Source organism: Pectobacterium betavasculorum, from assembly GCF_000749845.1.
Lineage (GTDB): Bacteria > Pseudomonadota > Gammaproteobacteria > Enterobacterales > Enterobacteriaceae > Pectobacterium > Pectobacterium betavasculorum.
The window spans coordinates 57672-115342 of record NZ_JQHM01000005.1; the positions used below are offsets into that span (position 1 = coordinate 57672).

The following is a 57671-nucleotide window of genomic DNA, read 5'->3' on the forward strand; positions in this document are numbered from 1 at the left end:
CGTAGTCGCTGACAAAGGTCATCGATTGCCAGGGCGGGGGATGTTGCAGGCAGCGTCCGCACTGACGCGTAGTGTCGCTTGCGGGCAAACCACAGCGCGGGCAGCAGGTAGGCAAACGGGGGAAATGACGCTGGCAGTACGAACAAATTCCCTGCTGGCTGCGATGAAGCGGCAATAAACATAGCCAGCAGCGTGCTGCGATGGTTAACATATTCTTTCCCTAAATATGGTTTTTCCCTAGGAAGGAAGATAACTGATGGCAGCGTTGTATTGGCAGACCGAAGGCGCAGGAAATACGGATCTTGTGTTGCTGCACGGATGGGGATTGAATGCGCAGGTATGGCAAAGCATGGTGGTGCGACTTGCTCCGCATTTTCGCCTGCATCTGGTCGATCTGCCAGGCTATGGCAGAAGTCAGGGATTTGGGCCGATGTCTCTGAATGACATGGCGAACAAGGTGCTGACGCAGGCACCGGAGCGTGCCGTCTGGCTGGGGTGGTCATTGGGGGGATTGGTTGCCAGTCAAATTGCGCTGAGCGCACCTTCGCGGGTGGAAAAGCTGATTACCGTGGCGTCGTCGCCCTGTTTCAGCGCACAGGATGGCTGGTCGGGTATCAAGCCGGACGTATTACAGGGCTTTCAGCGGCAGCTCAGCGAAGATTTTCAGCGCACGGTCGAGCGGTTTCTGGCGCTGCAAACGCTGGGAACAGAGAGCGCACGGCAGGATGCAAGACTGCTAAAAAGTGTGGTGCTGGAACTGCCGATGCCATCAGTTGACGTGCTGAATGGCGGGCTGGAAATTTTGCGTGAAGCGGATTTACGCCAGCCGTTAATCGATTTGACAGTGCCTCTCCTGCGGCTCTATGGCGCGTTAGACGGGTTAGTGCCGCGTAAGGTCGCCGGATTGCTGGATGATCAGTGGCCGAATTCGACGTCGGTGGTGGTGCCAAAGGCCGCGCATGCGCCGTTTATCTCGCATCCTGATGCCTTTACCGAGCAGGTGATCGCGTTCGCTCAGGCGTAGCCGACGATAATTTACATTTTCTCCTCAATTTCTCCACGATTTAGCCGACGCTGGCAGTTAAGGTAATTTCCCACCCTGCATGTTAATGCTGGTCGCTTAAGCCTTATTTTAGGAGAAACACGGGGATGAGGTTCCCGCAGGGACACCTCGCCTTGTGGTCGCTCCGTGTATCTCGATGCTTAAACCATTGGCATTACCCTGCATGCAGGCTTTTTCTCTGGGTTGAATGAATTCTGTTGTGATCGAACATAAGTAGGCTGCTCATGAAGCAGCCACGTTAAAACATGGCTGAGGAGTGTAGAAGCGATGGCGAATTTTTTTGTCGACCGTCCTATTTTTGCGTGGGTGCTGGCTATCCTTCTCAGCCTATGCGGTATGTTGGCGATCAAGTCATTACCGATAGAACAGTATCCCGATCTGGCTCCGCCCAGCGTAAGGATCACGGCTAGCTACCCCGGTGCATCGGCACAGACGCTGGAAAATACCGTGACACAGGTTATCGAGCAGAGCATGACCGGGCTGGATAACCTAATGTACATGTCCTCAGACAGCAGCAATACCGGACAGGCTCGAATCATGCTGACCTTCGAGGCGGGCACCGACCCCGATGAAGCCCGTCAGCAGGTGCAAAACCAACTCCAATCCGCTACCCGCAAGCTGCCGCAGGACGTGCAGCAGCAGGGCGTCACCGTAAGTAAAACGGGTGACACCAATATCCTGATGGTCGCGTTTGTCTCTACCGATGGCAGCATGGACAAGCAGGATATCTCCGATTATGTCGCGACGAATATTCAGGAGCCGATCAGCCGCATCAGCGGGGTGGGCGAGGTCGATTCCTATGGATCGCAGTATGCGATGCGCATCTGGTTGGATCCTGCCAAACTGATGGATTACTCGCTGACGACCAGCGACGTGGTGCGGGCTATCGAATCGCAAAATAGCCAGGTCTCAGTAGGACAAGTCGGCGGCGTACCGTCGGTGGATAATCAGGCGCTTAACGCCACGATTAACGCACAATCTCTGCTACAGACACCGCAGCAGTTTCGTGATATCACGCTGCGCGTCAATCAAGATGGCTCTGCCGTCACGCTGGCTAACGTCGCGGAAGTGGAGTTGGGAGCAGAGCGCTACGATTTTCTCAGTCGCTTTAACGGTCAGGCGGCGTCTGGGCTGGGCGTGAAACTGGCATCTGGCGCGAATGAGCTGGAAACTGACAAGCGTGTCAGAGAACGTATCGAAGAACTGTCGCAGTACTTCCCCCACGGGCTGGAAGCCAAAATCGCCTTCGAAACGTCCCCTTTTGTTAAAGCCTCTATTACTGATGTGGTGAAAACGCTGTTTGAAGCGGTACTGCTGGTCTTTTTGGTTATGTACCTGTTCTTGCAGAATTTCCGCGCCACGCTGATTCCCACGATTGCCGTGCCGGTGGTGTTGCTCGGTACGTTTGCCGTGCTGTATGCCTTCGGCTTTAGCCTGAACACGCTGACGATGTTCGCGATGGTGCTGGCGATTGGCCTGCTGGTGGACGATGCCATCGTGGTGGTGGAGAACGTGGAACGGGTGATGAGCGAAGAGGGGCTATCGCCACGGGAAGCGACGCGAAAATCGATGGGGCAGGTGCAAGGGGCGCTGGTCGGGATCGCGCTGGTGTTGTCCGCTGTGTTTGTGCCGATGGCTTTTTTTGGCGGCACTACGGGGGCGATTTATCGTCAGTTCTCCATCACGATTGTGACGTCAATGATTCTGTCGGTGCTGGTGGCGATGATTCTGACGCCCGCGCTGTGTGCGACGCTGCTCAAGCCGCTCGCCAAAGGCCAACACCACGGTCGTAAAGGCTTCTTTGGCTGGTTTAACCGGAGCTTTACCCGCACGTCGCTGGGCTATGAGCGTGGTGTCGGCAAGATATTGATCAGCAGCGTGCGCTGGCTGCTGCTTTATATGGGCATCATTGGGATTATGGCTTTCCTGTTTTTCCGACTGCCAACCTCGTTTTTACCACAGGAAGATCGGGGCGTGTTCACGACTCAGGTACAGCTCCCACCTGGGGCGACGCAACAGCAGACCTTACAGGTGGTTAACAAAATCGAGCAGTATTACCTTACGCAGGAAAAGGACGCCGTGACATCCGTGTTTTCCACTATTGGTTCAGGGCCGGGCGGGAATGGACAGAATGTGGCGCGGCTGTTTGTGCGACTTAAAGACTGGAACGAACGCACTACTCCAGAGAGCAGTTCGTTTGCCGTCATCGAACGTGCAACCAAAGCCTTTCGCAATATCAAGGAAGCGCGAGTATTCGCCAGCAGTCCGCCGTCGATTAACGGCTTGGGTAGTGCGGCGGGTTTCGCTATGCAGTTACAGGATCGCGGTGGGCTGGGGCACGATGCGCTGATGGCCGCGCGGGATCAACTGCTGAACATGGCTGAGAGTAACCGAGAGCTGACGCGCGTGCGCCACAACGGTCTGGATGACGGTTCACAACTGCGGATTCATATCGATCAGCGCAAAGCGCAGGCGCTGGGTGTGTCGGTAGACGACATTAATAGCACGCTGAAAACGGGCTGGGGGTCGACCTATGTAAATGACTTTCTTGACCGTGGCCGAGTGAAGAAAGTCTACGTACAGGCGGCAGCGAAGTTCCGCATGCTGCCGGACGACATCAGTAAATGGTATGTGCGCAACAACAGCGGCGGCATGGTGCCGTTTAGCGCGTTTGCACAAACCGTCTGGGAAACCGGTTCGCCGCGTCTTGAGCGTTATAACGGTTATTCATCGCTGGAGATTGTCGGCGAGGCGACGCCGGGCGTTAGTACCGGTACGGCGATGACTATCATGGAATCGCTGGTGGAGAAACTGCCGGAAGGCTTTGGGGTGGAGTGGACGGGGATGTCCTTGCAGGAGCGTCTCAGCGGGGCGCAGGCTCCGGCGCTGTATGCGATTTCGCTGCTGGTGGTGTTTCTGTGTCTGGCTGCACTGTATGAAAGTTGGACGGTGCCGTTCTCCGTCATGCTGGTGGTGCCGATGGGTGTGCTGGGGGCACTGGTGGCGACCTGGGCGCGCGGTCTGGAAAACGATGTCTATTTTCAGGTTGGGCTACTGACGGTGGTCGGGTTATCGGCGAAGAACGCCATCCTGATTGTGGAGTTCGCCAACGAGATGAACCAGAAAGGGAAGGATCTGGTTGAGGCCACGCTGGAGGCTTCCCGCCAGCGGCTGCGACCAATTTTGATGACGTCATTGGCGTTTATCTTCGGCGTGCTACCGATGGCGACCAGCAGCGGTGCGGGCTCTGCCAGCCAGCATGCGGTGGGAACGGGCGTGATAGGTGGGATGCTGGCTGCTACTTTCCTCGCCATTTTCTTCGTGCCGCTGTTCTTTGTCGTCGTGCGCCGCCGCTTTCCGTTAAAAGAGAAGATGACGGAGCAGGATTAGGTGCAGATGCAATAATTTATGGTGAAATTCATCAAACTGTAAAAAAAGGTAACTACGTTATGTCCTGCTAAACTACGCAACCAAGGACATAACAATGAAAGCTCGCTGGTTACTGCCTTTACTGATGTCTGCTGCGCTGCCAGGAATGGTGCAGGCTCAGGCCATTTATCCCATTGACCGCGCCACCATGCTGGCAGGCGGGAAATTCGATTTTAAAGTCGAGTTTGATGAAGTACTCAAGCCGCAAGATATTCGCATTCTGATCAACGGCAAAGATTACCAGCAGGTGCTGGGCAAAACGGCCTCGTTTGTTGAGCGTGAAGACGGCGGCAACGCCTCCACTGTCTGGCTGCGAGACGTCAACCTGCCGGAAGCGGGCAAGTATGTGGTAGAAGCGGAAGCCAAAGGCAAAAAGACCCAGGTGAACTGGGACGTCTATTCAGCGTCCGGTACGCGTAAAGCCAAAAACGTGATTCTGTTCATCGGCGATGGCCTGTCCGTTGCGCACCGCACTGGCGCGCGCATCCTGTCCAAAGGGGTGACGGAAGGCAAAGCGGATGGTCGTTTGGCGATTGATGACCTGCAATATATGGCGTTTGGCGGTACTTCCAGCACTGACTCCATCGCGGCCGACAGCGCCAACACCATGAGTGCTTACATGACCGGTCACAAGTCCGGTGTGAATGCGCTGGGTGTGTACGTCAGCCGTAGCAAAAATTCACTGGATCACCCGAAGCAAGAAACGCTGGGTGAGCTGTTAACCCGTTCTACCAAGATGTCGGTCGGCGTCGTCAGCGATGCTGAACTTCAGGACGCCACGCCAGCGGCGGTCGTCTCTCACACGCGTCGTCGTGCGGATAAAGCCGAAATCGTTGAGATGTTCTACAACGTTCAGCCTACGGTCATGTTGGGCGGCGGTTCTGCTTACTTCCTGCCGAAAAGTACGCCGGGTTCAAAGCGTAAAGACGAAACCAACTACGTTGAGAAATTCCAGCAGGCGGGTTACTCACTGGTTACCGATGCGGATTCACTGAAGAAAAACGCGTCACAGGCCACCAAGCTGCTGGGGCTGTTCCACACTGGCAATATGGATGGTGTGATGGATCGTCGTTTCCTGAAAAACGACGTAGCCAAGAAATTCCCCAACCAGCCTGATCTGACTGAAATGACGCAGGCGGCGCTGGATGTGCTGTCCAAAAACCAAGACGGCTTCTTCCTGATGGTGGAATCCGCGTTGATCGACAAAGCATCTCACCCGCTGGATTGGGAGCGTGCGTTTACTAACACCATCATGCTGGATCAGTCTGTCGCGATAGCCAAGAAGTTCGTGGAGAAAAACCCAGATACGATGATTATCGTCACGGGTGACCATACGCACGGTCTGTCTATCATCGGTACGATAGATGACAGCAAACCTGGCACCGAGATGCGTGAGAAAGTCGGCGTGTATGAAGATGCAGGCTACCCGAACTACAAAGACGCCAACAAAGACGGCTACCCGGATGATTTGAACGTCTCCAAACGTCTGGCTGTATTCTTCAATAACTTCCCGGACTATTACGAAACGTTCCGTCCGAAGCTGGATAACCAGTTTGTTCCTGCCATCAAGAACGAAAAAGATGAATACGTTGCCAACAAAGCCTACGAGAAAGTACCAGGTGCGGTATTCCGTGAAGGGATCCTGCCACGATCTTCCGATACGGGCGTTCATGCCGTTGACGATATGGTGATTCAGGCGAGCGGACCGGGTGCTGAGCGCATTCGTGGTTACATGGAAAACACCGATCTGTTCCGCGTGATTGTTGATGCACTGGCGGTGAAACCGCAAGACAAAAAGTAACCCTACGACGCTATGAATAATGCGAAATGTAGCAAAGCGGGGGCAACCCCGCTTTTATTCTCTTGGCTGCGTGCGGTGCTGGTGCTTCTGTTCCTCGGTGGTATCGCTCCGGTGAGCGCGGCGCAGTCTGAACTCTCCTTCGATAAGCTGTATGCCTCTTACGGCGTGCTGGGTCTGGAATTTTCCAATGATGTCAAAGCGCTCTCCGGTAAACGGGTAAAGATGCACGGCTTTATGGCACCCCCGCTCAAGGCAGAGTCACAATTCTTTGTCTTAACCAAAATGCCGATGGCGCTGTGCCCCTTCTGCTCGTCTGATGCGGACTGGCCAGAAGACATCGTTGTCGTCTATCTCGCCAAGCGTCAGACCTTCGTACAGAACAACACCATGATTGAGGTGGAAGGCGTGCTGGAGCATGGATCGTGGACCGATCCTGAAACGGGTTTTGTCAGCCTGCTGCGACTGCGTGAAGCGACGTTCGATACCCTTTAGGAGCGCTAATGGCTGGTTTATTGATTCAACACCTGAGTGTGACCTTCCCCGATACGTCAGAGGCCGTGCTGGATATTCCCGCGCTGTCGATTCGTTCTGGCGAACGGGTCGCTGTGATGGGGCCTTCTGGCTCCGGTAAGACCACGTTGGTGAATGCCATTACTGGAATGGATCACAGTGGAACGGGTCAGGTGCAGTGGGAAAAGCAGGACATTTGGCAGTTGAATGAAGCGGAGCGTGACCGCTGGCGGGCAAAACATATCGGGCTGGTGATGCAGGATTTCCATCTTTTTCCCGGTTTGAATGCGATAGAGAACATCTTGCTGCCTGCGCAGTTCCATCACTGGCGGATACCTGCGTCGCTCAGGCAGCGGGCGGGAGATTTGCTGGCACAGGTCGGGCTGGATACGGGAAAACGCCCCGTTGAGGTGTTATCACGCGGCGAGAAGCAGCGGGTTGCGGTCGCGAGAGCCTTGCTCAGTAATCCAGACATCATCGTCGCCGATGAACCGACGGCGAGTCTGGATGCACAAAGTGGTGAGCAGATCGCTGACTTGCTGGTGACGCTGGCGCGTGAGAGCCGTGCCACGCTTATTGCCATTACGCACGATGCACGTTTGGCATCGCAGATGTCGCGCTGTATTCAACTCGAAAAAGGACGCCTCGTGGCGGACACGCTGTATCAGGAGGATCGGGCATGATTCCATGGCGTCTTATCTGGGTAGACTGGCGGCGGCTCTGGCCGGGTGTGCTGGTTGTGGTGTTACTGATCGCGATGGCGACAGCGTTAAGTATTTCGGTGAGTTTACAGGAAAGGGCGCTGCGTATGGGCAGTGCCAAAGCAGCCGACCGCTTCGATCTGGTGATTGGTGCGCCGGGGAGCGAAACCCAACTGGTGCTGTCGTCGGTGTTCCTGCAACCGTCTGCCCTGACGTTGATTCCTGCGCAGGTGTTGACGGATTTGGAGAAGAACCCGCTGGTCGCGTGGGCGGCTCCAGTCGCATTTGGTGATTTCTATCAGGGGATGCCGATTATCGGCACCACGCCGCCGTTGGTCACCGATAACGGCAAGCGACAGCTCACCGCCGGACGCTTGTTCAACGACGGTTTTGAGGCCGTGGTCGGCGCACAAACGGGGCTGACTGTGGGGAGTAAATTTAGCCCGATTCATGGTCAGGTGGGAACGGAAGGTGCGCATGCACACGATGATGTTACCTATACCGTTGTCGGCGTGCTACCAGCGGACGGCAGCGCGTGGGATAAAGCGATTCTGGTGCCGGTAAATGCCGTGTGGCGGGTGCACGGGATCCATCCACCGCATGATGCAGATGAGGCGCATCACGATGAACACCACCATGATGCGAATGAACAAGGTGCACATGATCACGCAGATGAGCATGACGGCCATACGCATGATGAAACCGCGCATGTGGAAGGCGATCAACATGCTGATGAACATCACAATGATGCACATCCAACTGAAGATGGCGAGCATCATGATGATGCCGCGCATCCGGTTACGGCTACACATGATGACGACCATAGCGATGTGGAAGCACATGAGCACAAGCATCAGGCGGGACTGCCTGCGATTGTCGTGAAACCGAAAACGATCGCTGGCGCTTATCAACTACGCTCGCTGTATCGCAGCAACACCACGCTGGCGGTGTTCCCCGGTGAAGTGTTGGTGAAGCTGTACTCGATGCTGGGCGATATTCGTGAACTGCTGACCTATATCTCGCTGGGGACGCAGGGATTAGTGGGCGTCGCCGTCGCGATGGTCGCGGTTATCCACCTGCGGCAACGGCAGAAACAGATCGGGGCACTTCGCGCATTTGGCGCACCGCGCTACGGCATTTTCACGTTGATTTGGAGCGGACTGATGTCGTTGGTGAGCGTCGGCGTGCTAGTGGGTGTCGGTCTGGGCTACCTTGCTGCCCGTGCGATTGCGGTGGTGATGAGCGAGAAAAGCGGCTTTGTCCTGCCGGTGACGCTGGAATGGGAAGATATCCATTTCGTTCTGCTCCTGTTGCTGGTTGCCGCTGTCGTCCTCACCATTCCGGCCATGCTCTCCTACCGTCAGTCTCCGGCAACGGCACTGCGTGGGGAATAAGCGCGGTAAACCCCTAAGTTAGCAGCCTTACACCGGACGTGTTGCTTTACGTCCGGTGCTGTTCTTCCTTCCTTCCTTCCTTCCTTCCTTCCCACTTGCACATATGTCCCGGTTCCTTTACGGAGGAAGATTGACTGCGCTCATACGGTAGGTGACCTGCTCGTGGCGTGTAAATAACGTACAGTGACCGTATTACTATTATTTTTCATGCAGAATAATGCTGTTATTTATAATAACCATGTTAATTATTAATGCATCACTCTATGTGTATAAAATGTTGACTATTTGTATCTTAATTGATAACTTTCGGCCTTGTTAAATCGTAGTGATTATATCTGACATAACTAAAAATAATTATATTTACTCTCTGGGAAATAGCAGGTTTTTTTAATCTTTGAGCAAAGTCGGTAAGAGGGCGTAATATGGGCCGCGAAATCCATTCCTTTATCAAAAGGAAGTTGAAAGGCATCGGTGATGTATGGTTTTCTTATTTTATGATGAGTAAAAACTCTACCAGCCAGCCTTATATTATTTCGAACTATCCAGAAGAATGGATGAAGGAATATATAAAAAAAGAGATGTTTCTGAGTGACCCTATCATTGTTGCCTCATTAGTCCGTATCACGCCATTTTCCTGGGATGATAACGATCTTGTGATGCTAAGAGCGAAGAATCAGGATGTCTTTATTTCTTCCGTACAGCACGATATAAGTTCAGGTTATACCTTTGTCTTGCACGACCATGATAATAATGTGGCGACACTGAGCATAGCGAACCATTTGGAAGATGCGAATTTCGAAAAATGTATGAAGAATCATGAAAATGATTTGCAGATGTTGCTTGTGAACGTACATGAAAAAGTGATGGCCTATCAGCGAGCTATCAACGACCAAGACAAACCACCCGATAACTCAAGAAATGCTTTACTCTCCCCGCGTGAAACCGAAGTGCTTTTCCTGGTGAGTAGTGGGCGAACTTACAAAGAGGTTTCTCGTATATTAGGTATTAGTGAGGTCACCGTTAAGTTCCACATTAACAACTCAGTCCGTAAATTGGATGTTATCAATTCCCGCCATGCTATAACCAAAGCACTAGAGTTAAATCTTTTCCACTCCCCTTGTGAACCTGTAATAATGAAGCATATGGACGCCCGTTAGTCTGTATCAATCATTGCCAATAGGGAGGAACCTATCCAAAAGAATAGTGACTCCCTATCTAAAAGAAATCCGTTAGCTGAACTTTTACACGGTTAATATTTACCTTTGCCTTTCCTATGATATGTGACGAATTAAAACGTTATTTTCTCTCATGTTGTTATTAAGGTAAGGGTTATTACTGTGAGCAATAGTTTTTGCGTTGTTTATAAAGGTTCTGATGCCGATATAAATAATATCCAACGCGACTTCGACGGAAAGGGCGAAGCATTATCTAATGGCTATCTTTTTATCGAACAGAATGGCCATTATCAGAAGTGTGAGATGGAAAGAGGGTCGGCCTACCTGGTGGGGGCGCTATACAATCGGACGTTTCTGATCGGATTGGCCGGGGTGTGGGAAGGCGAAGCTTATCTGGCGAATGATGCTGAGCTGCTGGCGTTATTGTTTACTCGTCTGGGAGCGAATGCGCTGGCGCTGGCTGAAGGTGACTTCTGCTTTTTCATTGATGAACCAAACGGCGAATTGACGGTGATTACCGAGTCGCGTGGTTTCTCACCGATTCATGTTGTACAGGGCAAAAAAACCTGGGTGACCAACAGTTTGAAACTGGTGACTGCGGCAGAAGGTGAGAATGCGCTGTGGTTTGAAGAAGAGGAACTGGTGTGTCAGTCGCTGATGCGTGCGGATACCTATACGCCAGTGAAAAATGCTCAACGCCTCAAGCCAGGGGCGGCACATGTCCTTACCCATGACAGTGAAGGTTATCCCTTCGTTGAAAGCCATACGCTCACCGCGCCTGCCAGCAACCATTTGCTGGCGCTCCCGCGTGAACCGCTGCTGGCATTGATTGAGCGTTACCTGAATGCGCCGCTTGAGGATGTGGCACAGCGGTTTGATACGGTAGGTATTCCGCTGTCCGGCGGTTTGGATTCCAGCCTGGTAACGGCGCTCGCCAGTCGTCATTTCAAGCAGTTGAATACCTATTCGATTGGTACGGAACTCAGCAATGAGTTTGAGTTTTCTCAGCAGGTTGCGGATGCGCTCGGCACGCGCCATCAGGTAAAAATTCTGTCCGAAACCGAGGTCATTAACGGCATCATCGAATCCATCTATTACAACGAAATATTTGACGGCCTATCTGCTGAAATCCAATCAGGGTTGTTCAATGTCTATCGTCAGGCACAGGGACAGGTGTCCTGCATGCTCACCGGATACGGTTCCGACCTGCTCTTTGGCGGCATACTGAAACCGGGAGCGCATTATGACAATCCGAATCAACTACTTGCCGAGCAAGTGTACCGGACGCGTTGGACGGGTGAGTTTGCCACTCACGGTGCTTCCCGCTACGGCATTGATATTCGCCACCCCTTCTGGAGCCACTCTTTAATCACGCTGTGCCATGCGCTAAATCCTGATTACAAGATTTACGACAACGAAGTCAAAAACATCCTGCGCGAATACGCCGATACGCTTCAACTGCTGCCGAAAGACATTGTCTGGCGCAAGAAAATCGGCATTCATGAAGGTTCCTCCGTGAATCAAGCCTTTGCGAATGTTCTTGGCTCAACAGTTGATAACTACCAGACCAAAAGTCGCTTCACCTACCGTGTTTATCAAGCCTTCCTCCGTGGCCGTCTCTCGATTACAGATGTGACGCCATCTCAGCTTAAAGAACTGATTAAAAAGGATTAACTATGGTTTTGGAAGAGAATTCCGGTGGGGTTCGGGTGATCACGCTGGATCATCCTAATAAGCATAACCCCTTTAGTCGCTCACTGGAAACCAGCGTGAAAGACGCACTGGCACGTGCCAATGCCGATGACAGCGTACAGGCTGTCGTGGTGTATGGCGGGGCAGAACGTTCCTTTTCCGCCGGCGGAGATTTCAACGAGGTCAAGCAGCTTTCGCGTAGCGAGGACATCGAAGCGTGGATCGACCGGGTGATTGATCTGTATCAGGCTGTACTAAACGTGAATAAACCGACTATCGCGGCAGTGGACGGCTATGCGATCGGCATGGGATTTCAGTTTGCTCTAATGTTCGACCAACGGCTGATGGCATCGACAGCAAATTTTGTCATGCCTGAACTCAAGCATGGTATTGGCTGCTCGGTCGGTGCCGCCATCCTGGGTTTTACCCACGGATTCAGCACAATGCAGGAGATTATTTACCAGTGCCAGTCGCTTGATGCCCCCCGCTGTATGGATTATCGGCTGGTTAATCAGGTGGTAGAGAGCACCTCGTTGTTGGATGCCGCCATCACACAGGCGCACGTGATGGCTAGCTATCCGGCTTCTGCATTTATCAATACGAAACGAGCGGTCAACAAGCCGTTCATCCAACTACTGGAACAAACCCGTGACGCTTCCAAAGCTGTTCATAAGGCAGCGTTCCAGGCTCGTGACGCTCAGGGACATTTCAAAAATGTGCTTGGCAAAAAATACTGAGGATAAGGAAGAAAATGAGCGAAATAGTGAGGTTTAATCCTGTCATGGCATCCGGTTTTGGCGCATATATCGATCATCGCGACTTTCTGGAAGCCAAGACAGAAACGATTAAAAATTTGCTTATGCGTCAGGGTTTTGTCGTTGTTAAAAACCTCGATATTGATGGCGATACCTTCCGCGATATCTACTCGGCGTACGGTACGATCGTGGAGTATGCGGATGAGAAAATCGGCGTAGGTTTCGGCTACCGCGATACCTTGAAGCTGGAAGGGGAAAAAGGAAAAATCGTCACCGGTCGCGGTCAACTCCCTTTCCACGCTGACGGTGGCCTGCTGCTGTCTCAAGTGGATCAGGTTTTCCTTTACGCCGCCGAGATTAAAAACGTCAAGTTCCGTGGTGCGACGACGGTATGCGACCATGCTCTGGCCTGTCAGGAAATGCCTGCTCACCTGCTGCGCGTACTGGAAGAGGAGACATTCGAGGTGCGTGTTCTGGAACGGGGCTATTACGTTGATGTTTCACCAGATGGCTGGTTCAAGGTTCCGGTCTTCACCGATCTGGGATGGGTCAGAAAGATGCTGATTTATTTCCCGTTTGACGAGGGGCAACCTGCCAGTTGGGAGCCGCGGATTGTGGGTTTCACCGATCACGAAACTCACACCTTCTTCCAGGAGCTTGGGGCATTTTTAAAACAGCCGCGCTATTACTACAAACACTTCTGGGAAGATGGCGATTTGCTGATTATGGACAACCGCCGTGTCATTCATGAGCGCGAAGAGTTTAACGATGACGATATCGTCCGTCGTTTGTATCGCGGACAAACAGCCGATATCTAACTCTCATGATTCCGGCGCGAAAACGTGCCGGATTGATATGGATCTGAAACCATCATGCATAACGATCTTTACGCTATCTATAATCGTTACACGTCAAGGACCCTGTTTTTTAAATACTGTGCGACAGCAACGCTGACGCACAAGCTGACACGTCGGCTGTCACTTTTTACGTTGAAAAAATGCCTTACACGGCCGCGGGGGCGTCTTTTTTCTTTGGTTAACAGTATTTACTTCGGTGGCGAAACGCTGGAAGAAGTACAGAGCACGGCAACCTTTTTGGCGCGCTCTGGTATTGCCTGCGTGCTGGACTATGCCGTTGAGGGGGAAAATGATGAGGTGCAGTTCGATAATGCGATGGAAAATACGCTGCGTCTTATCGAGATGTCGCAACAAACGGATAGCCTGCCTTTTGTCGTGATCAAACCTTCGTCGCTGGGTCATGTTGCCGTGTATGCCCGACAAAGTGAAGGTTTGGCGCTGGATGAAGAATCGGCTGGTGCGTGGTCACGCATCGTCGCGCGCTTCTCACATTTGTTCGATTATGCTCGTTCTCATGGTGTGCGTGTGATGGTTGACGCAGAGCAGACGGCGATTCAGCCCGCGGTAGACCATTTGGTGCTGGAAATGATGCGTGAATTTAACCGCGATAGTCCGGTTATCACGCTGACGTTGCAATTTTATCTGAAGGATCAACTGCGTTTCCTTGAGGCGTGTTATCAGCGGGCCTGTCAGGATGACTTCCTGTTTGGCGTTAAAGTGGTGCGCGGCGCTTATCTGGAAGAAGAGAAAAGAGTGAACGGAGGTGAGCGCTGTTTTGCGACCAAGCAGGAAACGGATCGTAGTTATAACGCGGCAGTGGACTATATTGCGCAGCGTCTGGATCGTATCGTCCCGTTTTTTGCCACGCATAACGAGGAAAGCCTCGCCTTGATTATGAAGTGTGAGTCACTACGTGCAGGACGCACCTGGGTAGGGCAGCTTTATGGCTTGGGCGATCATATTACTTATTCGTTACTGCAAACCGGTTTTCGCGTTTGCAAATACCTGCCTTATGGCCCGCTCGATAAGTCGTTGCCCTATTTACTCCGCCGGATCGAAGAGAACGCGGTTGCCTCGGCAACCTTCAAAAAGGAAAATAAGCTCTTGCAGAAGGAGCTACTGCGCCGTCTCGTTGGAGGGATATAATGTCAAAATTTCACTGTCATATTCGTGATACCGCTATCGATTTTCCCATGTCGGAGAATGAAAGCGTACTGAGTGCCGCCTATGAAGCCGGGGTCGAGCTACCTTATCGCTGTGCCTCTGGCTACTGCGGTGTGTGCAAAGTGCGTCTGACGTCCGGCAACGTCAACATGGATCATTCTGGTGGGATCTCGCGTAAAGATATGGCTGATGGCTACATTCTGCCTTGCTGCTCCGTACCACTCTCTAACCTCGAAATTGAACCTGTATCCTCATGCTGAAGAAGACGGTAATCGTTGGGCTATGCTATGCCCTTACTATTTTGACCACTCGGGGAGTGCTTGCTGCCTCGGATGAGGTCATTGTCAAAGGCGGTAATTTCTATGTTGGCTCTGTCTTTGGTTCTGAGGACTATGCCGCTCATGCCAACACCGCTGTTGCGTCTTTTGCGATGACGAAAACGGAAATCACCTATCAGCAGTACCATGCTTTGCTGGAGTGGGCGGAAGCGCACGGCTATCAGCTCAGCGGTGGTTGTAATGGCGCAACCTTCGAAGATTGCCTGTCGCCTGAACAGGATGGCGGCCTTCATCCCGTCACGAATGTGTCGTGGTGGGATGCGGTGATTTTTGCCAATGCGCTTAGCGAACGGCAGCGGCTGCAACCCTATTATCTCACTATCGATGGTAAGACGTTGAAGAGTGTGCCGGAAGACGATAATGGCAAACACATACGCGAGAACCCGCAAGCGTCGGGTTACCGTTTGCCGACGCTGGCTGAATGGCAAATGGCAGCCAGAGGCGGAAAGAAGGGGCTGACGGACGGCACTTACGGTCAGCGCTATGCAGGCAGTGAACAGCCGGACAGTGTGGCGCATTTTCCTTCTGACTCTCAATCATTCGGCACGGTGCCTGTGGCCTCGAAGCGCCCCAATGTTCTGGGGCTTTACGATATGAGCGGCAATGTGTCCGAGTGGCTGAATGAGTCTTATGCGGTGGAAGGTGGCAAAACCATGTACTACTTTTGCGGCGGAAGTTATCTGGAACGCACGCACAGTCTGGCAAGCTGCGATCTGCACACGCCCGGTTTTTTCATGCCGGATATTGGTTTTCGACTAGTAAGGACACTTGATGGTCAATAAATTCGTAGGGTGGCTGGTGCTCTGTGCCATTAGCAGCACGGCTGCTGCACTCTCTCCTGTGACATTGAAAGACGGCATCAATCGACTGGATCTCAATCAGGACGGCAAGAACGACTATGTCGTTGTTGCCCAGTTTGACAACAATACCTCGCATCCTAATCTCGGGATGACCTTTTTTGTTCGACGTCCAGATGGTGGGCATAGCATTATGCCGGTTGCTAACAGCAATACGTTTACCTGGTTCGACTATCGACTATCCGCCGCCGCGGATTTTCTGGTGCGGGACAATCGACTGTTCCTGGCTGGAAAGCACTACTTTCTGGTGACAGCAAGGAAGCAGGGGGAAAACGTCTTTGATCCGACAAAAGTCATTTTAACGATTTACGATTTTAAATTCTCGCGTGACGATCCGGGCGTACCACTCTATGAATGGTCGGAACGCAAGCGTGTGGTAACGCAACATACCTACCAATCGGTCGATGAGGCCTACAAGGAAGTGAATGAGGCGATGTTGGCAAAATGAAAATATCGGTATTAGTCGCTTTAGGCCTGTTGTCACCCCTCGGTGCGCTGGCGCAGCTCAGTGAGCAGGATTACCAGCAGCGTGTGCAGGATTTTTTCGATGCGGAACCACCGCTGTGTCTGGGCGAGAAGCAGTGGCCGGTTCATAGTCCTAAAGGTGATTCTCCCTGGAACAGTGGACGGTTGCATGCGCTGGTGGAAGCGGGGTTGGCATACGCGACGCCTGAAGGAACAGGAAAGGTATATCGGTTGTCGCCTGTCGGTGAGAAGAATTGGCGACAATATGGCGACCTGTGCTATGGCCGTATGCAGGTGAGCCGCATTGAGAACATCGATCGCGTGAATCAGGAATTGACGGTGGTGTATTTCACCTATCGCCTGGCACCGTTGGAAAGCTGGGCTCACAATCGCTCATTACGTTTTGCTTTTAGCGAGCTTGATAATCTCGTCGGTGGAATGGAAAACACGCGCTATTCAGCCACGATCCGTGAGACGTTGGGCGGGGCAGCAAAATTGCAGGACTACCCCGTGCCGGTGGAGCTGGATTATTGACGCGACTGTATTGGATGTAACACGTTGTTTATAAAAAGTATCCCGACAGGTTGACACTGCGGGATACCTTACTATTACGGCTTACCCTGCGATTACTGCTCGAAATAGGTGCTGATTTTCTCGATGCTGTCACCGTTAGACAGCGCCAGTGAAAGCAGAATGCGTGCTTTTTGCGGGTTATAGAATCCGCTGCCGATCGCGCCGTCTTTCTTCTTCTCGGTCACATAGCCGTTGCCGGTGCGCGTGCTGATCACCACCGGAATGCCTTTCGCTACCGCTTTCTTGATGTCTTCTTTGATACGTGTGGGCGTGGAGCCGTTACCGCTACCCGCGATGATAATGCCTTTTGCACCCTGTTCAATGGCGGCATTTAGCAGACCGCTGTCTTGATCCTGATAGCCGTACAGAATGTCGACCTTCGCCAGCGTGTCCTTATTGCTTACGTCAAAGAACGGTTTATTTTCGGGGGCGGCTGGCTGGTAAAAGAAGCGCGGAATGCCGCCGTAGAATGCACCCAGATAGCCTTGTTCATTGGCTTTGAACGTGTCCAACGACGTGGCATTGGTTTTGGTGGTGTAGAATGCGGAACCGATGCGATCGTTCAGTAACACCAGCGCGCCGCGTTTTTCCGCGTTCTTGCTGGTTGCCAGCGTGACGGCTTCCAGTAGGTTCATGGATCCGTCCGCGCTGATGGCGGTAGCGGGACGCATTGCGCCAACAACGACTATCGGTTTTTCGCTTTTTACTGTCAGATCCAAAAAGAACGCTGTCTCTTCCAACGTGTCAGTGCCGTGAGTAACGACGACGCCGTGCGTATTTGCATCGCTTAACTGTTTGTTAATCGCTTTGGATAGCTTTAGCAGAATCGCTTGATCGATATTTCCGCTAGCGGTATTGGCGATTTGCTCGCCTGTTACCGTAGCAACATCACCAATAGCCGGAACGGCGTCTAATAATTCCTGGATGCCGATAGCGCCTGCTTTATAACCTGTCGTCGCCGTATTGGATTCTGCCTTTCCGGCAATAGTGCCGCCGGTAGCGTAGATAGTGACGCCAGGTTTGACGTCATCGGCCAGCAGCGCATGAGATGACAGCATCAGACAAGCGGCAGTGATGGTGCGGGCGATAAATGAGAGTTGCATTGGCAGGTCCTTGTTTTTGGTATGGGAATACAAGAACAAAAGCAACTTCTGTACCAATGTTAACTCATCTGTTAGTCAGCTAATTAATTGCGGATAGTCTTTGGTTTGGTGCACGGCGTGGGGCGTTGGCGGCTGTATTGCACCGCAATGGTGAGCACTCAGTCATTGATGAGGATTGGCAACGGTTCCAAATAACATGATCCCGTGCCAGTAGAACGGGATCGTTAATTCGACACTGACTACTGCTAAATAAAAAAGCAGAGTGAACCGAGATCACTCTGCGGGTTCTACGCGATTAACGTTTTTTAAATGCAGCCGCCAGGGCATCGCCCATCGCGCTGTTGCCTGCTACGGGGGCGCTGGCGGGACGTGAGCGTGATTTGCCGGCTGGCTGACGCTGTGAGGTACTGCTGTCACCACGTGTATTGCCACCGCCGCGACGTGATGCGGTGTCGCCCGGCTGTTCATCAAGCCGCATAGTCAGCGCGATACGCTTACGTTGCAGATCGACTTCCATCACTTTCACTTTCACGATGTCGCCAGCTTTCACCACTTTGTGCGGATCATCGACGAAATGATCGGCCAATGATGAAATGTGTACCAAGCCATCCTGATGGACACCGATATCTACAAACGCGCCAAAGTTGGTGACGTTGGTGACCGCACCTTCCAGAATCATGCCCGGTAGCAGATCTTTCAAGGTTTCTACGCCATCAGCGAAGCTAGCCGTTTTGAATTCAGGACGCGGATCGCGCCCCGGTTTTTCCAGCTCTTTGATAATGTCAGTGACCGTTGGTACGCCGAAACGCTCATCGGTGAAATCCGATGGTTTCAGATTACGCAGCGCGGTTGGATTCCCCATTAACTCCTGCAACGCCTGCTCGGTCGCAGCCAGAATGCGCTCCACGATTGGATAGGCTTCCGGGTGAACGGTAGAAGCATCCAGTGGGTTATTGCCGTGATTGATACGCAGGAAGCCCGCGCACTGTTCAAAGGCTTTTGGCCCCAGACGGCTGACTTTCAGCAGTTGTTCGCGGTTGTGGAAGCGGCCATTCTCATCACGCCAGGTCACAATATTTTGCGCCATCATGCGCGTTAGCCCTGCAACGCGCGTCAACAGCGCAACGGACGCGGTATTCAGATCAACGCCGACGGCGTTTACGCAGTCCTCGACCACCGCATCCAGCTTCTTCGCCAGCAGGCTTTGGCTTACGTCATGCTGATACTGACCAACGCCGATGGATTTCGGATCGATCTTCACCAGTTCCGCCAGCGGATCCTGCAAACGACGGGCGATAGATACCGCGCCGCGCAGTGACACATCCAGATCGGGGAATTCCAGCGCGGCCAGTTCGGACGCGGAGTACACCGACGCACCTGCTTCACTGACAATCACTTTCTGCGCGTTGATATCCGGGAACTGTTTCTGTGTGTCGAGGAAGAAACGCTCAGTTTCACGCGATGCAGTCCCGTTACCAATCGCCACCAGCTCAACCTGATGTTTAAGGCACAGTGCGGCGATGATCGGAGCCGCTTTCGCTGCCTGACCGGTATGCGGATAAATGGTGTCGGTTGCGACCAGCTTGCCAGTGGCATCGACCACCGCGACCTTTACGCCAGTACGCAGACCCGGATCGAGACCCATGGTGGCGCGCATGCCCGCAGGCGCGGCCATCAGCAGATCGTGCATGTTACGGGCAAAGACGTTGATCGCTTCGTCTTCGGCCTTTTCACGCACGCTGCCCATTAACTCAGTTTCAAGGTGCAGTAGCACTTTGATACGCCACGTCCAGCTAATGACGGCGCGTCGCCAACTGTCCGCTGCTGCATTGCCTAGCCGCAGGTTCAGATGGTCGATAATAATCTGTTCGCAGTAACTCTCACGCGGGGCTTCTTCGTGCTGCGGATCGGCATTCAACGCCAGTTGCAGCACACCTTCATTGCGTCCACGGAACATTGCCAAAGCTCGGTGTGAAGGCACCTGAGCAATCGGTTCGTGATGATCGAAATAGTCGCGGAACTTAGCGCCTTCTTCTTCTTTTCCTTCTACCACGCGGGAAACCAGATGCGCGTTTTTCCACAGATAATGACGCACTTTAGCCAGCAGCGTCGCGTCTTCGGCAAAGCGTTCCATCAGGATGTAACGTGCGCCGTCCAGCGCGGCCTTCACGTCTGCCACGCCTTTCTCTGCATCGACATACGCCAGTGCCGTCAGCTCCGGCTCCTGGCTTGGGTCTTGCCACAGGCCGTCAGCCAGCGGTTCCAGACCCGCTTCAATCGCGATTTGTCCACGCGTGCGGCGCTTAGGTTTATACGGCAGGTAGAGATCTTCCAGCTCGGTTTTGCTCAGCGTGCCGTTAATGGCGGTGGCGAGCTGTGCGGTTAACTTCCCCTGCTCGTCGATGGATTTCAGAATAGTCTGGCGCCGATCTTCCAGTTCACGCAGGTAACCGAGGCGCGTTTCGAGCTGGCGCAGTTGGGTGTCATCCAACCCGCCGGTCACTTCTTTACGGTAACGGGCGATAAAAGGGACGGTATTTCCTTCGTCCAGCAGGCGGACTGCGGCGTCTACCTGCTCCGTGCGCGCCTGTAATTCGCTGGCAATAATCTGGCTTAATGAATCATTCATAGGTCTGATATCAGTCGTCATCACATTAGTGGAATAAAAAGTAGTGGAGTAAACCAGTAAGGACAGTTATACGGATTGAGCGTGCAAAATACCAGCCGCCGCCGTCTGGAAAATGAGAAGGATAACGATGCTGTTCTGCATAACTATCCTTATCTAAATCAATATTCCGTCAGATAGTTGCAACCCACTCACGATTTTAGCGTATGACATACGTTGGCTCGCTTCGCTGTAAATCGAGTGTCGCTGTAAATTACGTGTCGTTTTAATCAGGGTGTGCCGCACGGGATGACCAATCCAAGGCCCGTGAGAGCGGACGAGAACAACATCATTATTCGGGCAGGAGAGCGGTTCATGACAGTCAGAACGTCCACGTTGACGGTAGAAGGGCAGACGGATATTACGCTGGACATGCGTTCCGGCGTGCTGGGGAAAACGGCGGTGGATATTCGCCCACTCGGTGAACACGGGCTGTACAGCTATGATCCCGGTTTTGCCAATACGGCAGGATGTGAGTCGGCAATTACCTATATTGATGCAGCGAATAGCGTGTTACTGCATCGGGGCTTCCCTGTCGAACAGCTTGCCGAGCAGTGCGATTTTACTGAGGTCTGTTACATCCTGCTGCACGGCGAAGCGCCTTCACCGGAGGCGTATGAGAAATTTGCCGACAACATTACTCGGCATACATTGGTTCATGAGCAGATTACCCGGATGTTCAGCGGCTTTCGTCGCGATTCCCACCCGATGGCGCTGATGTGTGCCGTCGTTGGCGCACTGGCCGCGTTCTATCACGATGTCTTGGATATCGATAACGCCGAACATCGTGAGTTGGCGGCGGTGCGGCTGTTGTCGAAAATGCCGACGCTGGCCGCGATGTGCTACAAATACTCCGTCGAACAGCCCTCCGTCTATCCCCGTAATTCTCTCTCTTATACTGGCAACTTTCTGCACATGCTGTTTTCAATTCCGGCAGAAAAATATGAAGTGAATCCGGTGTTGGAACGGGCGATGAACCGTATCCTGATTCTGCATGCCGATCATGGTCAATGCCCGTCCACCATGGCAGTCAGAGCGTCTGGCTCTTCCGGCGCGAACCCGTTTGCCTGCATTGCGGCTGGTCTGGCGTCGATGTGGGGGCCGCTGCACGGCGGGGCGAATGAAGCCTGCATGCGCATGCTGGAAGAGATTAAAACGGTCGATCGCATTCCCGAATTTGTACGGCGTGCGAAAGACCGCTGTGATTCATTCCGCCTGATGGGATTCGGTAACTCTGTTTATCAGCATTTCGATCCACGCGCGGCGATTCTGCGCAAAACTTGTTACGAAGTGCTGAATGAGTTAAGCACGGAAGATAGCCTGTTGCAGGTGGCGATGGAGTTGGAACATATCGCCATGACCGATGCGTATTTTCTGGAGAATAAACTCTACCCGAGCGTCGATTTCTATACCTCCGTAATCCTGAAAGCGATGGGGCTGCCGCCGTCGATGTTTACCGTCATTTCTACCGTTGGCAGGACGATCGGTTGGGTCGCGCATTGGGATGAAATGCACAAACAGCAGGAAATCAGCATCTATCGCCCACGCCAAATTTATACCGGGCAGCCGCGTCGGGACTATATTTCTCAGAAAGGATAATATTTCTCAGAAGGGATAATGTTTCTCAACGACAGGACGAATACGATGCCTCCTGATGCCGTGGCATCAGGAGGCAGGGGAAATGTGTTAGAATTTTTCCCAGTTATCCTGCGTGTTTCCTACCGGAGCAAGCGCCAGGCGGGTAGGTTGTACTTTCTTCGTCATCGGCGTGGGGTGGATTGCTGGTGTGCCTCGCAGGTGAAAATGGTTCATGAGTGTGACCAGATGGGATGACTGTTCGCTCAGGCTGGTTGCCGCATTGGCGGACTCTTCAACCAACGTTGCATTTTGCTGTGTAACCTGATCGAGCTGGTTCACGGCATCATGGATTTGTGAAATGCCGGATTCCTGCTCCTGCGTGGTCGTCCCGATCTCGCTGATTAAATCTGCCACGCTGCGCGCCTGACGTACCAGCTCATCAATCGTGCTGCCGGTGTCTTCGACCAGACGATTCCCTGCTTCTACTTTCTCAACGCTGGTATTGATCAGTACCGCGATCTCTTTGGCTGCGGAGGCGGAGCGCTGTGCCAGTGAACGAACCTCTCCGGCTACCACGGCGAAGCCGCGACCTTGCTCACCCGCGCGAGCGGCTTCGACCGCCGCATTCAGCGCCAGAATATTGGTCTGGAAGGCGATACCATCAATGACGCTAATGATGTCCCGGATTTTGTGTGAACTGGTGGAGATCTCTTTCATCGTAATGACCATATCACTGATGGCATCGCCTCCCTTGGCTGCCGTTTCGCTGGCCTGACTAGCAAGTTGAGTGGCGCTACGCACGGTATGCGCATTTTGACGAATTGCCTGACTCATCTGTTCCATAGACGCGGCGGTTTGCTGCAAGCTGGCGGCTTGTTCTTCCGTGCGTTGGCTGAGATTCTCGCTGCCAGCGGCGATTTGGCTAGAGCCTGAAGCAATAGCTTCGCTGCTCTGGCGTACCTGTTCGACGATATTACCGAGGTTATTACTCATATGATGCATGGTAGCTAACAGGCTGCTGTGGTCGTCTGGCTTGATGTCGATGTCGACGGCCAGATCGCCATTAGCCACCTGCCGGGCAATTTGGGTCGCATAAAGCGGTTCGCCACCCAACTGGTTTTTTAACGTACGGGTAATCAGCCATGCTACGACGGCGGCCATCGCGGTGGCGGCAAGGGCGAGAATCAGCATGATGGCGCTGCCGGATTGCGCGCCATGCTGGGCGCGGCTGACAATCTCATTGGTATCCTGCTGCTGTGAAGCCATCATCGCATCCAGCACTTTAAACAACGCGTTTTGTGCTGCCTGCATCTCATTGAGAATAATGGCGTTACCTTGTAGACGCCGTTGTGGATCGGTGGATTGTACCAGATCTATGGCTTTCAAAAAGGCGGCAAGGTACGGCGGACGGGTATCCTGAAACTGCTTCAACAGCGCGCGGGTTCCTTCGGTATCCAACTGTTGCCCCAGCTTTTTCAGGTTGGCGGTATTACGGGCGATTTGCTCATCAACGAACTGCTTTTCCTGTTTAATTTGCGCAGGGTCGGTGCTGATCGCAATGTTGCGGATCAACCGAGCATTGGCATCAAAACCGGCTTTAACTTCCTGAATCAACAACATATTGGCTAGCGTAGTGCCGGAAAGCCGATTGATGTCGTTACCCAGCCCAACCAGTTGGAGCCGTCCGAAGAATGCCACCATCAGGCTGATGATGATAACCAGAGAAAATCCCATACCCAGCATCTTGCCGAGTTTGATTCTGTTCAGCATATTCATAAACATCCTTAATTTTTCTGACATGCTATGAAGGCATAACGGAGGGGGCTTGCTATCGTAATTGATGCAAGTAATGACAAGGTGTTATAGCTATCCTTCGTGTTTTCGGGATACATCAGCGACTCCCGCATTTAAAAAACGATAGATAAGCATATCTTTAATATCGGCAGGAAAAGCGTTCAGTTGATCACGTAAATTACGGCAAGTGGGATTTCGTATGAAATGTGTGATCTGAGAGACAAAATGCGGATTGTAACGACATTGGCCAACGGGATGAGGTTCCCGTAGGGAAGCCTCGCCCCGTGGTCGCTTCGCGTATCTCGGTTCTGAAGCGATTGGCACGAAGGGAAATGGCACATTAGTCCTTCAGAGGCTAACGCACCGATCAATCAAGAGGCTTTATCGCTGACAAAAGGGGCGATATAGCGCTGATAGCGCGATTCTTTCAACTGTTGCAGGTCGACAAGTACCAGACCGTCGATGCAGTTATTGAAATCGGGATCGATACCAAAATCGATAAATCGCACGCCTCCGGGTTCACACAGTTCCGAATACTGCTTGTAGAGCGTCGGGATGGCGCACCCCATGTTGCTAAGCATGCTTTTCAACCGCGTGAGATCCTGCTGGTAGTCTGTTCCTTCAAACTGTTTCAGCACGTCAGGCAGCGATGCCGGATAAGGGCGGCGCGACGTTGCCAGCGGCTGGTCGGGCGTGAAATGCAGGCGATAAAAAGCGACCAGCAAATCGCGTGCATGTGGTGGCAACGTGCCGGAAAGCGACACGGGGCCGAACAGATAGCGGTGTTCTGGATAACGCGCCAGATAGGCACCAATGCCCAGCCAGAGATAATCCAGCCCGCGTTTACCCCAGTACTTAGGTTGAATAAAACTGCGGCCTAGCTCAATGCCTGACGCCAGTATCGGATCCATTTCGTCGCCGTACTGGAACAAGCTGTGGCTATAAAGCCCACTTTTCCCTTTTTCGGCGATCAGGTTTGCCGTCGAGACAAAGCGATAGGCACCGACAATCTCTAACTCGCGGTCATCCCACAGGATCAGGTGCAGGTAGTCATCATCATAGCTGTCCAGATCGCGGCGCTGACCCGATCCTTCGCCGATGGCCCGAAAGGCGATTTCCCGCAGACGCCCGAGTTCACGCAGCAGCGGCACATAATCCTCTTCGCCGCGCTGGTACAGATAGACTACTTTGCCATCCGGCGTGGTACCCAGCGTTTCACATTCTGACAACGCGCGTTTCAGCAGCACGCGGTCTTCGGCCAGCGCGATGGGTTTCTCACCAGAAAAACAGCCGGGTTTTCCTTGTCCCAACCGATAAACGTGACGCCGGAAGCGAGCGGCCAGATCGTTGGCGTTCCATTCACCCTGGCTCCAGGAGGCATAAGGAATTCTGGCACCGATACGCAGCTTGAGGGTTTGATCGCGTTGGCCGAACATCTCTCTCACCAGCAGGAGCGTGGACAGCGGGCGATAAACCATGGAGGAGAGATAGAACAGCGTACTATTGCGTCCGCCGATATGAATAGGCACCACGGGCGCACGGGCTTTGCTCGCCATGCGGATAAAACCATTATGCCAGTGCCCGTCGCGAATGCCTTGCAGGCTGACGCGTGAAACCTCGCCCGCAGGGAAAACGATGATCGCGCCGTCGCCATCCAGATGTTGCTGGATGGCGCTGATTTGCTGACGTTTGGTGCGGTTATTGAAGTTATCGACGGAAAAAAACAGATTTTTGAGCGGGGCGACATAAGAGAGCAGTTGGCTGGCGACGATGCGGACATCGGGTCTGACACTGGCTACGGTGCGCAATAACGCCAGACCGTCCAGCGAGCCAATCGGGTGGTTGGCCACCAGCACCACCGGCCCTTGGCTGGGGATATTTTCTAAATCCCCCTCGACCATTTCACAATTGAAGTTGAAGTAATCAAGAATCTGTTCGACCAGATCCAATCCTTTCAAATACGGGTAACGCCGCGCGAATTGCTGCATTTCATTTTCAAAGAGCAGAGAACGTAAAACCGTTTTCTGCCAGGGTGGCGTATGGCGATGCGGGACAAGATCTTGCAGAATGGCGTCTAAGCTAAACATAAATCGTTCTCCGTAGCTTTCCGTGGCTAAAAGTACGGGATAGAAATGACATATTTATGTCTGTTGATAGATTATTAGCCAAAAGTGTAAATCTGTGTAATGAGCGCGCGATTTTTGTGCGCGGATATATTGAAGAACGGCATACGCGCTAAGAGCCTAACGGGGTTACTGACTTGAAAACCAATCTGATTACCCGCGAAGGGTATGACAAACTTCGAGCAGAGCATGATCATCTCTGGAATATAAAGCGCCCGGAAATTACCAAAATCGTTTCCTGGGCGGCCAGCTTGGGAGATCGCTCGGAAAATGCGGACTACACCTACAATAAGCGTTTATTACGCCAGATCGATCGTCGTGTGCGCTACCTGAGAAAGTGTCTGGCGGAATTGAAAATCGTCGATTATTCACCGCAGCAGGACGGCTGCGTATTTTTTGGTGCCTGGGTCGAGATCGAAAATGAGCAAGGGGATGTGAAGCGCTTGCGGATTGTCGGTCCTGACGAGATCTATGGTGACAGTAAAGACTATATTTCGATCGATTCCCCGATGGCGCGTGCGATGCTGAAGAAAGCGGTCGATGAGGCGTTCACCGTGAACACGCCAGACGGCCCGCGCGAGTGGTTTGTCAACGCGATTGATTACGTTAAATCATGAGCGTAGCCCGGCTCACACCGGGCGAATTTATCGCTGATGTGAAAAATGCGACGTCGCCTAAACAGGTTTAGCTATCCGAATTTTGTGCCCGTAAGAGCTGTCTGGCCTGCTCAATGACGGGTAAATCCACCATCTCGCCGTTTATCTGGAAAGCGTAGCTGTGTTCGGCCGCTTTCAAAACCTGTTTTGCCCAGTCTATTTTGCTGCTATCTGCCGTGAAAGCCTGCTGAACAGCATCGATTTGTGAGGGATGGATGCAGAGTTTGGCCGAGAAGCCGAGCGAACGTGCATGTAGTGCGTCAGCCAGCACCCGATCATGGTGCGTGAAGTCAGGGGTCACGCAATCTATTGGCGGCGGCAAATCGGCCAATCTGGACGCCAGTACAATACGGCTTCTGGCAAACAGCAATGCGTGCAGGGATTGATCGCACTGGATATCGAGTGAGAAATCCAATGAGCCAAATGCCACTCTTTCTACACCTGCGGCACAAATTTCTTCTGCATTATGTAATCCTCGAGCAGTCTCAATAATCGCAATAATATTCAAGTTTTCCAATCTATTACGATTTATCATTTTCCGCGCTTCATTCAGCATTGCTGCGGACTCTATTTTTGGTAAGACAATTTCCTGTGTGACTATTTTATGTCTGGGTTTATTTTTATTTCTTAATATCTCTTTATTGCTGAGTTTATTTAGAAACTCGACATCTTGATTGAATTCCGATGATCCAAATTTATTTAAACGTATATATTTTTTGCATTTTATTTCAGAGACGGGAGTATCGTTTTCATACCATTGGATAATATTTTCTCTGGCCTGTTTTTTTTCATCAGGATGAACAGCATCTTCCAGATCAAATATCACGGCATCGGCTCCACAACTGATGGCATGTTGAAAGCGATGAGGTGCATTTCCAGGCACGAAGAGGTAGGTCTTAGCGTGTTCCATGCTGTTCTCCTTTGCTTATTTCATTGATTAAAAATGAATTTATAAAAATGTAACTAATTAATTGCGAATAAGAATGATACCTATTTACATTAGTGTTGTTGATATGCTAGCTTTCCATTCATTATTTTTCAATCTATCAATCGCGACATTTTTATTACGTTTCGGGATGTGTTAACCCGAGATCTAACGACACCCTTTTATACGTTACTGCAATCAATTATTACTTGTTTTATCGGTATGGGGAGTGATTATGAATATCAAGGTAGACGCAGTTAAACACAGGGATATACGGCAGGTTTCAGATGGTTTTCTCTCTGATTATTCAAATAAAAATGCGTTAAGGCGATTGGTTCGCTGCTTTTTCGCTGAAGGTATTTTGAATAAAAATAACCTTTATTTTACTGCGGTTAATTCCAGGGTGGCAATGTTTCCTTTGCGCAGTGGCAATGGGGATCTTAAGTTTGATGATATTTATTCGGCTCCGGCAAACACTTATATTAATAATGGAAATATTTATCACATTAATTCCAATGGGGTGTCTTTTCCCGTCACTGACCACGAGCAGTTGATTGATTTACTCCGCGATAGTTTTGATTTCCATCCTGAAGAAAGTGGCATTAATGGTCTGAAAAAAGATGTCGGCAACAGTGTCCGTAATGATACCAACGCCCGGCGTTATCGTAGCCAATGGCGTGCTGAGGCGGCTGATGCCATGCGGCAGGATGGGCAGGAATATTTCACGCAGTGGCTACGTCGGCAGCGAAGTATTCGCGATGCCGCGATGTTGCTCGACCAGTGGGGATCGTTGGAAGGGCATCCCTACTATCCAACCTGGAAATCACGTCCAGGCTTGAGTGACGAAGACGTCCAACTGCTGTCGCCAGAATTCAATGCTCGTGTGCCGCTGCGTATTACCGCGCTGCGCCGTGATATGGCGTATGTGGAATGCATGCCGCACGTCGATGATTTTCATCAGTGGTTTGCTCAGGCGTTCCCCGCGCTCTGGCAGGACTGGAAGCAGCGCTTGAATCAACAAGGGCTGGATGAGACGCAGTGGCTTCCGCTGCCAATCCACAGCTGGCATCTGGAAAATTGGGTGAAATCCCATTACGCGGATGAGATTGCCGAAGGGATTTTACTCACCGACGGCCCTGATCTCATCACGCTGCCGGGGATGTCGTTCCGTACCGTTTTGCCCGTTGAACCACCGTCTTCTCCCTTCATCAAACTGCCTGTCGCCATCTGGATGACCAGCGAAATGCGCAGCCTACAGGCAAAATCGATCCACATGGGGCCACGCATTAGCACCATTATCGAAGCGATTCTGGCGCAGGAAGGCGGGTTCGAACAGCGGCTGGAGTTTTTCCGCGAAGAGGCCGCATTCCACTACAAACACGCGGTGCATCAGGATGACGCCGTGGGCAAACACCTCTCCGTCGTCTTCCGCGATGCACGCGCCTATGAACGCTCCGACGGCGCGCTGCCCGTAACCGTCGCCACGCTATTTACGGCGCTGCCTCACCGCGACCAACCACTGTTCACCGAGCTGGTTACGCTGTCTGGGCTTGGCGCAGAAGCGTGGTTCCGTCAATACGTGCGCGCTGTGACACGTCCTGTCATCGCTATCTATCTGCTATACGGCATCGGGCTGGAAGCGCATCAGCAGAATAGCCAGATCCTCTTTTCGCCTGAAGGCGTCGCGCAGGGGCTATTAATCCGCGATTTCGGGGATGGGCGCACCTACGCGCCGCTGCTGCGTCAGAGAGGCTATCACCTGCAACCTTACGTCTGGCCCGGCATTCTGCCCACGGTATTTGAAGACGATATTGAGCCGGTGCGGATGTTTGTCGTGGATGCCTGTTTTGTCAGCCACCTGCACGAATTGGCGCTGGCACTTAGCGCGGAGTACGGCTTTGTCGATGCTCGATTGTGGCAGGTGATGAAAGAAGAAACGGCCGCAGCGTTTGACGCAGTGAAATCGCGCGTTGATGGCGATGTGTGGCAGACCGAGCGTGACATGTTTTTGACCCAGCCTTGGTATACGCGCTCGCTGTTGCGCATGCATATCCAGGAATACCGCGACTACCGGATTCAGCACGGCCTGAGCAACCCCTTCCTCACGGAAGGAGAGGAAACTCGCGTCGAGCTGTGATGTATGGCGATGCTCCTGCCCCACAGGCTAAAAACGGGAGCATCTTTTTCAATCCTCATTTTGAGATGGATAACTTTGTTGATGAACGCCAGGAAGAACTTCACTCCGTCTACTGGGAAACGCCATGTTCCCATTCCCTCTACGTTGGGCGTCGCCATAACGGCGGCAATCGCTATGCTGAGCGGAATCGCGATACCCGTGCAGGCGGCAACGGGAGAACGCGATGATTCCACTATCGTGGTGGAAGCCAAAGACGCCGAAGCTGTACAGGGGCTGGTGGCGGGCGGCATGTCGGCGCGTTCGTCCAGTACTGGGCTGCTGGGCAAAAAGGATGTCATGGATACGCCGTTTAACGTGAGCAACATGACCTCATCGTTTATTGAAAACAAACAGGCACAGACGTTGGGGCAGGTGGTCGCACATGACGCCTCGGTGCGGGTCAGCAGTTCGCAGGGCGGTCTGCTGGATTCTTACTACATCCGCGGTTTCCCTCTCAACGAAGGTAACCTGAGCGATATCGCCATGAACGGCGTCTACGGTGTCGCGCCCAACTATCAGCTAATGACCGACTACATTGAGCGGGTTGAGGTGTTAAAAGGGCCGTCAGCGCTGCTGTATGGGCTGTCCCCGAACAGCAGCGTAGGCGGGGTGATTAACGCCGTTACTAAACGCCCGACCACCGTCGGTAACCTGACTCGCCTCACCACCAGTTGGCAGTCTGATTCCCAATTCACGCAGCATGCGGATATTTCCCGCGTCTATGCGCTGGAAAATAACAATCTGCTCGGCATCCGTTTTAACGGTAATTATGGCTACGGCGACACGGTGTGGGACGGCAGCGACAAGCGTACGCAGGTCGGCGCACTCGGGTTGGATTTCTCATCAGAACGTTTCCGCGCCACGTTGGATCTCATCACTCAGCATCTGAAAACGCGCGCGCCGTCTCGCCCTTATTCGTTCGCGGCGGGGGTGACCATACCCGACGCACCAGACGGCAACACCAACATTTCTCAGCCGTGGGGCTTCTGGCATTCCAAAGATCAGTCGGTGTTGCTGCATACCGAATACGATTTGGCGGATAACGTCACCTGGTTTACCGATCTGGGCGGTTCAAGCGCGCACGTGAGTCGACTGTCGGAGCAGGTGCCGCAGGTTACGAATAACAATGGTGATATTCGTTCCGGCGTGGGGAATTATCGCTTTACCACCAGCCGCTACACGCTGGCGACCGGTGTTCGGGCGGATGTGGAAACGGGCTCGGTGACGCACAAGCTGTCGGCACAGACCAGCTATTACCGCGATCGTCAGGCTAGCGCCAGCAGGGCGGGAACGGCGATTGATTCAAATATTTATAATCCGGTTTATGTCCCAGCGCAGGATATAGCCGCGCCGCCAAGCGCGTATAAACGCTCTTCTACTGCGCTTTCAGGTATCGCGTTGGCGGATACGCTCGGCTTCTGGAACGATGCGCTGCAAGTGACGGCCGGGCTGCGTTATCAGCAAATCAACTCGGACAATTTCGCGGCGCCGGATGGCGGGACGCGCTCTTCTAATGATAAGAGCGCTATTACCCCAATGCTTGGGGTAATAATAAAACCCTGGCAGCACGTCTCGCTCTATGCCAACTACATTGAAGGGCTGAGCAAAGGCGATGTAGCGCCAACGACGGCAACCAACGCGGGACAGGTACTGTCGCCGTATAAGAGCAAACAGTATGAAGCCGGGGTGAAAGTGGATGCGCTGGGGACGATCTCTACGCTGAGCGTTTTCCAGATCACTAAGCCAAGCGGCGCGTTGATTAACGGCACGTTTGTTGAAGCCAACGAGCAGCGCAATCGGGGTATCGAGCTGGATGTGGTCGGTTCACCGCTGGAGGATCTGCGTCTGACCGGCGGCGTGATGCTGCTGGATGCCGAGCTGACCAAAAGCGTGACGCCGGGTGCGCAGGGCAAGCGTGCGCCGGGCACGTCGCGTTTTCAGGCTAACGCTGGGGTGGAATATGATCTACCGTTCCTGCGCGATCTGACGCTGAACGCCAACGTCATCCATAACGGCAAGCAGAACGTCAACACCATCAATACCCAGTCTATTCCTTCCTGGACCACCGTTGATTTCGGCGCACGTTACAAGACGAGAATCTATAACGCCCCTACCACGTTCCGTGCCGATGTCCTTAACGCCTTTGACCGCAATTACTGGTCTGGCGTGACGTCATTCAGCACGGTATCGCAAGGCACGCCGCGGACGCTGATGCTGTCCGTGGCGGTTGATTTCTAAGGATAGGCATTTTTCAGGAACCGAACGTTAAGGAGATAGCGATGAGCAACCTGTTTAGCTTTGCCGCAGTGTCTTCCCCTGCTGTCGCGCAGGCTCACTGGCCTGAGAGACTGACGCCTTATCTGGATAGTGAGATTGAGCAGTTCCTTTTCAACTCGCCGCAAAGGCTGTCATGGCTGGTTGAGCAGTATGGGTCGCCGCTGAATATTGTCTGGCCGCACACCGTGGCCAACAATATCGCGGCATTGCGAACCGTGTTGCAGCGTCACGATGTGGATTGCCGCCTGTACTACGGCGCAAAGGTGAACAAATCGCCGGGGCTGGTACAGGCGGCGGTTAACGCGGGCGTCGGCGTGGATGTTTCCAGCTTACAGGAACTGAAAGATGCGCTACGGGCTGGCTGCGACGGCACGCGGCTGTGCGCCACCGGCCCGGCCAAAACGCGCGAGTTTCTGACTGAGCTGGTTCATCACCGTGCTCTCATCGTGCTGGATTCACCGGAAGAGTTCGACGAGGTGCTCGTGCTGGCGGGTTTGCTGCGTGTGACGAAGCCCGTGCGGGTACTGCTGCGCTATCGCCCATCGTTCACACCGGCCAGCCGATTTGGCATGCTGGCCGATGAAGTCATGCTCTGTCTGGAGACGTTAAGCGCCAGACAGGATGTGCTTCATCTGGAAGGCTTTCATTTCCATCTGGGCGGCTATGAGCCCGATACCCGCGTGGCCGCCTTCGCTGAGCTGTTGCCATTACTGGAGCGGGCGCGGTCGAAGAGATTGCAGCCCGCCATTATTGATATCGGCGGGGGATTGCCGATTCAATACCTTCCGGCTTCACGCTATCAGGATTATTTAGCGAAGCAGGATGCGGCGGATTATCGCCACGGTCAGGTGCCGACCTCATTTTACCCGTATGGTGGTGAGCGCTCGGCAGCCGACTATCTTGAGGCATTCTTGTCAGCCTCAATTGGGCAGTTTTGCGTGGCGGATAGACTGAAACAGCACGACCTGATTCTGGCGATTGAACCGGGACGCAGTCTGGCCGACCAAAGTGCGATTACCGTGTTTCGCGTCACGCGTACACGCCGCCAGCCGGATGGCAACCACGTCGTGTTTGTCGAAGGCAGTAGCTTCAGCGCGTGCGAGACCTGGTTTAACTCTGAGTTTTTGATTGATCCTCTGCATGTTTTTTCCGTCAAAAAAGACACACGTCCGACGCCGGGTAAAGCCTGGATCGCCGGACACAGCTGTCTGGACGACGATGTCATTACGAACCGATTGATTCATTTTCAAACCGTGCCGCAGCCAGGCGATTTACTGATTTACGCGAATACGGCGGGATACCAGATGGACCTGCTGGAGAACGCGTTTCATCGGCATCCGCTGCCTGCGCGCCTGTGCGCTTTCAAAGGTAAGAAAGGTGAGCTGATTTTTTCCAGTGATAACTGAATGGAGCAGAACCATGATCCTGAATAAAGTAACTGATTTGATTGGTAATACGCCCGTTATACAGATTCCCGTTCCCTATGGGGATACGCGTTTGTTTTTAAAAGTGGAGAAGAACAACCCCGGCGGCAGCATGAAGGATCGTATGGCGAGAAACATGATTGTTGCCGGACTGAAGTCAGGAAAAATTCGTCCCGGCGGCACGATTGTCGAGTCATCATCGGGTAATACCGGTATCGGGCTGGCGCTGGCGTCGATTGAATACGGTCTGCGCTTTATTGCCGTGGTCGATCATCATGCGGCACAGGACAAGATTGCCATCATGCGCGCGCTCGGCGCGGAAATTCGCTATGTATCCGGCGACTACGGCGAAGATGAAGTGGCGGTGGTGGAGCGCCAGCGTATGGCGGCACAGTTGGCGGAGGACATTCCCGGTGCGGTGTTTATGAACCAATCGGATAACGCGGCGAATGCAGGCGGCTATGCGGATTTTGTCCGCGAGTTGTTCAGCCAGATTGGCAAGATTGACGCGTTTGTCGGCTGCGTAGGCACCGGCGGATCGATGACCGGTATCTCGCACGGCCTGAAAGTCCATAACCCGGATATTGCGACCATTGCCGTTGAGCCGGTTGGCTCTATCGTCTTTGGCCACCCCGGTAAGCCCTACTATCAGTCCGGCACTGGTACGCCAGCAGGTGACACCGTGGGGCTGGTACTGGATTACAGTTGCATTGACTATGGCGAACAGGTTTCAGATGCACAAGCGTTTGAAACGGCACGCTATGTTGCACGGAATTACGGGCTGTTGGTCGGTGGCTCAACGGGTGGGGTGATCTATAAAGCGCTTGAGTTGATCTATCAAGATCGTATTGGCGGTAACATCGTACTGGCGATTGCCGACGGTGGTGAAAAATACCTGCACACGGTGTTTAACGAAGAGTGGCTGGCAGCGCGTAACCTCACGGACAGCGGTGTGTGGCACGATCTGGATCGCTGGCTGGGCAACGCGATTTCTCTGGAGCAGGCAAGCTAAGGAGGCAAGGATGCGCGAAACGCTAAGCGGGCAGCCGCTTAACGTGGTGATTTGCGGGGCCGGTAAAACCGGCCATCTCACCACGGTACTGTTTAAGCAACGGCCGGACGTCAAAGTGACACTACTCGGCAGCCATCCCCGTCTGCCGGAAGCCTACCAGCAGCACGGTAAACGGCTACACGCGCTGCTGCCGGATGGCGAAACGCTGACCGCCACGCCGGACTGCGTGACCTGCGACCCTGCGGAAGCCTGCCGCGACGCCGACGTCGTGATTATCACCGTTCCGGCCAACTTCCGCGCCGATCTTCTGGCGCGAATTGTTCCCCATTTGCCCACCGATAAGCCGGTCTATGTTGGTGCGATCCCCGGTTTTTGCGGTTTTGACTGGCTGGCCGAACGTGAACTGGCTGCGCGGCCGAATGCGGTGATTTGGGGAATGAAGGACGTCGCGCACATTGCGTTTGATTTAGTGCCAGGCCAGTCGATCAAGATGGGCGGCGAAAAGGCCACACTGTATGTCGCCACCCATCGGCGCGAAACCGCTACAAGCCAGCAGGCGCTGATGGCGCTGCTGCAACGGCTCTATTCTGCGCCCGTGGTGTTGTTGCCGGATTATCTGGAGATTACGCTGACACCAGGTAATCCGATTATGCACAGTGCGGTGATTTATGGCCTGATCGGCCCTTACGGTCAGTGGCATGCTCGATCGTTCCCACAATCGCTGTGCTGGTGGAATGATTGCCCTGAACTGGGGGCGTATTATCTGGAACGTATGGATGAAGAGAATCAGCGGCTGTGTGCGGCGCTGGAGACGCGGCTCGGTGTGCGGCTGAATTCGGTATTGCCGCTCAAGCAGGAGATTATCGATGCCTATGGCGATCAGATTGCTGATGCGCACACGATGCTCTCCGTGTTGCGTACCAATCAGGCCTACCACGGCATCGGTCTGCCGTTGCGAAAGCATAACGCTGGCGGGTACGTATTTGATACTCAGCACCGCGTGTTTCAGGAGGATATCGCCTACGGCCTGAGCCTGTTAGTGACCCTTGCGGAGAATGTAGCGGTTAGCGTTCCGTACATTGAGGAAGTTTATCGGTGGTGCAGCGATTACATGGGGGTATCCACACAGGATCGACCCGACTATTTCCCGCCGCACGGGTTGAGATGATGGGGGGAACTGATGACAGTGGTTGAATTAAGACAGGATGACACCGTGGGACCAGAAGGAATTGACGCATGCGCTTGACCGGACAGGTCGCGTTCATCATCCACTTTATGTTTGTCGTACAACTGGTGGCGATGGGGGCGATGGAGATGAGCGGGCCGTTTTGGCCGCTGCATCTGGAAAGTATGTCGTCCGGTGCGGAACTGAGTATCGCGGGGATTGCGGTATACATTGGGCCGATGCTGGGCATTATGCTGACCAGCGCCTTCTGGGGACGGATGGGCGATCGCATGGGCAACAAAGCCATGATGATTCGTGCGCTGTTCGGGCTGGCGTTGACCCAGCTCGGACTAGCGTGGGCAAATGATATCTGGACGATAGTCGCGCTGCGTTTTATTCAGGGGGCCTGTGCGGGTTATATTGCGCCCGCGCAGGCGTATGGTGTCGCGGTGGTCAGTCCGTTACAGCGCACGCGGCTGTTTGCCTGGCTTCAGGTTTCCACCAACGTGGGATCGCTGCTAGGGGCGATTGTCGGCGGGCTGATTCTCGATTATCTGAACTTCTTCTGGATCAACCTGAGTGCGGCGATCCTCTGCGCGCTGTGCGGCATCACCGTGGCGCTGTTCCTGCCGCATGTTACCCCCGTGACCCCTGCCGCTCCGACCGAAGAGGCGCAAGCAAAAGACATTCCCCGCAGACGGCTCTGGGCGCTGTCGCCGATTCCCGGCCTGTTGCTGATTTCTGGCCTGTTGCTGACCAGCCGTATGATCCCGCAAACGCCGTTTTCCCTCTACATGGACGGCTTCTTTCAGGTGGATAAGTGGGTTATCGGCCTGTGCTATGGCTTGCAGGCGACCGGCGTGATTGTCTCTGCGTCATTGTGGGCGCGCTATTTTGAAAACCTCTCGCTGTCGCAGACGCTGAGCCGCCTGTGTGTGGTCATGCTGGCCTGCGCCATCGTGACATTGACCGCTGCCATGATGCTAAATATTGCGATTTTCATCCCGCTTTATTTCCTGTGGGGTGTGCTGCTTGGGGCTACCACGCCGGTTCTGATGGCGCTAATTTCGCGTGCGGCGGGTGCAGGGCAGCAGGGTTATATACTCGGCGTGGCGCAAAGCGTCAGCCAATTTGCCTCGATTCTTGGCATTTCTTTGGGCGGATTAGTGCTCTATTCCCCCGGACTACGTTCGCTATTCTTCTGCGTTGGCGCCGCGTATCTGGTGACCTTCCTGGTTGCTCTGATGCTGCTACGACATCTGCGGATACAGGCGGAAAAACATGACTCTCTCTCGACGAAGGGAAATATCGAAAATGTTTAATCGTTGGAAGCGGCAGTGTCGCCGTCCGTTATTCCTGAGTGCACTGCTGATGGCATTCCTGTCGCCGCTGGTGGGACAGGCGGCGCAAACGTCAACCGTCGTCAAGGATGTGTTGGGGCGCGAAGTGAGAGTCAACACGCCGGTGCAGCGTGTGATGCTGGGTGAAGGGCGGCAGCTTTATCTGGTCGCTATGCTCGACAAAGAAGATCCGGCGAAAAGAATTGTCGCCTGGCGGCGCGATCTGATTCAGTCCGATCCGGCAACGTGGCACCAGTATCGCGATCGTTTTCCTCAACTGGCAACGATCCCGACGTTTGACGGCACCGAGAAAGGCACGTTTGACGTAGAACAAGCGGTGTCGCTGAAGCCGGACGTCATCATTATGAACATTGAGGCGCAGCGGGCGATTGTCGATGCGGGTTATGACCGGATATTGGACAGTGTCGGTATCCCGATCGTCTACGTTGATTTCCGCTATCACCCGCTGGAAAACACCGCGCCAACCATGCGTCTGCTCGGCACGCTGTTTAATCAGGAAGCACGGGCCGAAGCGTTTCTTGCATTCCGCGAGGCGCAGCTAAAACGCGTTTCCGACGTGCTGGCGGCGAAATACCCGCGTTCTCCGCGCGTGTTCATTGAGCGACTGGGTGGCTACACCGATGAGTGCTGCCTGACGTTTGGCCGGGATAACTTCGGTAAATTTGCGCAACTGGCCGGTGGCGACAACGTAGCAGCGAAAAATGCGCCGAATACGTTTATGCAAATGCATCCTGAACAGGTGATTGTGGAAAACCCCGAGATCGTGGTGATCACCAGCGGCAACTTTGAAGCCTTCGTACCTGGCGGCCGCTGGATTGGGTTAGGGCCGGGGCAGGATAGGGCGGAAGGGCGCAAGCGGCTTGAATGGTTTCTCGGGCGTCCGGCCTATACCAATACTATCGCCAAACAGCAACGGGCGTTCCATGCTATCTGGCATCAGTTTTACAACGGCCCCTATGATTTCATCGCGATTCAGCAACTGGCGGAGTGGTTTCACCCAGACTTATTCCGCGATCTCAACGCGGATGATACCTTCCGCCAGCTTCATCAGCAGTTTTTACCGGTTGATTACCAGCCGGGCTACTTCGTCAGTCTTGCGCCATAAATGAGAGGCCGCGCCGGCGTCATGTCGGCGCTGCGCGTGACCGTTACGTCAGGAGGTGGAGAATGTTTGACAGTATGACCTACCACATTGCCCTTACACCCGTGCAGTTCCTGTTGCCCTCGGAAAATATCGATATGTCGAACGTGGAATGTTTGATGGAGGATATTTGTCGCTGTGGTTGCTGGACAACGCCTGTGCCGATAGAGAGAGAAACGGGGATTATCATGGACGGCAACCATCGGTTACGTGCGGCCACCGAGCTGGGATTAAAGCATATCCCGTGTGCGCTACTTGATTATGAAGATCCCCGCGTGTCCGTTTACCACTGGAAGACTGGGCAGCCTTTTTGCAAGAATCTGATCATGCAGACGATTGTGACGCAAAAGAGCCTGTTTCCCTACAAAACGACGCGTCACCTTTTCCAGCCTGCTCTGCCCTCGGTGAGTGTTGTGCTTGATGAGCTCATGCGCTAATCACCTCTTGCGTTAAGCGCTTCACGCTGTCGCCCTGAATCCGGGCGGCAATACCCTTCCGCTTCTCTTTTCGCCAGCTTTTGCCACCACCGTGCCTTTTTATTGGCGACGGCGTTACTATAGTCTTCGTAAACAACAGTCTTCGTAAACAACAATCTTCGTAAACGGCGATCTTCGCTAACCGTAATCTTCGTAAATCGCCGATGATTTTATGACTGACAGCACAGGAAATGATTGATTACACGAATTTTAATATGCTTTGTAACAATTTTGCCTAGAATGTATACCAGAAACGACTGTCAGTAATTCGTGTGTTTCTGAACAATAGCAGCGTCGGCGCTATTACGCCTTTGGAGAAAGAGAATGCAAGAAAACTATAAAATTCTGGTTGTAGATGACGACATGCGTTTGCGCGCGCTGTTAGAGCGTTATCTGACTGAACAGGGTTTTCAGGTACGTAGCGTAGCCAATGCTGAACAGATGGACCGTTTACTGACCCGTGAATCCTTTCACCTCATGGTGCTGGATCTCATGCTGCCGGGCGAGGATGGGCTGTCCATCTGCCGTCGTTTGCGTAGCCAAAGCAACCCGATGCCGATCATTATGGTGACGGCGAAAGGGGAAGAGGTGGACCGTATCGTTGGGCTGGAAATTGGCGCGGACGATTATATTCCTAAACCTTTCAACCCGCGTGAACTGCTGGCTCGCATCCGTGCGGTGCTGCGTCGCCAGGCAAATGAACTGCCGGGCGCGCCATCGCAGGAAGAAGCGATTATTGCGTTTGGCAAGTTCAAGCTGAATCTGGGCACGCGCGAAATGTTCCGCGATGATGAACCGATGCCGTTAACCAGCGGTGAATTTGCCGTGCTTAAGGCACTGGTAAGCCACCCGCGTGAGCCGCTGTCTCGCGATAAGTTGATGAATCTGGCGCGAGGTCGTGAATACAGTGCGATGGAGCGTTCCATCGACGTACAAATTTCTCGTCTGCGCCGCATGGTGGAAGAGGATCCGGCGCACCCGCGCTATATCCAGACCGTGTGGGGTCTTGGCTACGTGTTTGTCCCGGACGGCAGTAAGGCATGATGCAATGGCGCTTTTCTCCGCGCAGCTCATTTGCACGGACGTTGCTACTGATTGTCACGTTATTGTTTGTCAGTTTGGTCACCACCTATCTGGTGGTGCTCAACTTCGCTATTCTGCCGAGTTTGCAGCAGTTTAATAAGGTGCTGGCATACGAAGTAAGAATGCTGATGACGGACAGTCTGCAACTGGAAGATGGCTCTACGCTTGAGGTGCCACCTGCGTTCCGGCGTGAGATTTACCGCGAATTGGGTATATCGCTATACACCAACGCAGCGGCGGAGGAAAGCGGCCTGCGTTGGGCGCAGCACTATAAATTTCTGAGTGATCAGATGGCGCAGCAGCTGGGCGGCCCGACAGAAGTGCGGGTTGAAGTCAGCAAAAACACGCCGGTAGTGTGGCTGAAAACCTGGCTGTCACCAGACATCTGGGTGCGCGTTCCCCTCACTGAAATTCATCAGGGCGATTTCTCGCCGCTTTTCCGCTATACGCTGGCGATTATGTTGCTGGTGATTGGTGGCGCGTGGCTATTTATTCGGGTACAAAACCGGCCGTTGGTTGAGCTGGAACACGCAGCTTTACAGGTCGGTAAAGGCATAATTCCTCCGCCGCTGCGGGAATATGGCGCGTCTGAAGTCCGCTCCGTGACCCGCGCTTTTAACCAGATGGCCTCCGGCGTGAAGCTGCTGGCTGATGATCGTACGCTGCTGATGGCGGGCGTCAGTCATGACCTACGTACGCCGCTGACGCGCATTCGTCTGGCGACTGAAATGATGGGCAAGGAAGATGACTATCTGGCGGAGTCGATCAATAAGGACATTGAAGAGTGTAATGCGATTATTGAGCAGTTCCTCGACTACCTGCGTACTGGTCAGGAAATGCAGATGGAGGTCGCCGAGCTGAACGCCATTATGGGTGAAGTGGTAGCCTCGGAGAGCGGCTATGAGCGTCAGATTGACAGCGAATTTGCTACCGGTGAACTGCTGGTGCGCATCAGCTCGCTCTCGATAAAACGTGCGGCGCTGAATTTGGTCGTGAATGCGGCGCGTTACGGTAACGGCTGGATCAAAGTTAGTACCGGACGTGAGCTACAGCGCGTGTGGTTCCAGGTAGAAGATGACGGAGAAGGCATCGCGCCCGACCAATTACAGCACCTGTTTCAACCATTTGTTCGCGGCGACAGCGCACGAACCACCAGCGGAACAGGGCTCGGCTTGGCGATTGTGCAGCGTATTATCGATGCGCACGATGGCGTGCTGGATGTCGGCACCAGCGAACGCGGTGGGCTTTGTGTCCGCGCGTATTTGCCGCTGCTATCGGACGTCGCGGTAGCCGATAACGGTGCTGCAAAAGAGTCATAAGCCTAATGCCGATCGTTTAAGAACCGAGATACACGGAGCGACCACGGGGCGAGGTGTCCCTGCGGGAACCTCATCCCCGTGTTTCTCCTAAAATGAGGCTTAGGCTACCAGCGTTAGTCATAAGCATCTTCTTAAGTTCTACAATAGCAAAAGGCGCGGAATCCGCGCCTTTTTTACATACATTTGCTGGCGAACGGTTTACCGCTTAGGTCCTGCTTTCACCAGCGCGGCACCTGCTGGTGCATCGGTGTATTTATCGAAGTTGGTGATAAAGCGTTGGGCCAGATCGTCCGCTTTTTCCTGCCACTGTTCGACGCTCGCATAGGTATCACGTGGGTCGAGAATGTCAGGGTTGACGCCGGGAAGCGAGGTCGGGATCGCCAAATCGAAGACCGGCAGCGTCTGCATTTCTGCATCATCAATGCTGCCATTCAGAATGGCGTCAATAATCCCTCGTGTATCCTTGATTGAGATACGTTTGCCGCTGCCGTTCCAGCCGGTGTTCACCAGATAGGCCTGCGCACCTGATGCTTTCATTCGTTTCACCAGTACTTCAGCGTACTGCGTTGGGTGCAGCATCAGGAATGCTGCACCAAAGCAGGCGGAAAAGGTTGGTGTCGGCTCCGTCACGCCGCGCTCAGTTCCCGCTAGTTTGGCCGTAAAACCGGACAGGAAGTGATACTGCGTTTGATCGGATGTCAGGCGAGAAACGGGTGGCAACACGCCGAATGCGTCCGCCGTCAGGAAGATCACTTTGGTCGCGTGACCCGCTTTGGAGACCGGTTTAACGATGTTGTGAATGTGGTAGATCGGGTAAGAGACGCGGGTATTCTCCGTTTTGGAACCGTCGTTGAAGTCCACTGCGCCGTCTGCCAGCACCGTAACGTTTTCCAGCAGTGCATCGCGTTTGATGGCACCGTAGATATCCGGTTCTGCTTCCTTAGACAGCTTGATGGTTTTAGCATAGCAGCCGCCTTCAAAGTTGAAGACGCCGTCATCGTCCCAGCCGTGCTCGTCATCGCCAATCAACTGGCGTTTCGGATCGGTAGAAAGTGTGGTTTTACCCGTACCTGACAGGCCGAAGAAGACCGCCACATCGCCTTTTTCGCCGACGTTTGCCGAGCAGTGCATTGAAGCGATGCCTTTCAGCGGCAGCAGGTAGTTCATGATGGAGAACATCCCTTTCTTCATTTCGCCACCGTACCAGGTGCCGCCAATCAGTTGGATGCGCTCCGTCAGGTTGAACGCGACAAAGTTCTCAGAGTTCAGGCCTTGTTCCTGCCAGTTCGGATTAGTGCATTTTGCACCGTTCATCACGATGAAATCCGGTTCAAAACCTTCCAGCTCTTCATCGCTCGGACGAATGAACATATTTTTGACGAAATGCGCCTGCCAGGCCACTTCCGTCACGAAACGTACGCTAAGGCGGCTGTCTGGGTTGGCACCGCAGAAGGCATCGATGATGAACAACCGTTTGCCGGACAACTGCGTGGTGACGAGTTCTTTCAGGTGCGTCCAGGTTTCCTGACTCAATGGGTGGTTATCGTTCTTACCTTTGCCCTGATCGGACCACCACACGGTGTCGCGGGTAACGTCATCGCGCACGATGTATTTATCTTTTGGGGAGCGGCCGGTAAAGATGCCGGTATCGACGGCGACGGCACCCAGTTGGGTTTCGATGCCGCGTTCATAGCCTTGTAGAGTAGGGGAGCGTTCTTCTTTAAAAAGCAGTTCATAGCTGGGATTGTAGACAATATCGCGGACATCATGGATTCCATAAGCAGCCAGGGTTTGCGGGGTAATACCGTTGATCTGCATGTTGCTACTCCTCAAGTTATAGTCGTACTACTAAACATTGTAGGGAGTGAGCTTATTTTAACCGCGATAGCAATCATAAAATTAAATAAATTCATTAATAACTTTGCTTATTCATGGTGTTTGAAAAATAACCACCACGGTTTATAGTTGAAATAATAAGCATAATAAAACGGGTGCTTTCGCACCCGTTAAAAAGATTAATGCAACAGATTTCCTGATGAATCGTGCCGGATCGCGCGGATATCCAGCGAGTTAAATAGGTAGTGAGTGCCACAATAATCACAGTGCATATCGATTTCACCGTCCTGCTCGATCATCTCATTCACTTCCTGATCGGACAGCGTCATTAATGCATCTGCGCAGCGATCGCGTGAGCAGTGACACTGGAACTCGACATCTTGTGGTTCATACACGGTAACCTCTTCCTGATGGTAAAGGCGGTACAACACCTCGTTGGCAGGTAGGGTAAATAGCTCTTCGGCTTTGACCGTCGTGGTGAGCTGGGTCAGATGATCAAAATCATTCCGGTCGGCATCTTGCGCAGGCAGTACCTGTAGCAGCATGCCTGCGGCTACCGGATTGCCTTCGTGCTGTCCGGTACGGATAAACAGCCGCGTTGGTAACTGTTCGGACTGCTGAAAATAACTTTCCAGACATTCAGCAACGGTTTCACCATCTAAACCAACGACGCCTTGATAGCGCTCGCCGTCAGTCGGCGTAATGGTAATGACCAGATAGCCATTGCCAACCATTTCTTTCAGTGAACTCCCCGGTACGATATCCCCTTGCAGACGGGCAACGCCGCGCATCTGCTGCTGATGGTTACCGTTAATCACTGCCAGCTTCAGCGGGCCATCGCCCTGAAGCTGAACGGTAATATCGCCGCTGAATTTCAGCGTTGCCGTCAGCAGGCTGGTCGCAACCAGCATTTCGCCCAGCAGGGTTTGCACCGCAGCCGGGTAGTCGTGGTTGGTCAAAATACGTTGATAAGTCTCGTTAACTGTCACCAATTCGCCACGGACAGCATAATTCTCAAACAGATAACGATGTAGTTGGTCGTGAGCCATGATATTTTTCTCGTCGTAGTGCGGCGGCTAGGAGTGCGGCGATTGCCGAGTCTTCTCTATTGTCAGCCGTTTGATGACCAACAAATGAAGCTCAGCGCGTTAGTCCTTATCGCTGTATTTAAATTTAATCAGATCGCGTCGCTCTTTTTTATCAGGGCGGCGATCGGGGTGTGGCATCGTTAGCGCATTCATTTTTCGCGCCTGCGCCACCTTTTCTCGTTTCTCAATGCTTGCCGTCGTTTCCTGATAGAGCGCCTGCGCCTCTGTCGCACTTCTGCGCTGACCGCTGACAGACAAAATGATGATGGTGCGTTCATCATTCCCTTGACGCAGTTTAATCTCGGCATTCAGCTCGACCTGTTTGCTCGGCTTACCGCGTTGACCGTTATAATGTACTTTGCCGCCGTCAATCATCTCGCGAGCCATCGCTCGGGTTTTATAGAAACGGGCGGCCCAGAGCCATTTATCCAGACGAACGGCATTGTCAGTCTGCTCGGTAACTTTCGCCATAAATCCCCCTGATTACTCTAATGCCGATCGTTTAAGGATCGCGTTACGGGGGCGACCACGGCACGAGGCATCCCTGCGGGAACCTCATCACCGTGTTTCCCCCATCAGGCCACCTGCATTACTCTGCGTTAACGGAGTGGCGCAGGGCTGGTAGCAGCGCAAGATAGTCGTTCATTGACGGATGTTGCAGGAATGCCTTTTCCTGCTGGCCGGAGTCTGGATTACGTACACCCAGACAGTAATGGATACCAAAGGTTTTCGCGGCATCCAGAATCGGCTCGCTGTCATCCACGAATAACGTTCTGGCAGGGTCAAAACCGGTTTGCTGTTGGACGGCCTGCCACAAGCGCTGATTCTCTTTCGGATACCCATAAGTATGGGTGGAAAGCAATAAATCAAGATGCTGATCCAGCCCGGTATGTTCGATTTTTACCGCCAGGCTGTGTGGATGAGCGTTGGTCAGCAGAATCGTCTCTTTACCGCACTCGCGCAACGCCGTCAAAAACGGCGTGGTGTCATCGCGCAACCGGGCTCGGGTGCCACTATCCGTCGTCATTTGATAGATATCCAGATCGAGACGTTCTGACCAGTAATCGAAGCAATACCAGTTTAGCGTGTGCTGCACCGCCTGATACTCTTGCTTGATAAGCTGGTGTGCCTGCTCAAGGCTGATACTGCGTTTTTCACTAAGCGATTGCGGCACCAGTTGAAGCCAGAAATAGCTATCAAATGCCAGATCGAGCAGCGTGCCATCCATATCCAGTATCACGGTGTCGATGTCGTGCCAGTTAACGTAGGGATTCATAACGACTCCAGATGTCGCGTCGTGCCATACGAGGTGATGAAGCAGGAGACGCGTAATGCAATAGTGACAATAGGGACGAGGAACCGATCCCACTAGGTTAGCATAACCGCAGAGAGGGCTCGATGCCGTTAGCGGGGAAGCTGGGGGCGAGTCTCTGGGAACGAATTCGTCATCATGTTGAAACGTGAGGCGTAATAGTGCTGAATGTCGGTAACCCGTTTCTGGTGTTTACGCATTTTAATGCCGGTCAGAATAGCATTTATGATAAACGTCGCGGAAAAGAGCAGCAGCAGCAGGCAACTGCCGAGATAGCGCCAGACGGTAATAACATCGGGTTCGCTGTGCAGGCTGATGTGCTTAGTCCCGTTGGCATCGGTATTGAGCTGAGTGATGACGCCCGTGGCATTGAACGGCGTATGCAACAGCATGGCTGAAAGCCGCTGGAGTTCCTGCCACTGATCCGATGGACGATATTCATTGAGCGGCATCGGGGGGAGCGGATGGTTAACGAACTGCCGACCTTCGTCGCTGCGAATTAGGAATCCACCAGGAGGCGGGCTGTTTAGCGATTCAGCCGCGTTGTTGATTTCCTGATAAAAGAATTGATCGGTAGAACTGTTGACCAATGACTCCAGTGTTTCTGCACTGACGGCGGGCAGCACGACATTCATGCCTTTTAGCTTGCCGGAATCGGCGTCTTTTACCAGCGTATTCCAATTCTTGACGTCGCTCAGATTCACCAGCGCATTTTTTAGGCGAGAGCAATCGTTTTCCTGTTGACACAAATCTTGTGTTCTCAGAACGACATCCGCGAAGTTCTTCATCAAAATCAGCCCTGATTTCTGGATCGTGGACGCTAACTGAGAATTGACCTGACCTTCTTTTTCCGCTTGCGGATGGAGTTGACTGTTGACCGAGTTTAGCAAGGTGGAGGCTTTTTCAATTGTCTCCGATTCTGGCAACGGCAACGGCGCGGCTTTGTTCCAGTAAATGGCGGAGCAATCGAAAGGGCTGAACGCGTAGGAAGATGGTGTGGAGACCGGATGAATCCCGGCGGGCACATAGCACATGCCGCTACCGCGAACAGCCAGCGTGTCACCAATACGTAGCTGAGCTTTTTCCAGATCGCTGACTTGTGTGACTTCAATGCGCTGTGCGCCTTGAAGCCAGGCCAAACTGAGTTTTAACGGCAGTTCAAGCTGAACGTTAGTGACAAGCAAAATCAGGCTGAGCAGTGAACCCGCGGCCAGCAGCAGATTCCTGCTCCACCGCTGTAACGGGAAATTTTTCACCTCATCATGCAGCGAAAGGTACTCTCCCTGACGAATCACCTGGCGGTTGAGGTAGATATCTACGTCCGTTTTTCGCCCAAGCTCCTGCGTGATATAGGGCTGCCAATGGGGCGGATAGATCAGATCGATATTGCCAAGAGATATATTACCAAGTGGCCCCTGATTGGATTCGCCAAACAGCCCCAAGCCTTGCGGTGTGCCGTGGAGGCAATGCACGTCCCGCAATTCTTGGGAGGAAGGTGACCGGAAAAGCTGCCACAGACTCCACACTGCTAACAATGATGCGGTGCCTATCAGCCAGGGAAGCAGGGCAATTGGGCTATTCAGGCTGATGAACAGGAGCAGAAAAGACAGGCAGAGCATGGCCGTTTCTTTCAACCCTGTGGAGTGATGGATTGCGTGTTCTTCACGTGTTTCTTTGCGGATGGTAACCAACTCCGCATGCTCATTGTCTTCCTGACGGATGGAGGCGTTTGGTACAGGTATTTCAGCCGGTAGCGGAGCCAGCGAACGATCGTCAAGGCACTCGGTTAGCGAATGTCCGTTCAGAGAAATAACCAGCGGGATCGAGCGCGTTTTAATCAGTTCGACGGTGTTATTTTCGGTGATGAACTGTTCCCAATTAGGGGGAAGGTGGATTTCTTGTGTATCGATATAATAGCGCCACTTATTCTGAACATCGGTGCTCAGGCCGTAGCGTGTAATCGTATGGGTGATGGGATAAACCCGATTGCTTTGCAGGGAACGCGGTAGTCTTGGCTGTGCATTGGGAGTATCAAGCGGCGTGGTTTGCTGACTGTTTTCTTGAGTCAGATAACGCTCAACGGCAATCCGTTCATCTTCAGTTAACCGACGGGGAAGTGATTGCGAAACGGGTAATGGTGGAGCGGACAGGAAACGGCGTCGCATACGGTAGCCGACAAGACCTCCGATCACGATCAGACAGGCAAGCAATATCGCCAATATGGTAAATATTGTGCTCATGTCATCTCCATCCCAAAACGCTCAGCTCCTTGTTCTCGTCGGAGTTTAACAAAATTATACAATCGATGATAACCCGTATGGCATTGTTTTCTTAGATTAATAACGCAATTGTGAGTGGAGTTCATTGCATAAGGTGATGATAGTAACAAGCAAAAATCACCTCTTGAATGAGGATAATCCTATTTTTTTTAAGTTATTGACTTTTGTCGGTGGCTTCTCATACAGCATGTATCTTACATGTTGCTCACACGTAAATTCATGGTCACGATAGTTGCAGCGAAGGTGACTGTTAACGCACAATGTGAACAGAATCAAAAAAGAATATTTACGATCTCTTCTTAATTCAACAGCATTCCGTATTCAGGTTACGGTAAAAGTAACCTCATCTGCGCGTTGGGCTAAGGTGCCGTTCTGGTCGTAACTCTCTGGGGGCATCAATGAGTCATAACCTGCAAAAACCTAAAATCCTCAAGGTGGAAACGATAGCGCATTCGCGCTTGTTCAACGTGGAATCCGTCGATCTTGAATTTAGCAACGGGGTACGCCGGGTTTATGAACGGATGCGTTCAAGCGGCCGACAGGCGGTGATGATCGTCCCGATCATTGATGATGAACTGCTGTTGATCCGTGAATACGCCGTCGGTATTGAAGAATACGAACTGGGATTCCCCAAAGGGCTAATCGATCCCGGCGAAACGGTCTTTGAAGCCGCTAACCGTGAATTGATGGAAGAAGTTGGTTTTGGAGCAGAAAAGCTGGAATTGCTGGCGACGTTAACCATGGCACCTTCCTATTTTTCCAGCCAGATGAATATTGTCGTGGCGCACGGGCTGTACCCAAAGAGCCTGGAAGGTGATGAACCTGAGCCCATGCCGCAAGTCCGCTGGTCAGTGGATAACATGATGTCGCTGCTGCAAGAGCCTGATTTCCGTGAAGCACGTAATGTCAGTGCACTGTTTCTGGCCCACGACTGGCTGCGTCGTACACCTCGCTAATTTTTATCGTATCGGAAATAACCAAAAAAAGAAGGTGCCACGTTGGGCACCTTCTTTGTCTTTGCGTTACGGCATGATACGCCGACTAGAATAGCTCTTCGCTTTGTCCGTTATCCATTAGCGTGGTGCCGACTTCATGCACTTCATATTCTTTCGGCTGTGTACCGTCAATGAAGTATTCGGAACGGCTGTTCCCACCACCGTTAGACAGCTTACCGCTGCTGCGGTCAATAACCACGCTAACGATACCGGGCGGTGGCGTCAGAGGTTGCTCTGGTACGCCATCCAGCGCGGCTTTCATGAAATCATCCCATGCAGGCTGCGCTGATTTCGCACCGCCCTCGTAGCCGGAGATCTGATCTTTAATGGCACCAGATGCGCTGCTGGCACCCAGATCTCGGCGATGATCGTCGAAGCCGATCCAGACTGAAGTCACCAGATTCGGGCCATAGCCGGAGAACCAGGCGTCTTTAGAACTGTTTGTTGTACCGGTTTTGCCGCCGATATCTCGACGTTTCAAATCACGACCCGCGCGCCAGCCTGTACCCATCCAACCCGGTTCGCCAAAGACGTTGCTGTTCATCGCGTCTTTAATCAGGAAGGACAGCGGCGTATTGATAACATGCGGTGCATAAGGTTGCGCAGCGCTCTGCTGTGCGGCTTCTGGTGTAACAGGCTCCAGCTCTGGCTGTGGCAGACCTAACGGTGGTGCTTCGTTTGACGTAGCAACATCTTCAACGTTAGTGGTTGCCAACACTGGTGAGCGTGGCGTGTCACCGTAGACCAGCGGCAGATTACAGGTATCGCAGACTACTTTTGGCGTCGCGGTAAAGACCGTACCGCTCATTTCGTTCTCTATCTTGCTAATCAGATAGGGATCGACCAGATAGCCGCCGTTTGCCATGACAGCATAACCGCGTACGACCTGTAGCGGCGTAAACGAGGCGGCACCCAGCGCCAGCGATTCGGTATGGACGATATTCTGTGCCGGGAAACCGAAGCGTTGCAGGTACTCCGCCGCATAGTCCACACCCATCGCACGCATGGCGCGAACCATCACCACGTTTTTGGATTGGCCTAGTCCCTGACGCAAGCGTATCGGACCGTCATAGGTTGCCGGGGAGTTTTTCGGCCGCCAGTCAGATCCTGCACCAGCATCCCAACGAGTGATCGGGACATCGTTCAGAATCGTTGCCAGCGTTAAACCTTTGTCCATTGCCGCAGTGTAGAGGAAAGGTTTGATGTTGGAACCAATCTGACGCAGTGCCTGTGTCGCGCGGTTGAACTTGCTGTGGTTAAAATCAAAGCCGCCAACCAGCGCTTCTATGGCACCATTTTTCGGGTTGAGCGAGACGATAGCGGAGTTGACGTCCGGCACCTGTGCCAGCCACCAGCCATCGTTCACTTTACGTACCCAAACCTGCTGGCCTGCCTGCACAACGTCTGTGACGCGCTTCGGTGTTGGCCCTTGTTGCGTATCGGAACGGTATGCGCGTGCCCAGCGCATACCCGCCATCGGCAAGGCAATATTGCTGCCATCAGACAGGATAGCAATCGCGTTGTCTGCCGTTGTGCTGGTGACGATGGCTGGATAGAGCGGGCCGTAGACCGGCAACGCTTTCAGGGCGGCAATCATCTTCGCCTGATCCCAAACACCTTCCCCCACTTTCCACAGCACTTTGCTCGGGCCGCGATAACCGTGGCGCATGTCATAGGCGAGGATGTTGTTACGCAATGCATCCTGTGCAGCGGTTTGCAATTTTTTGGTGACAGTTGTGTAGACCTTATAACCGTCGTTATAAGCATCTTCGCCGTAGCGTTTGACCATCTCCTGTCGTGCCATTTCTGCGACATATGGCGCGGAGAACGAAATTTTAGGCGCGTGGTAATTCGCGACCAGCTTTTCGTTACGTGCCGCATCGTATTGCGACGGTGTGATGTAGTTTTCATCCTTCATACGCGCAAGTACTACGTTGCGGCGCGCAACGGCGCGATCGTAGGAATAGAGCGGGTTGAACGTCGATGGAGCCTTCGGCAGACCGGCGATCATCGCCATTTCGCTCAGCGTTAACTGGTCAACAGGGCGGCCAAAGTAAACCTGTGCCGCTGCGCCAACCCCATAGGCGCGATAGCCGAGGTAAATCTTGTTCAGGTAGAGCTCAAGGATTTCATCCTTGGTCAGCAATTGCTCAATACGGATAGCCAGAAACACTTCCTTGATCTTACGAATCAGGGTGCGTTCTGGGCTCAGGAAGAAGTTCCTGGCGAGCTGTTGCGTAATGGTACTCGCCCCTTGGGAGGCGTGACCAGACGTGAGTGCGATAGACGCGGCGCGGATAATCCCGACGGGATCGACACCGTGGTGCTCATAGAAGCGGCTATCTTCGGTCGCGATAAAGGCATGTACCAGTTCAGGGGGAACCTGATCCAATTTGAGCGGGATACGGCGTTTTTCACCAAACTGAGCGATCAGCTCGCCATCGGCGCTGTAGACCTGCATCGGCGTTTGCAGCCGAACGTCTTTCAGCGCGGCGACATCGGGCAGTTGGGGTTCGATATAGCGGTACAAACCATATATCGAGGCAGCTCCCAGCAGAATGCAAGAGACTGCAAGGATGAATAGATATTTTACGAACTTCACCTGGGATTTTCCATTCAGTAGCGTTTGAACAGTTTATAAACAATCGGGCGCTAGTATAAAGATAACCCAGCACTGTGGATACGTTTATTGGATAAGGAAATCGGGTTGAACATGGCTTATCACATCTGGCGGGTTGGAGTAGATATACAAAACGGCTTCATGCGTGCACTAGCGGTTCAGCGTCGCCGCTATGGCTGGCAGCTTCGTCACTGGTGGCAATATCCGCTACCAGACGACACCTTGCGCACGGGTAGTCTACACCATACTGAGGCACTTTGTGAGGTCTTGCGAACATGGCGTCGTTTGCTGCCTGGACACATTTCGCTACGGGTAGGGTTCCCTGCTCAACTGACTTTGCAACAGCATCTCCCTATGCCCGACCAGCGTTTACAGGAGCCGGAGCGTAGCTTCTATATTGAAACTCTAGCGGCTCGTAAGCTACCGATCGGCAGCGAATCACTGGCGATAGACTATCGGGAAGACCCGCAGATGCAGGGTTCGCTGCTGGTGACGGCTGCGCGTCGGCAGGAGATTGATAATTGGTTAACGTGCTTGAATAACGCGGGATTGCGGCCTGATGTTCTTGAGGTGTCAACGTGTGCGCTCAGACTGATGGCGCAGCAGGCAGGGCTTGAGTCTAATCGCCTGTTTCTGCATCGCCTATTGGATAGCTGGCTATGGGTATCCCCGCTTAACCACGCTTTCCACTCAGGCGTGATACACCTTGATGAACTGAATGATGAGGCCGATATCTTATCGCTTGTAAGCACTCGCTATCAGCATGACGTCGAGGAAATAGCCTATTACTCTAGCGTCTCGCCCGATTTGCCCTACCATCTGACCGACGTACTACAACCGTGGTCGCCATTAACGGTGTTTAACCACATGCAGCCGCCGCTGCCGAGCTTCCCTTCGGCTTTTGCGATAGCGGGTGGGCTGGCATTGCGCCCAGAGGATGCCTGACTATGCTGCTAATTAATCTTTTACCCTGGCGTAAAACTCAGATGCGTCAGCGCGCTCGTTGTTGGTTAGTGTTGCTTTGGCTCCAGACGGGGTTGATGTTCTGCCTTATCGCGGCGGTGTATCTACTTTGGCAGCACAGACAGCAACGTGCGCAAGATGTACTCAATGCTGAGGTGGCTCAGCAGCAGCAACTGACGACGTTGTATCAACAGACCCATCAGGCGCGAGAAACGTTACGTCGATATCAGGTGCAAGAACGTGCCGAGGCGATAGTCCAGCATGACAATCGTCGTAACTTCCATCTGTTAGACCAGCTTGCTGGCATGATGCCTGCACGTCTGTGGCTGACGGAACTAACCGATCGCGGATCGCATCTGCTGCTGTCCGGTGTAAGCGAAAACTATCACGATATCATCATGCTACAGCATGCATTATTGCGCCATGTGTCAGTCGAACGTGTGCAGTTGCTGTATACGTCCCGAGAGCGCGGTGCGAATACTGGGCTGCGCTTTTCCTTTCAGGCCGACTGGCGCGGTAGCAGCGTTTCCTCAGCGGGGGGAAACCATGATTAATCACGCGATCGTCATTGATGTCGTGCTGAACTGGCCGAGGCTCATCAATAAGCCGTTATGGCAGCAGCTCGTTATTCAATTGACGTTTGTTGCCGCTGCCGGATTGCTATCAGGCTGGTTTCTCGTCGGTGAAGTTTGGAAAACTGCTATTGGTATAGAAGTACAAACCGTTCAGGCGCGCTTGGATATACAGGAAGTGCAACAAAAACTAGACGCGATGCCGCCGTTATCGGTGTTACGTACGCAATTAGCGGAGAGGACCGCGCAAGCCGCACCTTTTCAGCCCGACGGGCTGGCACAGCTTATCGTCGAGCCTTTGTCACAAGCCGGTGCTTCTTTGCTGTCCTGGCAGCCCGCTTTGCCTCACGCAGGTGAGCCTCCTCAGGAACGTTGGCAATTGGCATTTAGCGCCGATTACACGAGTGTGTTGCAGGTGCTTCGTGAGTTGACGGCGTTACCTTATGTACTGCGAATTGCGCAACTTACTGTAAAGGCCGATATCGTCCAAACGGAGCCATCATTAGGAATGCCTCGGTTACAGGTTGAGCTATCGCTAATCAGGCCAGAGGGTGCGCCATGAGTCATATCACGCTTTGTATTGTATTGATGTTGCTCTTCTTGCCACATAGCGTGCAGGCAGAACGCGCAGAACGCGCAGAACGCATAGACCCTTTTCATCCTTTGGCTACTGCGCGTTGTTTACCTTCAGCGACATTTCCACCGTGGCAGCTAAAAGGCGTGATTGGCTCTGGCGATCGTTGGATTGGTTGGTTAGCGCAGCCAGAGGCTGTGGGGTGGCTCCGGCTGGCAAGTGGCGAGACGATCCCGCCAGGAAACTGGCTGGTCAGTCAACTGGACAAATCAGGAGCCAAACTGGTTCCGACGGCGGGTGAGGCAGGCTGTGACGGCTTGCCTGATAAGCTGCTGCTGGCTTCTCCGTTTATCAATAGGCCAGTGGGATAGATGAAGCCTCTCTGGCGACACTTTGTTTTGAAAGCCGTTTTTTGACAATTATTTTTTGATAACGGCTATTTTTTGATAACAGCGTATCTCGATAACAAGGAAGGTTATGAATATAAGGATGTTATGTCGGGTGGTGGCGTGGAGCTGTCTTTTGCTTCTCAGCGTGCCGTGTCAGGCCAGTGCGGAGAGTCCGGTATCGATAGCGTTTGAAGATTCACCGATATCGCGCGTGTTACAGGCATTAGCCGATCACCAGCAGCTCAATGTGGTAATTGCGCCAGGCGTGACGGGGAATCTCAGTTTAAGGCTGGCAGATATTCCCTGGCAGCAGGCGTTGGATATTGTTTTACGCATGGGGAAGCTCAGCGTAGAGCGCAATGGCAATGTGCTGCTGGTTTTCCCTGCTGATCACCTTAACGCCTTGCAGAAAGAACGGGACGAACATGCGGCGGAGCTGGCGCAGAAATTACCGCTACATAATCTTGCTGTGGCCTTGCAGTATGCTGATGCCACGGAAGTGGCGGCCAGCGTTCAGGCACAACATGGGACGCTGCTTTCTACGCGCGGCAGCGTAACCGTGGATAAACGGACAAATACCCTGTTGATTCGCGATACGGAAGAGGCTATGGCACAGCTCGAACCGTGGGTGAAAGCGCTCGACCTACCGTTAGCGCAGGTACAACTGGCGGCACATATTGTCACTATCAGCAGTGAACACTTGCAGGCGCTGGGTGTTAGCTGGGGGCTGGGTGAAGGGGGCGCGGCGAACAAAGCGCTCAGGCTGAATAATTTTAATGTTGGTCTGCCAGTGGATACGCCAGCGATCAATGCCGGGTTCCATCTGGCGCGGTTGAATGGACGCCTGCTGGATCTGGAGTTAATGGCGCTGGAACAGGAAAGCCAGGTCGAAATTATCGCCAGTCCCCGTCTGTTTACCGCACATCAGCAAACTGCCAGCATTAAACAAGGCACGGAAATTCCCTATCAGGTCTCCAGCGGTGCCAGCGGATCGACGTCTATCGAATTCAAAGAGGCGGTATTAGGCATGGAAGTCACACCTGACATTCTGCGTGCCGGACGTATTACGCTGAACCTGAAAATCAGCCAAAACATGCCGGGACAGACGATTAAGCAAGGTGATAACGGCGAGGCGTTAGCGATCGATAAACAGGAAATCCAAACTCAGGTGACGGTTGCTGACGGCGAAACCATCGTATTAGGCGGTATTTTCCAGCAGCAAAAGAAAAACACCGACCGGCAGGTGCCAATATTGGGTGAGGTTCCCGTATTTGGTCATCTGTTCAGAAACCATACTCAACAGCATACGCGTCGAGAATTGGTCATTTTCATTACACCGACGCTGATCCCCGCATCATTATGAGTAAACCCAGTCTGGCTCTGATGTTATACGGTAGTTTCTTCTCGGACAGGGAGCAATATTTTGTCACGTTAGGCGCTTATGCGTTTGACGCTGCGGCGGATTTAGCTTACAAGGGTTAGCGAATTGAGCACTGAAGTGTTGTTCCACCGAAAATGTCGATAAAACATACTACATTGGCCACCTGAGGTCGGTGTGACATTTTATTCGGTTGCCAAACTACCCTGAGTCTTGAGATAATTTTTTGTCTGATTCTCGCACTATCGCTCATGAGGTTTCAGTTTAGGTCCCGCCGCTGGGTTAATTGGCGGGGCGGGTTATCATTAACGAATTGTCTTAGTAATACCAAAAAACATGGCAGAGAAACGCAATATCTTTCTGGTTGGGCCTATGGGTGCCGGCAAAAGCACTATTGGCCGTCAGTTAGCTCAGCAACTCAATATGGAGTTTTTCGACTCCGATCAAGAAATTGAGCGACGCACTGGAGCTGATGTGGGCTGGGTATTCGATGTGGAGGGCGAAGAAGGCTTCCGCGATCGTGAAGAGAAAGTCATTAATGAATTGACGGAAAAGCAAGGCATCGTACTGGCGACAGGCGGTGGCTCAGTCAAATCACGTGAGACGCGCAATCGTCTTTCCGCGCGCGGCGTTGTCGTTTATTTGGAAACGACAATCGAGAAACAGCTGGCCCGCACGCAGCGTGACAAGAAGCGTCCGTTACTTCAGGTTGAAACCCCTCCACGTGAAGTATTGGAAGCGTTGGCGAAAGAGCGGAACCCGCTGTATGAAGAAATCGCTGATGTTACCATTCGGACTGACGAGCAAAGTGCTAAGGTCGTTGCTAACCAGATTATCAATATGCTGGAAAGTAACTAAGAGCATACCTTATCCGCATTGAGCGGATCCTGAACGGGTTGTTTAACGCGCATGGAAAGAATTACCGTAACACTAGGGGAACGTAGTTATCCCATTACGATAGCCGCCGGATTATTTAATGATTCGGCTTCTTTTATGCCGTTAAAAGCGGGGGAACAGGCCATGCTGGTGACCAACCAGACGTTGGCCCCTCTGTATCTTGACCGCGTTCGTGGTGTGCTGGAAAACAATGGCGTGCATGTCGATCAGGTTATTTTACCTGACGGTGAGCAATATAAATCGCTGACCGTATTGGATCAGGTTTTTACCGCGCTGTTGGCGAAGCCGCATGGCCGTGATACGACGATTGTTGCCCTGGGGGGCGGTGTCATCGGTGATTTAGCCGGTTTTGCCGCAGCCAGCTATCAGCGTGGCGTCCGATTCATTCAGGTGCCGACAACGCTGCTATCGCAGGTAGATTCCTCCGTCGGTGGTAAAACCGCCGTCAATCACCCGTTAGGTAAAAACATGATCGGGGCGTTCTATCAGCCCGTATCGGTTGTGATCGATCTGGACTGCCTGAAATCTTTACCGGCACGGGAATTGTCATCCGGGCTGGCGGAAGTCATCAAGTACGGCATTATTCTGGATCGTGACTTCTTTCTTTGGCTTGAAGAAAATATTGAGGCAGTGCGTGAGCTACAGCCTGACGCGTTGGCTTACTGCATTCGACGCTGCTGTGAAATCAAAGCGGCAGTGGTCGCAGCAGATGAACGCGAAAGTGGTATGCGTGCACTGCTCAATTTGGGCCATACTTACGGTCATGCTATCGAAGCGGAAATGGGCTACGGCAACTGGCTTCATGGCGAAGCGGTTGCGGCAGGCATGGTGATGGCTGCACACACGGCACGTCGCCTCGGGCAGTTCTCCGCTGAGGATGTCGAGCGAGTCAAATCTCTGCTGGTTCGTGCTGGTCTGCCAGTGAACGGCCCGACGCAAATGGTGCCTGAATCCTATCTTCCCCACATGATGCGCGACAAGAAAGTATTGGCGGGTGAGTTACGTCTGGTTCTGCCAACGGCAATTGGTCAGTCAGAAGTTCGCGGTGGTGTAGCACATGACATAGTGTTGGCTTCGATAACAGATTGCCTTGCCTGATACGCAACGGTAGCCAGTTATGAAACAGAAGTATTAACGACAGACGCGCCCTGATGGGTTATGGTTAATAAAATACAATGCGTTACGATTCAATGATTCGCCTTGGCGACCTCGTGGCGGATTCGAGCTTTTTAGTGGGGAGATGTTAAATGGATGAGTTCAAGCCGGAAGATGAGCTGAAGCCTGATACCAGTGACCGTCGACCTACTCGTCAGCAAAAAAGCAGTAATTTCGCGGTACCAAAAATCGCGCTATCCAGACAGCACCTGATGATTGGCATCGGGATTGTGGTGCTGGTGCTGCTGATCGTGGGTATTGGCTCTGCTTTGCAGGCACCTTCTCAGCCACAAACGTCACAGACGCAAAATCAAGCGGGTGGAGAGCGAAATATCGATCTCTCTTCATCGTCGCCCATGACTCAAGGTTCGCAGGGTGAGAACCCTACGGCAGTTCCTGGCGATGTCAGTCATGGTCAAACACCAGCGCAGGCGTCTTCTCAAGCGCCGATGTCGCCTCAAACATTAAGCGCACCACCGATTTCTGGTACGCCGACCGATGCGCAGGTTCAACAGCCTGTGACAGGACAGCAGCGTATCGAGCTGCCGGGTAATATCACGG

48 protein-coding genes and 1 pseudogene (2 of these 49 cut by a window edge) are annotated in these 57671 nt (G+C 53.0%); 36 read left to right on the forward strand and 13 right to left on the reverse strand.

The window, feature by feature from the left end:
- Window positions 1-211, reverse strand: partial view of a DNA utilization protein GntX gene (gene gntX, locus KP22_RS13235; RefSeq protein ID WP_039304951.1) — the start only. Its footprint begins 491 nt before the window's first position; the window shows 211 of its 702 coding nt (coding positions 1-211); the start codon lies at window positions 209-211; the stop codon falls past the left edge of the window.
- A 45-nt stretch (window positions 212-256) separates the two neighbouring features.
- On the opposite strand from gntX, the gene bioH reads away from it, so the two are divergent.
- From bioH to KP22_RS13310, 15 genes are all read left to right on the forward strand, one after another.
- On the forward strand, window positions 257-1024 hold the full coding sequence (gene bioH, locus KP22_RS13240; RefSeq protein WP_039324683.1) for a pimeloyl-ACP methyl ester esterase BioH: 768 nt from the start codon (window positions 257-259) through the stop codon (window positions 1022-1024).
- 306 nt (window positions 1025-1330) lie between these two features.
- Window positions 1331-4453, forward strand: coding sequence for a multidrug efflux RND transporter permease AcrD (gene acrD, locus KP22_RS13245; protein WP_039324685.1), 3123 nt, complete (start codon window positions 1331-1333; stop codon window positions 4451-4453).
- A 94-nt stretch (window positions 4454-4547) separates the two neighbouring features.
- Window positions 4548-6293, forward strand: a complete 1746-nt coding sequence (locus tag KP22_RS13250; RefSeq protein ID WP_039324687.1) for an alkaline phosphatase — start codon at window positions 4548-4550, stop codon at window positions 6291-6293.
- Window positions 6294-6305: 12 nt separating this feature from the next.
- On the forward strand, window positions 6306-6785 hold the full coding sequence (locus KP22_RS13255) for a hypothetical protein (RefSeq protein WP_039304929.1): 480 nt from the start codon (window positions 6306-6308) through the stop codon (window positions 6783-6785).
- 8 nt (window positions 6786-6793) lie between these two features.
- Window positions 6794-7486 carry an ABC transporter ATP-binding protein gene (locus KP22_RS13260; protein WP_039304926.1) on the forward strand — a complete coding sequence of 231 codons (693 nt, stop codon included), beginning with the start codon at window positions 6794-6796 and terminating at the stop codon, window positions 7484-7486.
- A complete protein-coding gene (locus tag KP22_RS13265) occupies window positions 7483-8898 on the forward strand; it encodes an FtsX-like permease family protein (protein WP_039304922.1) in 1416 nt (471 codons plus the stop codon). The genes KP22_RS13260 and KP22_RS13265 overlap by 4 nt, the downstream gene beginning before the upstream one ends.
- Window positions 8899-9320: 422 nt before the next feature.
- On the forward strand, window positions 9321-10055 hold the full coding sequence (gene carR, locus KP22_RS13270; protein WP_039304919.1) for a carbapenem biosynthesis transcriptional regulator CarR: 735 nt from the start codon (window positions 9321-9323) through the stop codon (window positions 10053-10055).
- A gap of 180 nt (window positions 10056-10235) precedes the next feature.
- Window positions 10236-11747 (forward strand): carbapenam-3-carboxylate synthase, encoded by a 1512-nt coding sequence (gene carA / locus KP22_RS13275; protein WP_039324689.1) that lies wholly within the window; start codon window positions 10236-10238, stop codon window positions 11745-11747.
- Window positions 11748-11749: 2 nt separating this feature from the next.
- Window positions 11750-12502, forward strand: coding sequence for a carboxymethylproline synthase (carB, locus tag KP22_RS13280; RefSeq protein WP_039324691.1), 753 nt, complete (start codon window positions 11750-11752; stop codon window positions 12500-12502).
- A 14-nt stretch (window positions 12503-12516) separates the two neighbouring features.
- Window positions 12517-13338 (forward strand): TauD/TfdA dioxygenase family protein, encoded by an 822-nt coding sequence (locus KP22_RS13285; protein WP_039304910.1) that lies wholly within the window; start codon window positions 12517-12519, stop codon window positions 13336-13338.
- A gap of 54 nt (window positions 13339-13392) precedes the next feature.
- A complete protein-coding gene (carD, locus tag KP22_RS13290) occupies window positions 13393-14523 on the forward strand; it encodes a carbapenem biosynthesis protein CarD (protein ID WP_039324692.1) in 1131 nt (376 codons plus the stop codon).
- The gene (locus KP22_RS13295; RefSeq protein ID WP_039304904.1) at window positions 14523-14801 is read left to right on the forward strand and encodes a 2Fe-2S iron-sulfur cluster-binding protein; all 279 of its coding nucleotides are present in this window, start codon (window positions 14523-14525) and stop codon (window positions 14799-14801) included. Before carD ends, KP22_RS13295 begins: the two co-directional genes overlap by 1 nt.
- Window positions 14795-15661, forward strand: a complete 867-nt coding sequence (locus KP22_RS13300; protein WP_072012582.1) for an SUMF1/EgtB/PvdO family nonheme iron enzyme — start codon at window positions 14795-14797, stop codon at window positions 15659-15661. Before KP22_RS13295 ends, KP22_RS13300 begins: the two co-directional genes overlap by 7 nt.
- On the forward strand, window positions 15651-16184 hold the full coding sequence (locus tag KP22_RS13305) for a carbapenem self-resistance protein CarG family protein (RefSeq protein ID WP_039304901.1): 534 nt from the start codon (window positions 15651-15653) through the stop codon (window positions 16182-16184). The genes KP22_RS13300 and KP22_RS13305 overlap by 11 nt, the downstream gene beginning before the upstream one ends.
- Window positions 16181-16735, forward strand: a complete 555-nt coding sequence (locus tag KP22_RS13310; protein WP_039324694.1) for a hypothetical protein — start codon at window positions 16181-16183, stop codon at window positions 16733-16735. Before KP22_RS13305 ends, KP22_RS13310 begins: the two co-directional genes overlap by 4 nt.
- A 92-nt stretch (window positions 16736-16827) precedes the next feature.
- Here KP22_RS13310 and KP22_RS13315 read toward each other — a convergent pair whose 3' ends face one another.
- A complete protein-coding gene (locus KP22_RS13315; protein WP_039304896.1) occupies window positions 16828-17877 on the reverse strand; it encodes an asparaginase in 1050 nt (349 codons plus the stop codon).
- A 295-nt stretch (window positions 17878-18172) separates the two neighbouring features.
- Window positions 18173-20506 (reverse strand): Tex family protein, encoded by a 2334-nt coding sequence (locus tag KP22_RS13320; RefSeq protein ID WP_039324697.1) that lies wholly within the window; start codon window positions 20504-20506, stop codon window positions 18173-18175.
- A gap of 351 nt (window positions 20507-20857) precedes the next feature.
- Between KP22_RS13320 and KP22_RS13325 the strand changes: the two genes are divergently transcribed.
- A complete protein-coding gene (locus tag KP22_RS13325) occupies window positions 20858-22141 on the forward strand; it encodes a citrate synthase (RefSeq protein WP_039304890.1) in 1284 nt (427 codons plus the stop codon).
- 87 nt (window positions 22142-22228) lie between these two features.
- On the opposite strand, the gene KP22_RS13330 is transcribed toward KP22_RS13325, so the two are convergent.
- Together KP22_RS13330 and olsF are read right to left on the reverse strand one after the other, a co-directional pair.
- On the reverse strand, window positions 22229-23896 hold the full coding sequence (locus KP22_RS13330) for a methyl-accepting chemotaxis protein (RefSeq protein WP_039304886.1): 1668 nt from the start codon (window positions 23894-23896) through the stop codon (window positions 22229-22231).
- Between the two features lie 389 nt (window positions 23897-24285).
- Window positions 24286-26001: a bifunctional ornithine lipid synthase OlsF gene (olsF, locus tag KP22_RS13335; RefSeq protein ID WP_039324699.1), complete on the reverse strand. Its 1716-nt coding sequence runs from the start codon at window positions 25999-26001 to the stop codon at window positions 24286-24288.
- 173 nt (window positions 26002-26174) lie between these two features.
- Between olsF and greB the strand changes: the two genes are divergently transcribed.
- Window positions 26175-26654, forward strand: a complete 480-nt coding sequence (gene greB / locus KP22_RS13340) for a transcription elongation factor GreB (RefSeq protein WP_039304881.1) — start codon at window positions 26175-26177, stop codon at window positions 26652-26654.
- 67 nt (window positions 26655-26721) lie between these two features.
- Here greB and KP22_RS13345 read toward each other — a convergent pair whose 3' ends face one another.
- Window positions 26722-27603, reverse strand: coding sequence for an HpcH/HpaI aldolase/citrate lyase family protein (locus tag KP22_RS13345; protein ID WP_039304879.1), 882 nt, complete (start codon window positions 27601-27603; stop codon window positions 26722-26724).
- Window positions 27604-27853: 250 nt separating this feature from the next.
- On the opposite strand from KP22_RS13345, the gene KP22_RS13350 reads away from it, so the two are divergent.
- The 8 genes from KP22_RS13350 (at window position 27854) to KP22_RS13385 (ending at window position 38611) form a co-directional block, all read left to right on the forward strand.
- Complete coding sequence (locus KP22_RS13350; protein WP_081926248.1) at window positions 27854-29755, forward strand: IucA/IucC family protein; 1902 nt, start codon at window positions 27854-27856, stop codon at window positions 29753-29755.
- Between the two features lie 81 nt (window positions 29756-29836).
- Complete coding sequence (locus KP22_RS13355; RefSeq protein WP_039324701.1) at window positions 29837-32032, forward strand: TonB-dependent receptor; 2196 nt, start codon at window positions 29837-29839, stop codon at window positions 32030-32032.
- A gap of 41 nt (window positions 32033-32073) precedes the next feature.
- Window positions 32074-33477, forward strand: coding sequence for a Y4yA family PLP-dependent enzyme (locus tag KP22_RS13360; RefSeq protein ID WP_039324703.1), 1404 nt, complete (start codon window positions 32074-32076; stop codon window positions 33475-33477).
- Between the two features lie 13 nt (window positions 33478-33490).
- Entirely contained in the window at window positions 33491-34507 is a 1017-nt protein-coding gene (locus KP22_RS13365; RefSeq protein WP_039304870.1) for a PLP-dependent cysteine synthase family protein, read from the forward strand.
- Window positions 34508-34517: 10 nt separating this feature from the next.
- Window positions 34518-35675, forward strand: coding sequence for an NAD/NADP octopine/nopaline dehydrogenase family protein (locus tag KP22_RS13370; RefSeq protein ID WP_039324705.1), 1158 nt, complete (start codon window positions 34518-34520; stop codon window positions 35673-35675).
- Between the two features lie 68 nt (window positions 35676-35743).
- Window positions 35744-36994 (forward strand): MFS transporter, encoded by a 1251-nt coding sequence (locus KP22_RS13375; protein ID WP_039324707.1) that lies wholly within the window; start codon window positions 35744-35746, stop codon window positions 36992-36994.
- Window positions 36987-38138, forward strand: coding sequence for an ABC transporter substrate-binding protein (locus tag KP22_RS13380; protein WP_039324709.1), 1152 nt, complete (start codon window positions 36987-36989; stop codon window positions 38136-38138). Before KP22_RS13375 ends, KP22_RS13380 begins: the two co-directional genes overlap by 8 nt.
- Window positions 38139-38200: 62 nt before the next feature.
- Window positions 38201-38611, forward strand: coding sequence for a ParB N-terminal domain-containing protein (locus KP22_RS13385; RefSeq protein WP_039304857.1), 411 nt, complete (start codon window positions 38201-38203; stop codon window positions 38609-38611).
- Here the strand turns inward: KP22_RS13385 and KP22_RS22440 are convergent.
- Window positions 38608-38763, reverse strand: coding sequence for a hypothetical protein (locus KP22_RS22440; RefSeq protein WP_156107278.1), 156 nt, complete (start codon window positions 38761-38763; stop codon window positions 38608-38610). The genes KP22_RS13385 and KP22_RS22440 overlap by 4 nt on opposite strands.
- 211 nt (window positions 38764-38974) lie before the next feature.
- Between KP22_RS22440 and ompR the strand changes: the two genes are divergently transcribed.
- A complete protein-coding gene (gene ompR / locus KP22_RS13390; protein WP_005969424.1) occupies window positions 38975-39694 on the forward strand; it encodes an osmolarity response regulator transcription factor OmpR in 720 nt (239 codons plus the stop codon).
- The gene (gene envZ, locus KP22_RS13395; RefSeq protein WP_039324711.1) at window positions 39691-41052 is read left to right on the forward strand and encodes a two-component system sensor histidine kinase EnvZ; all 1362 of its coding nucleotides are present in this window, start codon (window positions 39691-39693) and stop codon (window positions 41050-41052) included. Before ompR ends, envZ begins: the two co-directional genes overlap by 4 nt.
- A 198-nt stretch (window positions 41053-41250) precedes the next feature.
- Here envZ and pckA read toward each other — a convergent pair whose 3' ends face one another.
- The 5 genes from pckA to KP22_RS13420 form a co-directional block, all read right to left on the reverse strand.
- On the reverse strand, window positions 41251-42870 hold the full coding sequence (gene pckA / locus KP22_RS13400) for a phosphoenolpyruvate carboxykinase (ATP) (protein ID WP_039304850.1): 1620 nt from the start codon (window positions 42868-42870) through the stop codon (window positions 41251-41253).
- 197 nt (window positions 42871-43067) lie between these two features.
- Window positions 43068-43937 carry an Hsp33 family molecular chaperone HslO gene (hslO, locus tag KP22_RS13405; RefSeq protein WP_039304847.1) on the reverse strand — a complete coding sequence of 290 codons (870 nt, stop codon included), beginning with the start codon at window positions 43935-43937 and terminating at the stop codon, window positions 43068-43070.
- 99 nt (window positions 43938-44036) lie between these two features.
- Complete coding sequence (hslR, locus tag KP22_RS13410; RefSeq protein WP_039324713.1) at window positions 44037-44447, reverse strand: ribosome-associated heat shock protein Hsp15; 411 nt, start codon at window positions 44445-44447, stop codon at window positions 44037-44039.
- A gap of 118 nt (window positions 44448-44565) precedes the next feature.
- Complete coding sequence (yrfG, locus tag KP22_RS13415) at window positions 44566-45252, reverse strand: GMP/IMP nucleotidase (RefSeq protein WP_039324715.1); 687 nt, start codon at window positions 45250-45252, stop codon at window positions 44566-44568.
- Window positions 45253-45380: 128 nt separating this feature from the next.
- Window positions 45381-47528 (reverse strand): intracellular growth attenuator family protein, encoded by a 2148-nt coding sequence (locus KP22_RS13420; protein WP_039324717.1) that lies wholly within the window; start codon window positions 47526-47528, stop codon window positions 45381-45383.
- 437 nt (window positions 47529-47965) lie between these two features.
- Between KP22_RS13420 and nudE the strand changes: the two genes are divergently transcribed.
- Window positions 47966-48523 carry an ADP compounds hydrolase NudE gene (gene nudE, locus KP22_RS13425; RefSeq protein WP_039304835.1) on the forward strand — a complete coding sequence of 186 codons (558 nt, stop codon included), beginning with the start codon at window positions 47966-47968 and terminating at the stop codon, window positions 48521-48523.
- 85 nt (window positions 48524-48608) lie between these two features.
- Here the strand turns inward: nudE and mrcA are convergent, their stop codons facing one another.
- Complete coding sequence (gene mrcA / locus KP22_RS13430) at window positions 48609-51164, reverse strand: peptidoglycan glycosyltransferase/peptidoglycan DD-transpeptidase MrcA (RefSeq protein WP_039304832.1); 2556 nt, start codon at window positions 51162-51164, stop codon at window positions 48609-48611.
- A 111-nt stretch (window positions 51165-51275) separates the two neighbouring features.
- On the opposite strand from mrcA, the gene pilM reads away from it, so the two are divergent.
- From pilM to KP22_RS13470, 8 genes and pseudogenes are all read left to right on the forward strand, one after another.
- Window positions 51276-52127: a type IV pilus biogenesis protein PilM gene (pilM, locus tag KP22_RS13435; protein WP_039324719.1), complete on the forward strand. Its 852-nt coding sequence runs from the start codon at window positions 51276-51278 to the stop codon at window positions 52125-52127.
- 2 nt (window positions 52128-52129) lie between these two features.
- Entirely contained in the window at window positions 52130-52699 is a 570-nt protein-coding gene (locus KP22_RS13440; protein WP_039324721.1) for a PilN domain-containing protein, read from the forward strand.
- Window positions 52692-53279: a hypothetical protein gene (locus KP22_RS13445; protein ID WP_039324723.1), complete on the forward strand. Its 588-nt coding sequence runs from the start codon at window positions 52692-52694 to the stop codon at window positions 53277-53279. Before KP22_RS13440 ends, KP22_RS13445 begins: the two co-directional genes overlap by 8 nt.
- Window positions 53276-53662: a DNA utilization family protein gene (locus KP22_RS13450; protein ID WP_039324725.1), complete on the forward strand. Its 387-nt coding sequence runs from the start codon at window positions 53276-53278 to the stop codon at window positions 53660-53662. Before KP22_RS13445 ends, KP22_RS13450 begins: the two co-directional genes overlap by 4 nt.
- Before the next feature lie 106 nt (window positions 53663-53768).
- A complete protein-coding gene (gene hofQ, locus KP22_RS13455) occupies window positions 53769-55043 on the forward strand; it encodes a DNA uptake porin HofQ (protein ID WP_081923403.1) in 1275 nt (424 codons plus the stop codon).
- Window positions 55044-55394: 351 nt separating this feature from the next.
- On the forward strand, window positions 55395-55916 hold the full coding sequence (aroK, locus tag KP22_RS13460) for a shikimate kinase AroK (protein ID WP_005969451.1): 522 nt from the start codon (window positions 55395-55397) through the stop codon (window positions 55914-55916).
- 51 nt (window positions 55917-55967) lie between these two features.
- Window positions 55968-57053, forward strand: a complete 1086-nt coding sequence (gene aroB / locus KP22_RS13465; protein WP_039304813.1) for a 3-dehydroquinate synthase — start codon at window positions 55968-55970, stop codon at window positions 57051-57053.
- A gap of 149 nt (window positions 57054-57202) precedes the next feature.
- Window positions 57203-57671: pseudogene (locus tag KP22_RS13470) on the forward strand (SPOR domain-containing protein); it runs 532 nt beyond the window's last position.

Coding starts and splice junctions, on each gene's coding strand:
- bioH (WP_039324683.1), top strand. CDS start 257: ATGGCAGCGTTGTATTGGCAGACCGAAGGCGCAGGAAATACGGATCTT.
- acrD (WP_039324685.1), top strand. CDS start 1,331: ATGGCGAATTTTTTTGTCGACCGTCCTATTTTTGCGTGGGTGCTGGCT.
- KP22_RS13250 (WP_039324687.1), top strand. CDS start 4,548: ATGAAAGCTCGCTGGTTACTGCCTTTACTGATGTCTGCTGCGCTGCCA.
- KP22_RS13255 (WP_039304929.1), top strand. CDS start 6,306: ATGAATAATGCGAAATGTAGCAAAGCGGGGGCAACCCCGCTTTTATTC.
- KP22_RS13260 (WP_039304926.1), top strand. CDS start 6,794: ATGGCTGGTTTATTGATTCAACACCTGAGTGTGACCTTCCCCGATACG.
- KP22_RS13265 (WP_039304922.1), top strand. CDS start 7,483: ATGATTCCATGGCGTCTTATCTGGGTAGACTGGCGGCGGCTCTGGCCG.
- carR (WP_039304919.1), top strand. CDS start 9,321: ATGGGCCGCGAAATCCATTCCTTTATCAAAAGGAAGTTGAAAGGCATC.
- carB (WP_039324691.1), top strand. CDS start 11,750: ATGGTTTTGGAAGAGAATTCCGGTGGGGTTCGGGTGATCACGCTGGAT.
- KP22_RS13285 (WP_039304910.1), top strand. CDS start 12,517: ATGAGCGAAATAGTGAGGTTTAATCCTGTCATGGCATCCGGTTTTGGC.
- carD (WP_039324692.1), top strand. CDS start 13,393: ATGCATAACGATCTTTACGCTATCTATAATCGTTACACGTCAAGGACC.
- KP22_RS13295 (WP_039304904.1), top strand. CDS start 14,523: ATGTCAAAATTTCACTGTCATATTCGTGATACCGCTATCGATTTTCCC.
- KP22_RS13300 (WP_072012582.1), top strand. CDS start 14,795: ATGCTGAAGAAGACGGTAATCGTTGGGCTATGCTATGCCCTTACTATT.
- KP22_RS13305 (WP_039304901.1), top strand. CDS start 15,651: ATGGTCAATAAATTCGTAGGGTGGCTGGTGCTCTGTGCCATTAGCAGC.
- KP22_RS13310 (WP_039324694.1), top strand. CDS start 16,181: ATGAAAATATCGGTATTAGTCGCTTTAGGCCTGTTGTCACCCCTCGGT.
- KP22_RS13315 (WP_039304896.1), bottom strand. CDS start 17,877: ATGCAACTCTCATTTATCGCCCGCACCATCACTGCCGCTTGTCTGATG.
- KP22_RS13320 (WP_039324697.1), bottom strand. CDS start 20,506: ATGAATGATTCATTAAGCCAGATTATTGCCAGCGAATTACAGGCGCGC.
- KP22_RS13325 (WP_039304890.1), top strand. CDS start 20,858: ATGACAGTCAGAACGTCCACGTTGACGGTAGAAGGGCAGACGGATATT.
- KP22_RS13330 (WP_039304886.1), bottom strand. CDS start 23,896: ATGAATATGCTGAACAGAATCAAACTCGGCAAGATGCTGGGTATGGGA.
- olsF (WP_039324699.1), bottom strand. CDS start 26,001: ATGTTTAGCTTAGACGCCATTCTGCAAGATCTTGTCCCGCATCGCCAT.
- KP22_RS13345 (WP_039304879.1), bottom strand. CDS start 27,603: ATGGAACACGCTAAGACCTACCTCTTCGTGCCTGGAAATGCACCTCAT.
- KP22_RS13350 (WP_081926248.1), top strand. CDS start 27,854: ATGAATATCAAGGTAGACGCAGTTAAACACAGGGATATACGGCAGGTT.
- KP22_RS13355 (WP_039324701.1), top strand. CDS start 29,837: ATGAACGCCAGGAAGAACTTCACTCCGTCTACTGGGAAACGCCATGTT.
- KP22_RS13360 (WP_039324703.1), top strand. CDS start 32,074: ATGAGCAACCTGTTTAGCTTTGCCGCAGTGTCTTCCCCTGCTGTCGCG.
- KP22_RS13365 (WP_039304870.1), top strand. CDS start 33,491: ATGATCCTGAATAAAGTAACTGATTTGATTGGTAATACGCCCGTTATA.
- KP22_RS13370 (WP_039324705.1), top strand. CDS start 34,518: ATGCGCGAAACGCTAAGCGGGCAGCCGCTTAACGTGGTGATTTGCGGG.
- KP22_RS13375 (WP_039324707.1), top strand. CDS start 35,744: ATGCGCTTGACCGGACAGGTCGCGTTCATCATCCACTTTATGTTTGTC.
- KP22_RS13380 (WP_039324709.1), top strand. CDS start 36,987: ATGTTTAATCGTTGGAAGCGGCAGTGTCGCCGTCCGTTATTCCTGAGT.
- KP22_RS13385 (WP_039304857.1), top strand. CDS start 38,201: ATGTTTGACAGTATGACCTACCACATTGCCCTTACACCCGTGCAGTTC.
- ompR (WP_005969424.1), top strand. CDS start 38,975: ATGCAAGAAAACTATAAAATTCTGGTTGTAGATGACGACATGCGTTTG.
- envZ (WP_039324711.1), top strand. CDS start 39,691: ATGATGCAATGGCGCTTTTCTCCGCGCAGCTCATTTGCACGGACGTTG.
- pckA (WP_039304850.1), bottom strand. CDS start 42,870: ATGCAGATCAACGGTATTACCCCGCAAACCCTGGCTGCTTATGGAATC.
- hslO (WP_039304847.1), bottom strand. CDS start 43,937: ATGGCTCACGACCAACTACATCGTTATCTGTTTGAGAATTATGCTGTC.
- hslR (WP_039324713.1), bottom strand. CDS start 44,447: ATGGCGAAAGTTACCGAGCAGACTGACAATGCCGTTCGTCTGGATAAA.
- yrfG (WP_039324715.1), bottom strand. CDS start 45,252: ATGAATCCCTACGTTAACTGGCACGACATCGACACCGTGATACTGGAT.
- KP22_RS13420 (WP_039324717.1), bottom strand. CDS start 47,528: ATGAGCACAATATTTACCATATTGGCGATATTGCTTGCCTGTCTGATC.
- nudE (WP_039304835.1), top strand. CDS start 47,966: ATGAGTCATAACCTGCAAAAACCTAAAATCCTCAAGGTGGAAACGATA.
- pilM (WP_039324719.1), top strand. CDS start 51,276: ATGGCTTATCACATCTGGCGGGTTGGAGTAGATATACAAAACGGCTTC.
- KP22_RS13440 (WP_039324721.1), top strand. CDS start 52,130: ATGCTGCTAATTAATCTTTTACCCTGGCGTAAAACTCAGATGCGTCAG.
- KP22_RS13445 (WP_039324723.1), top strand. CDS start 52,692: ATGATTAATCACGCGATCGTCATTGATGTCGTGCTGAACTGGCCGAGG.
- KP22_RS13450 (WP_039324725.1), top strand. CDS start 53,276: ATGAGTCATATCACGCTTTGTATTGTATTGATGTTGCTCTTCTTGCCA.
- hofQ (WP_081923403.1), top strand. CDS start 53,769: ATGAATATAAGGATGTTATGTCGGGTGGTGGCGTGGAGCTGTCTTTTG.
- aroK (WP_005969451.1), top strand. CDS start 55,395: ATGGCAGAGAAACGCAATATCTTTCTGGTTGGGCCTATGGGTGCCGGC.
- aroB (WP_039304813.1), top strand. CDS start 55,968: ATGGAAAGAATTACCGTAACACTAGGGGAACGTAGTTATCCCATTACG.